Source organism: Fructobacillus sp. ESL1117, assembly GCF_058508565.1.
In genome coordinates this window covers 1,245,001-1,300,206 of record NZ_CP196385.1, presented here as the reverse complement: position 1 = coordinate 1,300,206, position 55,206 = coordinate 1,245,001, and the positions used below count along the sequence as shown (strand labels likewise).

Below are 55,206 nucleotides of genomic sequence, written 5' to 3'. Positions count from 1 at the left end.
TCGTTACCGTCGGGAAACGATTGGCTACATTTACCAGTCTTATAACCTGGTTTCACACCTATCCGTCTTAGACAACGTCTTAGTTTCATTAGACATGACGACGTTAAACAAGAAGGAACGCGAAAGCCGAGCCAAGGAACTTTTGCAAAAGGTTGGTTTGGAAAAACAAATCAAAAAGTATCCAAACCAGCTATCTGGTGGCCAAAAGCAACGTGTCGCCATCGCCCGTGCATTAGCTTCCGACCCTAAGGTCATTATTGCCGATGAACCGACCGGAGCCTTGGATGCCGAAAACACAACCGAAGTACTGGAATTGTTAAACGACATCGCCAAAGAAGGTCGTTTGGTCATTACCGTTACCCACTCGCAGGCAGTTGCCGATGCCGGAACACGAATTGTGCGTTTGGCCGATGGTCAAATCGAATCCGACGAGCGTCTCAAGCCTGCCTTTGCAACAACCGATAAAGAAATGCTTGGTTCCCGTCCATTACCTTTGATGGCCAGCATCCGAACTGCTGCTAAACATTTTAAATACAACATCAAGCATAATTCATTAATTATCTTGGGAACAGCGATCGGCTTGTTTGCCGTAGTCCTATTCTCAGGTCTTGGAAATGGAATTTCCGGCTATATTGGTGATCAAATTGCCAAGGTAGCCAACCCACAGTCGGTAACCGTCTCCCGCTATAGCAAGGAGACCGATGGTGAATCAAATGCTGCCGTCCTACTTGGCGGTGGTAGCAAGCAAGCCTTTACCGCCGACCAAATTAAGCAAATCAAAGACACTTCACATGTGTCAAAGGTTGAAAACTCTTATAGCGCTACCAACGTCAATACAACTTATAACGGTAAATCAGCAACGGTTACTTCATTGACCAACTGGACTTCAGAAGATACGACCGACTCAATCAAAGCCGGTAATGCACCGAAGGAAAATGAAGTGCTCTTAGACGAAACAACCGTGACAAAGCGCCTTGGTTTCAGTAACTATAAGGATGCTATCGGTAAGGAAGTCACGATGACTTACCAAGTCCAAAACGGACAGTCGGCTACTCCAGTGACATTCACTGCTAAAATTGCCGGTGTGACAAAGGCTAACAGCCAAGGTATCGCACAAGGATTAACCAGCACACAAACCATACAAGCTGCAATGGAAAAGTCTGGCCTATCAACTGCCCCAACGTCATTGAACTTGAAGGTTGATAATATGGACAACGTTAAGGCAACTACGAAGAAGATTGATCAAATCAAGGACAGCTCTTCTAACCGTCTTTACAAAACTTCTTCCGTTATGAGTATCATTGATCAAGCTCAGACTTACGTTAACTTAGCAACCAACGTTTTGGCCACTATCGCTGGTATCTCATTGATTGTTTCAGCATTGATGATTATTGTCACGATGTACATGTCGGTTTCAGCTCGAACTAAGGAAATCGGTATTCTACGTGCCATTGGTGAATCAAAGGGTGACATCCAATGGTTGTTCATTACTGAATCATTAATCACTGGCCTGATTTCAGCAATCTTTGCCACTGGTTTGGCCTTCTTGGCCGAAGCCGGTATCAACGCTGCCTTGAAGGGGACTGCAGATTACGCCTTCGTTCAGATTACTGCCGGTAATGTCACAACAGCCTTCGTCTTAGCAATCTTGATTTCATTGTTGGCTGCTATGCTACCAGCCCGTCGAGCTTCGAAGTTGAACCCAATCGATGCCTTATCAGCTGACTAAGCTTTCCTCATGGAATGAATTAATAAAAAATAATGAACCTCAGAATTGCAGCACAGTTCTGGGGTTTTTATGATGGCAAATGCAGGAATGGAGGGTCTCGGCTATTGCCGGAACGGCCCTAATGTTATTAGTAGACTCGCTTCCAGTTCTCAAAAACCATCAATTGTTGCAGAGAATTATTAATACGTCTACAGACCAAGTTTATCAAGCGAAGTAATCCTAAAGAATCCTTTCAATATCAAAAAACACAATATAACAGCGAAAAGAGTCGATGGCATTGAACCCTAAATTTGGTTAGCAACGTGTTTATAATAAAACTTAAAAATTACTTTTTGTTGGACGCTAGGATCGCAAGATACTCCTCAAATCCCATCATTTTTAGCTTGAGTATTTCAAGCTCGTTGGTTTTAAAATCAATTTCCCTTATCTTTTTATTATAATTAAATGATAAAATAATAGAAAGATTTTAATCAAGGGGAGAAGCTAGAATGAAAAATAGGTTTTGGATTTTCAAATGGAAAAAGTACAACAAAAAACTAACTCGTAATAACTCGGACACTCACACTTATTCTCGCTCAAGACATGGTTTATTCAAATCCACACTGCACCAAACATTATCAATCAAAGTGAGGTATCAATCATGATTAATTTATTACGCAATCAAGCATTTCGAGGATTAAGTCTAAGTACATTTTTCCAAGTTATTGGCATTAGCTTCTTTAATATTGTTCTGCTACTAATGGCCAAAAATACCAAAATGCCATCTTTTTGGGTTTCAGTAGTATCAATCGCAACAGTCCTACCTGGAATTACTTCTATTTTTCTTGGCAAAATTTCAAGCAGTATCAAAAATAAGACCAAGTGGGTTATCCTTCTGACCCTAACTCAAAGTCTATTTTTCGGAATACTAGCTGTTCTATTTTTTACGACGGACCAATATATTGCCTCCGCCATCATCGTTAATCTATTGTCGGATATTATTGGAGTCGTCATTAGCTTGATGAAAATGCCAATTATTCAAAATAAGGTTGCTGGAGAAAATCAGCAACAGGCGCTAGGCTTGTACCAGAGTATTTCCTTAATCATGGAGCCAGTTGGTCAAGGAATTGGCGTTAGTTATATGATGGCGACCCATAACTACGTGGTAGGGAGTATCATTAATGCCGTCACTTTACTGATTTCTGCCTGTATTTTATTTATCCATCGTCATGATCTAACATATGAAGAAAAAAATGTAGCAGATGGTAATGATCACAAAATTAAAATTCGGACGGTACTTCATTTATTTTCCGATATAACCGCAGTTCCAATTTTTAACATTTTATTATCGATTATTTTAGTTAATGCCTTAGGCACTAGTATTGATGGTATTTTAAACTTATATATCTTAGACAATCCTACGGTTTCTCCATTTCATTTTGGTACAACTATTTTACTAATCAACATCACCTTTGTTTTAGGTAGTATTTTAGGGTCAATTACCGTTAACGACATCCTCAAAAAGGCCAGCATTAAAACGTTAATTACCCTGGCTTCAAGCATCATCTTCTTGCTCTACGTTGTCCTATTATTAAATCTCAATATCATACTAATCTTAATAGTAGCTTTTTCTATTACGTATATCACGGGAAAGGTGAATCCTAAATTATATGCACTGTTAATGAAAAATAGTGATTCTAAGTCCCTCAGTATCATATTAGGCGTATTAAATAGTGTGTTAACGGTTGCAGCCCCCATCGGAAGTATTATTTTAGTTGGCGGTTACCCCATTTTTGGAAAATTACCAATCCTTTTATTATCAATGGTTGTCTCAATAAGCGTTATTATTTTGATTCAGAAAAGAACCGGTCCCCGGCTGCAAAAATAACAGAAACTATCACCGGTAATTGCTTTCGTTTCAAAGAAACCAACTGTCACATGTAGGGCACAAAAAAAGCACCAACCACAATCGGTTGGTGCTTTTCCATTTTTCTCGTAAAACGATAATATCAAGATTAACGCTTTGAGAATTCAGCTGTGCCTTTGAAAGCATGTCAAAAGGCTTAACATTAGTTTTTTTACTCACTGACGTTCATAGAAAACCATTCAAAAATTATAGTATTACTACCGCAACTACAACTACTAAACAGTACATATTCTAAGAAGCCAATCGCTTACCTAGATAATTCTTGAATTTTTCAGACATAAAGTTAGCTGGTATCTGTTTGCTAGTGATACTTGATGCCACAAATTCTTCAGAAGTTTTTTCCAATGATAACGGCGTTCGTGCAACTCTTCCATTATCATCCAGAGAAAGAATTCCTGAGTCCAACATTTTATGATGATTATTACACAACCAAAGTCCATTATCCCCGTCTGTCGCCATTGCTATTTTTTCTTCTAGGCTAATTTCAAGCTTTTTAATGTCAGCAACTGGGAAAATATGAGCTCCTTGAATAAGCTGAGGAATGTCACAGTCACAAAAAGCACAATGCTTAGGTCCCATTTTTTCAAGTAAATTAGCGATGTATGCCGGAGATCTCAAACTATCGTTCTTTTCAAATTCTTGCTTCTCGAGTTCCTGATCTTTCCTTACTACTTTAATTCCACTTTTCTTTAATAATTTAAGATCTGGTTTCGGAAGTTGCTTCAAGTTTTTCTCAATAAACTCATATAGTATAGTTGCCTTATTGTTTAGCTTCGACATGGCTAAAGCAATCAGAGTAACTTCTTTTTTACTTGCTCCATATACCTTTCCATATATGATGGTATTTCCATCATTATCGATGGTGGCATATGAAGAGTTATTTTGTTTCTTTTTTAACACCTTAGAACGATAATTAACAAAATCGTCAACTGTAGAAAAAGCAACGATATCTTTAGATAGGGCTTCATCCGCATTCAAGAAATGAGTTCCACTAGTCAACATGAGTCGATACATCATCATATGATAAGAAGTCTCAATGCTACTCTTAGAAACCTGTGGTAAAAAGTAAAAACATAGACGTTTGTTCATAGCTTTTTCTTCGGAAAAGAGAACCAAAGCTGTAGTAAAACTCTGAAAAAAAGAATTTCGTCCCTCAGACGCATTATCAGACAACGAAATATAGTTAGTCATTCCATCATATTTAATAACTACCAATCGGCCTTTATTATATGTTGAAACTTCTTTTCCTTTAGCGTTTTTTTCAGTTTCAATAAAATTAATATCGTAATCTTTTTGACCCGTTACTTTAAATACCAAATCTTCTAAAATATCATCCGTCAAAATATCTTGATAAGTTTCATCTCTTTTTTGAAATTGATTTTTAACTTCAATATGTGCACATTCAGTTTTCATAATTCATCACCAAAATCTCTTCTCTTTTACTTCCTCGCCAACCACTATTACCTTCAATATCGACAACATGGAAATCCGGATTTTCGTCAATCCAGTTTTGTAATTCATCATTGAATTCATCACGGTGCTTTAACACATACGAAAATAGAATCTTATTACCAGACTGATGTCTCTCCTCAATGAAACGGAACAGATTTTGTTCTAATTCACCATTCCACCCTTTGAAACCACGTTTACCGTCATTATACGAACCAGTCGTCAAACGATAAGGCGGATCTAAATAAATTAAAGTTTCTGGTCCGGACGGTATTACCATTTCATCAAACGATTCCGAATAAAAGGAAACATTCGATTCCTTGATTTTACGTGAAAAACTAATTAGCTTTTCATAGATTCGTTCATTAAACCATCTCATTCCAACTGGATTATTGAACCCCAATTTAGTATTGAACCGGATTTGTTGTTGGAAGCCATACAGGATGATTGTATATAGCATTTCCGGCTTTTGTTTCTCATCCGGTAGAGAGTTATAGAAATCACGAGCAGCCTTATATGCATCGCTATCAGCTGCTTTTAAATCGAATTTTTTAATATAGCGTTGGATGCTCTGAATCAATTTATACGTATCCATTTCAGAAAACATTTGAATGATCTCTTTAACTTTAAAGTTAATATCATTATAAATTAATTCTTCGCCCCTAAAATTAATTCCCACATTGAAGCCACCACCAAAAACATCGTAAATATTTTTTGATTGTTTAGAAAAGTAAGGAGCAATCTTACTGATTATTCTTGCCTTGCTTCCAATGTAGTTTAAAGGTGATTCATAAACAACATCGCATTTGTCTTTCAACTCAATATAGAAAAGATATTCAAAATGTTCGTTGTTCTTTTTGGTTTTAAAATTCCTATATTTTTTATACGGGATTTTTTTAAAGTCAAAAGTACCTGTTTTACCATAACGTTTCATGCTTGCTTCAATGAAGTCTTTAGACATTAAGCCATCATTGTTATAACTCAATAGTACATATTTCGCTTTGGTTGTTGCCAGCACCTGATCAAATAAAATTTCAGCTTTATTTTTCTTTGACCAATCCGAACGCATTGGTCCCGTTGGTCTTGAGCCTGTTACCTTACTGATATCAGGATTATCATTTTTTATTAACGTTTCAAAAATATGATATTGGGTTCCGTATTGATTTTGCGTATAAGGTGGATCTAAATACAATATATCTGCATCAACTTGTGACACAACATCTTCGATTTTTCCATTTATCGTTGTAACATCGCAAACTGGCTTTTCGTCGTGAGGAACAGGGAAAAACTCCATCTTTTTTAACGCTCGGCTATCCCAATGCTTTAAAAAGGCTCCATACACCCCTGCCGTATTTGCTACTTTCGACATAGATTCAATGAGTGAAGCCAATAAATAATCATATTCATCTCGACTCAAAAAATCGTTATCATACCATTCTTGTATTTGGTTACGAATATAATCAATTCTTCCAGCATTGAATTCCGAAAAGTACATTCTAGCTGTTTCAGCTGGGGAATAGTTTTTGTAAAAGAACCCATGTAGAATTTCATCATTCTTATTAATAAATTCAAAAGGATTAAAACCTAATTTTTTAAATTGGGTTTTGGAGCCCACTATTCTTCCCCTGGTGTAGACAACACTCCACTCGAGCAGATCGTTTATCACTAAATTACAATCACTCTTCAAAGAATCTGCGACAGCACCAGTTCCTGCAAAGGCATCGAAAAAAGTATATTTACTTTTTAATAAACCTTTTTTATTCAAAAAAGATTTAATATCCTCTGTAATTGTATCCTTATTTCCTAGGTATCGCACAATGACAACTCCAATTTGTTTAGTTTTGTATCTTAGCTAGTTGTGTTAGTCGTTTATTAACAATGGGTGAAAGATAATTCTCGTTACTATTATCTTGTTTAATATCTGCTACGTCATTCAAAGCTTCTTGATAAATAGAACTTTTTTCTGCATCAGTTAAGGTGATTAGTTCTTCAAACTCCTTAATAGCATTAGTTGAAATTATTTTTGAATAATATGTTTTCCATGTTCGTGAAGCATCGATATATTCATTTTCACCATTTTCTTTAAGAAAATTCATTTTATTATCATAGCGTGCAATAGTGTTGATCCAACTATCAGTCTCGATAATCAATTTATTGAATGCCATGTTTTTCAACCTGAAATAGTTTGCAGTCTTTTCATTTTCATCCAAATAAAAATCATTAATTCTATCAATTAAATACGTAAGATGTTCAAAAATAATACCTTCACTTTTCAGCCTACCGTAAATTTTATGTTCATAAAATGCAGGAATAGCATATGCACTTTCAAGACTTCTTTTGAAACCGTCCTCTGTATGGGGAAATTTAGTTAAGTTATACCCACAAAGCAAACGTAAAAACAAAATTTTTCCGTCAGTCTTATCTGCATATTCTTTTAATTTCGAATAATCAATACCTGCAATTAAACGTAGATAATCTCCGAACTTTTTGGCACCATCCAGAAGATTCCTTAAACATTCTTGAGTATATAAATTGTATCCCTTTGAAGTATTTAACGAAATTTGTGACTGCTTAACAATACCCGATTGAATATAAAAATGAAGGTTAACAGACAAGTTATGGTTATTAATCAGTTTAATGAAGGATAAAATCAGATTGGAATTAGCCTTTGTTGCGGAGCTCTTGAATTCTTCAACAAAATCTTCAATCGATATCGTTGCCACTCCGATAGTTCGCATATGATACTTTGCAATGAAATTTTGAATAACAGCCTCTATTGCATCACCTTCGGCCATTAATTGTTGACGAAAGTCAGAGAAATAGGTCCGCTCAAAAATGGCGTCAACAACTTCCTGTTTTTTCTCATCGTCATATTCATAGCGATGAAGCTTCCCCTTGTTTATGGTCGTACTTGGAAAGCTTTGCCCATTCACATATTCAGAAATTGTCTTATCTGGCAGCTCATTTTCACTATCTGATTTAGACTGAATTCCCATATCTGAAAGTATGCGACTTATCTCTGCTAGAGAAAAAGAGTTTTTTGCTTCTTTCAAAATTGAGTGAAAATTCAAAGTGTCTTCTTTAAGAAAAATAAGTCCCATTTTCCACCCCAAAACTAACTAAATATTCTCTCTTATTTTATCATTAAATAGCCTTACGTCAGCATTTCAAAATTACCTTTTCCAATTTATTCCGTTTTGTGAATACTTTATTTGTTCAAAACAATAAGATTAAACATGTTGAAGGCCTTCAACAAAAACAACAACGATAACAATAAAGAAAAAAGAGGTAAATTATGTCTTTTACGATAAACAATTTTAATTCAGGGTACAGTCAAGAAAATTACTTGAACTCTCCTTTAAGCAAACAAAATCCAATCTTACTTATTGGTAGAGGACTTAACAAAGTCCCTAAATTTGACGAGAACAGAAGACCTATTCCAAATACCGTAGATAAGACTCAAATTGAAGTTTATTATCCTGGTTTTGGAACTATGAATATTAAATTCTCACCGGATTTCACTCTGCCGAAAATTGCTGATCTAACTGAGATTGAACTACTAGAAGCTCAAGCTTTCATAAACGTGAAAGGAAGAATTTACGTAAAAGCAGAGGGGGTGAAGGCTGTTGGAAAATAAAGACTTAGTTCGATACTTAGAGGAAGTTTTAAATCAATCCCTTTCTACTGAAGAAAGTTCGATAAAGCAATCTTTCAAACTCATTATCGATTCACAAGGGATAGAGTTTCAACCCCGGCTACCAAATTCTTTGGTTATGGATTCAAATCTCTATTACAGGCTTTTCGATATTATGTTTTTTGCCCTGTATCCGAAATTCACTTTGATAAAACCAACAAGTATTTTATTCAAGATGAATAATGGGCCGATTGAAACAGCCAGATCCTTTTACTTCCCATACAAAATTGGTACATCAAAGCGTTTAATCGGCACTATTGACGAGTTATTAACTCATCAAAAGCCAAATCGAATCTCCCTAATGGATGGAATTGACTACGATTTCAATAAAGGTGTTCATGTTGTAATTACAGGTGCCACAGGGTCCGGGAAAACTCAGAGTTTACGCTATTTTTTAGAAATTAGTCACCGGCTCGGCCAGGTCGTGCTCATCGATCCAAAGAAAAGTGATGGTGCAAGATGGGCAAAACAGCATGAGGATATTTCTCTAGTTGTTCCAGAAAAAGGCGATCGTCCTGAAGACTTCCTGCCACGTGTAAACGAAACTTTATCGGATGCACTTGCCCTCATCAATGCTCGTCAAGATTCTCTGTATTGGGAAACCGATCAGATTTCTGCAAACTACCAAAACCTTGGGTATAAGCCAATTTTTCTCTGTATAGATGAGGTTGCAAGCCTATGTGTTGGGCTTAAGAAGTCACTACTTAATGATTTTCACTCATTACTTCTGCAAATAAGCTTGCTAGGGCGTGAAGCTGGAGTCTTTCTAATCTTATCTCTTCAGGAGGCTCGTCACGATCTGTTACCTGTTGCCGTTCGTTCACAAATGGGCGTTCGTATACTACTTGGTCGTATTGACAAGAATTCTGCTCAGTATCTCTTCCCCGAGATGCTGTCGAGTGATTTCTCACTGCCATCAGGTGGAAAAGGGAGCGGTATTATTTCAATCAACGATGGCGAACATATAGGAATTGAACCAATTTCTATGCCAACTATCTTAGGAGATTAACGATGACTGCACAAAATATCATTAATGTTTCTTTCTTTTTGTCCCTGATTGTAGCAGGCTTCCTGTTTGTATTTTATTGGATTATTAGTTTCCACAAGGGGTCTTCCACGAAATCAATTAGGCTTAGAAAGGCACTTTTAAGAGCCACAAATGGAAACAATCATCTTCTTGTTAACGTTGATTACACCTACAGAACCATTGTCGCTAAAAGTTGGGTGAAGCGTGAGGATAAAAGCATCACGCTCCACATTCCGATTAGAAATTTTTGGCAACAGGTAGATGATCGAACATACAACAATATCTTAACCGCTGTTAAATCAATACCATTCCAAAATTTTTTGCACGATGCCTTTCCTGAGTACAGTTTCTCAGCACCACAGCACACTGCAAAGTTCATCTATATTTCCGGTTCAAAAAATTGAGTCTGACCTGCTTGTCGTAGACAAGGACAGAGTCAGACTCAAAAATGTGCCAAACACATACTAAACTGCTCCCCTTACCCGCTGGGGCTTGTTATAGCGGGATAAACCTGTGCCGAAACCTCCAAAAAGGTTATCGGGCAGGGTACATAGAAAAAACACTGTGTCAGGAGGAATTCATATGCCTAAAAGAAGTAGAACCTTTATGTATACTCAGCAAATTCAGCATCTTCCCTTTTCGACGATAGAAGCATTTCAAGCACGACTTGAAAACATTGGTGTGATGGAATTTGCTTTTATCGTGCATGATCAAGATATGAATGATGGAAAACCTGTTGCTCCACATATTCATGCTGTTTTACGCTATCAAAATGCTCGAACCGTGGAAAGTGTGTCAAAACAAATTTCAGATAAGTCCCAATACATCGAAGTGTGGAATGGAAATTATTTCAACGCATTCTCGTACTTGGTCCATAAAACTGACGGTGCCTCTTCAAAATTTCAATATCCTGTTGATGCCGTTGTTTCAAATTTTGATTTCAAATCAAAAATCGAAACGTATAGAAGTAGTAAGCAAAATACTAATCAGCAAAGCACCAACCATATTCTAGATGATATCGTCACTGGAAAAATACGTTCAAAAGAGGAAGCATATCAGTTATTGCCTGGTAGTTTGTTATCTAAATCAGTTAACAACATCAATTCAGCTTTTCAAGCACGCCAAGTTCTCGAAGCGGAACGATGGAGAAAGGATAAAAAAGCATCTGGCGAACGTATTCATGTTATTTGGATTTTCGGTGTTGCTGGGACTGGTAAGACCCGGTTTGCTATTGATTTCTTCAAAAAGCTCAACATGAAATATTTCAAATCAGGTTCGAGCAAAGACCCCTTTCAGGGCTATAGCGGTCAACACGGAATCATCTTAGATGACTTGCGTCCAAATGAAGGTCTATCATATGCTGATTTACTTCGCTTCCTTGATCCATGGAACTTGGAAGCAATGGCAGCAAGTCGTTATTTTGATAAGGGATTGCAGGCTGATTATGTGATTATAACCAGTCCCCTCGGTCCTGTTGAATTTTACGACTCACTTTTTACGGACGAAATGGATGCTTTCGACCAGCTAACGCGAAGATTGGAGACTGTTCTGTATTTTGACCGTCAATCAATTATGGAATGCGAATTGATGAGTTTAAACTACAAATTGCAATACCGAGCTTCCACTTCAATTAAGGTGGAAAACCGTTGGTATGTTCCAGAAGAGGAACAATCAGAGGGCCGTTTTAATTTAAGCGAAATTCAAAATCTGTTCGAAGACGAAGAGAAAATTAATACTGATGAATAAACAAAAAAACATGATTGTACAGGTCGAGCCCTTAGCTGTTAGAAGAGAGGTATTAATCGAACTACTCCAGGTCTCTCCTGGGACTTTTGATCGTTACATACGCTCCGAGCCCGACTTTCCAAGAATACAAGTTGGTTCTACTGAACGATATCCAATTGATGAAGTTAAAAAATGGTTATCAAAACACTCAAACAATTAACCGTGATGATATACTTACAATGTTTAGTAGTTGTCAGATGCGGTCTTAAAAGAAAGGATTGCATATGGCAAAAATAAAAAAAATTGGTAATTACACTTATCGGAAAGGAAGGCCTCATCCCTGGACTGTTCAAATCAGTTTGGGAAATCAACGAATTGCTAAGTCATTCACGAATAAACAGGATGCAGAAAAGTGGGCATATACGCAGCACATGAAGCACCTAAAGTCCTTTGACTTTCAACAGTCTTTAACTACATTTCCAGAGTTCTTCTCATACTTCATGAAAGAAGAAAAATCTGGATATGTAAGTCATGCAACTTTTAGGAATTACGTTCAAACCCAAAAAGTTATCACAACACTATACAGGGGCCTACGGCTCCGGGACTGTACGACTGCTACCATGCAGCCTCCTTTAGACGAATACTCAGTAACTCATAGCGCAAAAACGGTTACTGAACATTTAAAGCGAATTCGCGCTGCACTTCGATATGCTCTAGAGATAAATGCTATTGATGTGAACTGCGGCCCTCGTTTGAAACAAACCGGTTATGAATTGGATTCTAAACGAAACCAGTCACTTTCGATGGAGAACTTTAAAAAGTTACGTAAACAGTTACTCGTTAACCACGATACAAAATTTAAGGTGCTAACTCTTTTAGCAACTGAAACAGGGGCTAGACGAGGTGAACTATTAGCTTTAACAAAAAAAGACCTACTTTCACATTCACATAGCATTTCGATAACAAAATCAAAATCTCCAACTGATGATAGCTTAAAATTGAAAACGCGCGGATCTAAACGAATAATCGATATTTCTGAAAGGGTCTTCGACATAGTTTCAAATCTTGAGGTAGAGTCGGATGGATATATATTCCCGACTAATTCATTCAAGCAATCATCGATGCTGAAAGATTTACTTCAACAATTAAAAATCCCGAACACCACTTTTCATGGTCTTCGAGATTCTCATGCATCTTTTTTATTTGCATCGTTCAACGATGATGTCGAAAATGCGATGCTGTATGTTAGTAAACGTTTAGGCCACGCTGACTTGCTAACCACACAAAGGTATTATGTGGAATTAATGCCAGAAAAAAAGCTCGTGCAAAATGCACAAGCTTTAGATTTCCTCTCAGAGGCGTTATAAAAAGATTTTTTTAGGTATTATTCCTACCAAGCTCCTACCAAGTAAGAGAAAAACCTTGATACAACAGGATTTGAAGCCAATTTGTATTAACGCTTTGAGAATTGTGAAGCCTTACGGGCCTTCTTCAAACCTGGCTTCTTACGTTCCTTCATACGAGCATCACGGGTCAAAAGACCAGCTTGCTTCAATGCAGGACGGAAGTCTGGGTCAACAACGAGTAATGCACGGGCGATACCGTGACGAGTGGCTCCGGCTTGACCAGAGAAACCACCACCATTAACGTTAACCAAAACGTCATAGTTACCCAATGTATCTGTAGCGTTGAATGGTTGCAAAACAACTTCACGCAAGTTAGGGAAAGGAATGTAGTCTTCGATTGACTTGCCATTCATAGTGATGGCACCGTTACCAGGAACCAAACGGACCCGAGCAACTGAGTTCTTACGACGACCAGTTCCGGCATATTGTACTGCTGCAGTCATATTATCGGCACTCCTTTCTTAGACCAACTTGTTGATGTCAAGTACTTCAGGCTTCTGAGCAGCATGGTTGTGATCTGCTCCAGCGTATACGTGCAGGTTCAAACCTTGCTTACGTCCCAAAGATGTCTTAGGCAACATACCCTTGATTGACAATTCCAACAACTTTTCTGGATCATATTGACGGTAGTTACCGGCAGTACGTTCCTTCAATCCACCTGGGTGGTTTGAGTGATGGTAGTAAATCTTGTCAGTTGCCTTCTTACCAGTCAACTTTACTTCACCAGCATTGATGATGATGACATTGTCACCCATATCAACGTTAGGTGTGAAAGTTGGCTTGTTCTTACCACGCAAAATAGAAGCAACTACTGTTGACAAACGTCCCAAAACGACGTCCTTGGCATCAATGATGTACCACTTCTTTTCGATTTCGCTAGGCTTTGCTAAAAATGTTGTACGCATGGCGCGCTCCTTTGATTAGTTGTTTACATGCTAGGTCGTTCCTTACCTAACTTTTACAATAAGTTTCCGGGGCTTATCGTGAGGTAAACAATACCAATAACCATTATAGCGACTAGGGCTTGTACTGTCAATTATTTTCCCGAATTTCTTACTGATTTTCCATCAATAAAATCAGTTCTATTCAAACTCATTTTCTTCAGAAAAGGATCACAAAAATTCTAATGTTCCCTTTTATGTTACAAAATATTTAATTTAATGTGACAAATGAGTCATTGTCGTGTTATAGTACCTTTATAGGAGGAATCCGTATGCTACATCTTAGAGATATATGGAAAACAAAGCCCTTCTGGATTTTTATCGCTTTAATGAGCTTAATCGTCCTTGGTGGTAACACTGCCATTGCTTCAGCTGGGCCAAACACCCTGCAACAGCAGCAACAAGCCCCCACCAAGTTCGCTCAACCAAGCACACCAATTACAAATATCAGTACTAAATACATCCTGATGAGGCAGGTAGATATCGCAAGCAAACATGCTGAGTAAGACGAGTGCCATTGGTTTGCTTTTACGACTGACAAAATCCAGATTCAATCATCGAAAGTGCTGGCTACCCGAATGCTGCCCGGTTTGCTGATAAAGACAAATTGGAGATTGATACTCTTCTCCCCGTCATTTCCATTAGTAAACCGTCGGACTAGCCACGACCCTCTACTTCTCCTCATTAAACTTTTCAGTTGACTGGCAGCACTGATAAAAAGGAGCCCCAACCATGAATAATGGTTGGGGCTTTTTGCTGTTGCCATTAAAATTTTTTACGATTACTCACCTGGGCTTCTCTACTGAGACCACTACACGACTTAATGAATAACTATAAGCCGCTCAAATTAGGCAAAAGTCACCACTTTAGTACCAGCATAGGCGGCTAAGCGAGCAGACTTAAAGGTTAATTCCAGCAACACCTCTTCTTCAGGGTGTGGGTGGTTCTTTGCGAAGACAGGGTTGGTGAAGTAAGATTGCACATCCTGCCAAGTTTTCTTGGAACGCACCATAGTTACTTGGTTGGATTCGATTCTAGCCCCGTTTTCATTTAAAGGCGTCATGATGGCAACTTTTGCGTTCTGGTCCAAATCAACAATCTTTGCCGTATCTGGCTGTGAAACCAGGTACCAGACGTTAGGGCGTTCTGGATCAGCCGCAAAGCCCATAATCCGCAAGCTTGGTTGATCATCTTTGGCCGTTGCCACAAAAATCAAACCCCGAGCTGCCTGAATATATTCCTCAAATAATGTCATGTTAACCTCCGTGTGTCGACTACCAGCACTTAATCAGCTAATAAAAAGTGTAAGCTGATTTTTAAAGTGAAAAAATTATCCGAACTCACAAACTATTATACGCTACTTCATCCAAATATAAACCGGCCGCTGGCGCCGTGTAACGTGCCTGTTCCCGGTCTTTGGCAGCAATCAACGCTGGAATAGCATCAACAGGCCGGCGGCCAGTGCCGATTTCCAGCAAAACACCAACCATAATGCGAATCTGGTTATACAAGAAGGCGTTGCCCTCAAAGACAAAAACAAGTTCATGCTCATCTTCTTTGACCTCAATTTCCGCTCTAGTGATGGTTCGAACGGTTGTGGTCGTTTGATTTCCAGAAGCAGCAAAGGTGGCAAAGTCATGTTCGCCGATTAAATCAGGCAGAGCCTGCTCAATTCGTTTGGGGTCCAAATGCCAGTGAAAGTGGCCAGTATAACGCCGCTTAAAAGGATCGACATAGTCCTGAGTCGAAACCCGATAATAGTAGCGCTTCTGATGGGAGGCAAAGCGGGCGTGAAAGTCATCTGAAACCTGGTCCACCTGCTTGATTAAAATATCTCTAGGTAAGATGGTATTCAAGCCCTTGCGGACGCCCGCTCCCGGGATATTAAAAGGCAGATCGAAGTGAACGACCTGACCATTGGCGTGAACGCCGGTATCGGTTCGTGAGGCCCCGACAACCTTAATCCGTTCAACGGGGTTCTTGCCCATCTGATTAACGGCCTTGATTAATTCTCCCTGAACAGTACGGTGGCGTTCCACCCCATTTTTACTTTGTACTTGAAAGCCTAAAAAATCAGACCCGTCGTAAGCGACAATCGCACGATAACGCGGCATCGGCGGCTCCCTTCTTGCTAGTTTTATTTAATTGATCCATAGTAATCCGATAAAAAGAAGGACAAACAGTCCGGTCGCCAAAACAGCCAATAAATCCTGCTTACTAAAGGATAAGACCCGATAACGGGTCCGATTATCCGCAGATTCAAAACCACGAACTTCCATGGCGTTGGCTAAGTCCAGTGCCCGCTGTAAGGCTCCGATAAAGAGTGGAATCAACAGGGGCAAAACGGCCTTTGACCGCTTGATCAGTGACCCAGTGGACAGTGACATCCCCCGCGACTTTTGTGCCTTCATCACCTTATCCGTTTCCAGCATCAGCAATGGCACAAAGCGTAAGGCGATTGAAAGCATCAAGGCCAGTTCAGCAACTGGTACCTTAATCACTTTTAAGGGCTTTAAGAGCGACTCGATGGCACTGGCAATGGCCGTTGGCGGTGTCGTCAGCGTTAGGGCTGTTGACATCAGAACAATCAACACAAAGCGCAAAACCACATAAAGGGCATTAACCAAGCCCGGCAGCGTAATTTTCAAAAACTGCCACTGGAACAAAACTGGTGTTCCTCCGGTAAAGAAAAGCTGGAGGCAGACGGTAAAGATGATTAACCATATCACAGGCTTAATTCCCCGCCAGTAAAGTCCAAGACTTTGACCCGTTAAAACCAGTGTTAAGGCCAAAAACAAAGTGGCAAGGGCATAGGCCGGCCAGGTATTAGCAAAAATTAAGAGAAAGACATACACCACCGTTACCAAAATTTTGGTTCTGGGGTCGACCCGGTAAAGCCAAGCTGTGCCGGGAATAAATTGACCAATCACAAGGTTATTCATCTCGGTCACCTCCAGTCAAAGAATTTGGCACAGTGACCTGATCCCAATCAACTTGTTCCTTGATTTGTTCAGCCAATTCGGCCACTGATTTTGGCAAATAATCAAAATGATAACCGCGGTCTTCCAGGTACTTTGCAAACGCCACTGGCTCTGGCAAATCCAAAGCATGATCCAAGAACCACTGCCGGTCACGCAAAAAAAGCTGGTCGGGCGCTTCAATGGCTGCCACACGACCGGCCTGCATCACGACTACTTGGTCTGCAAGCGCTAGCACCTGGTCCATCTGGTGAGAAATCAAAACAACTGTCTTCTGGGCGGCCTTCAGATCCCGTAGCAAGTTCAAAAGTTCCTCTTGCCCCTTGGGATCAAGGCCAGCCGCTGGCTCATCAAAAACCATAGCTTGTGGATCCATTGCTAAGACGCCCGCCAACGCCACTCGACGCATTTGTCCACCTGAAAGATCAAAGGGCGAGTGTTGCCAAAATTCTTCCTTCAAGCCAACCTGAACCAAAGCTTTTTTTGCGAGAATTTCCGCCTCTTCAGCATTCTTGCCAAAATTCTTAGGGCCATACATGACATCTTCTAAGACCGTGCTAGCGAAAAGCTGATTTTCCGGAAATTGGAAAACCATTCCCACCTGGGCCCGAACTGGACCCAATGCCTTTTCCTTGGTTTTACTGGTGACAACTTGGTCACCAACGACAACTTGTCCACCGCTTGGCAGCAAGAGTGCATTCAAATGCTGAACTAAAGTCGACTTGCCTGAACCAGTTTGACCAACAATGGCGGTAATCTGACCGGGTTCAACCGTTAAATTAATATCGTTTAGAATCTGCTCCGAATTTTTTCCGGCGCCATAGTGAAAACTTAATCCTTCAATGTTGATAGCCATGCTGCCAACTCCTGCTTCGTTAAATACTGGTTGGGTGCCTTTGGCAGGGCCTGAGCCAGTTGAGACTCAAACGGCTGGTCTAAGCCAAGTTCTTTGAGTGCCTGTCCCTGGACAAAGAGGTCCTGGGGTCGGTCGTCCAAGGCTAACTGACCGTCATTGATGACGACCACGCGATCCGCCAAGGCGGCCTCCGCCATGTCATGAGTGATAACAATGAGCGTCAGTTGGTCCTGGTGCTGGTGTTTCAGATCCTTTAAAGTCTGCAAAACAGCACTCTTGCCAGCTGGATCGAGCATAGCCGTTGCCTCATCTAAGATAATCACCTTTGGTTTAAGGGCCAGGACGGATGCCAGAGCGACTCGTTGCTTTTGTCCACCCGAGAGCGTGTGTGGTTCTCGGTCAGCAAAATCAGCCATCCCCACCTGTTTCAGGGCTGCTTCGATCATTGCTGGCATCTCTTCAGATGGTACCTGACGGTTTTCCAAACCAAAAGCAACATCGTCGGCAACAGTAGCACCGACAAACTGGTTATCCGGGTTTTGGAAAACCATTCCCACCTGTTCACGGACTTCCGCCAGTGTTGCAACTGTCAGTTCCTGGTCAAAGACTCTAATTATACCACTGTTGGCTTCTAATAGGCCCAGGATGAGCTTGGCAAGCGTTGATTTTCCTGATCCATTATGGCCGACAATCGACAGCCACTGCCCCTCTTGCACTGCAAGGTCAAAGCCATGAAAGAGTGGGTCCTGGTCTGGGTACCCATAAGTCAAATTGTTAATTGTTATTGCATTTTTCATTATCAACATTTTACCATATTTGCAGGCTGAGGGCCGGTCGCGGTAGTTTGGTCGGTGACGAGTTGAGAACCACTGCTTTAGTTAGTAAATGCGGCTTAATTTTTTCTAACTGATGCACTGAGCAACACCACAAAAAAAGCCGACCCACATGGTCGACTTATTATTCAATCCTCAAGGCTCAATCTGAAAAGTTCTCTGCCAGTCTTTGTATGGTTCTGATTTCATTTTGTCTGGACCTTTTTCAAGGCGGCGTTGATCCGATCAACCTGAGTTTGCTGATCAACTTTGATAATCAACCAAATCACCAGGTAGGCGGTCACAAAAATCAACCAAAAATTCCAATTTAAGATGCCATGAAAGCCACCCGTTAATTGATCAGTGAGAACGACTAAAGCGAAGGTACCTAAGAGGTGGATGACAATGGCCATCAAATAAGACAAGCGCTCAATCGTAAAAATCAAAGTTAACAGGCCAATCGCAGCACTCATCAAGAGGACGCCAACGATATCCTTTGTTGTGACTTTGATTGTTTGAGCAGACAGCAGCAGGGCTAGTAAATAGGTTAATGAGCCGTATTCCATACCACGGATCATCTTTAAGAACAATTTCTTCATTTTCTCTCCTTATAAGCCTAAGTGACCCATCAGGGTCTTAACATAACGCCGGCTGACTAAGGCTTGGTTGCCACCGGCCAATTCGGCCGTCATATTCCCAGAGAAGCTGTTTGATAACGATTGCAAGTGATCGAGGTTGATAACGGCGTGCTTAGAAATTTGAACAAAGTTTGCCTGACCGAGTCGATCGACAAAATGACCTAACCGCTCTTTAACTAAAATTTGCTGGCGAGTAGTCGTGATGACGAGCTGACCAGCTTCTACATCAATCAAAATCAGATCAGCCACCCTCAACAAAATAATTTCATCGGCTGTTTTGACCGAGAGAATGCCGAATTTTGTGGTAGTAGCCTGCGTGGTAGAAGGCGCCGAGTGGCGGACGCTCTCATCAAAGTTTAAATTTGCTGGCTGGACTGTGGACGCTTGTGCATCTTTCGAGAGCGATTGGTCAGCCATTCCTATAGATGATTTTAGTGGTACAGCTGGATTGGACGGTTTAACCGATTGGTAGCGACGCAAATAAGCCAACAAGTCTGTCACCGCTTGATTAGCTGCTGAGGCTTCAACCGTGACCTCCACCTGATCACCTTTCATTTGATGATTTTTTCGAAAATAAACTTCCACTAAGATACCCCAACAAATTTTATTTGGTCCTTGGCCGATTGCGACCATCGTGTAGAACCTGTACTAGCAATAATAGGCAACCACTTCCTATTAATCCTAACACAACCAAGTTGCTTTCCATCCCCGTCAACAAGTGTCCCCATTGGGCCCGAATGCCCATTTCTTGATTAAAGCTCTCGATGGCCCTACTCTGACCGGCAAAAGATGACGAAATTGTCTCATTCATCAGCACCTGACGGAAGAGCGTTGCCACATAAAAACTGGGTGTCACTTTCATCAATGTTTGAGCAAAATCAGGTAGGGAACCGATTGGGATATAACCACCGACCAAAAAGCCACTGGCGGTTCCAACAATCGTTGCCATCTTTGACAAATTGTCGACCGTTTCAATCCGATTCAAAATCAAGGCGTTTAGAAGCGTCGATAGCACAGCACTTAAGAGCATGACCCAGACGAGGCCAACTAAGCTTTCAGCCGTCAGGCTCAAGCCATCAACCATCACAAAGTATGTCGCCATCACAACAAAAACAACTACCTGCATCAAGAATCCCACAACCGCAGCACTCAAAAGATAGGCTGCACGGCGGGTGATTGGCTTGGTGTCTGTCAAGAAGAGGTCCGCACTGACGTGCGTCTCCTTGTCCTTCACTAGCTGTGAAAGAGCCGTCAGCGTCGTGGTAACCCCAGTAATCGCCAAAGTTCCACCAATCAGCCAGGTATCAAGGAGTTGATTTTTATGGGGAACACCGGACCAATCAGAACTGATACCCTTCTTCAAAAAGACAATGTAAAGAATAAAGGAAATTAGCGCGCCCATTAAGGACATCACTACCCCACTGCGGTTGCGAAAATATAATAATTGGTTTCGTTTCATTAGGGCAAACATTAGCGCACCTCCTGCCCAGTTAAGGCGATAAAGGCATCGTCCATTGTGCCCTGTAAGTACTCAAAATCAGTCACAGCGTCTTTATTTTGGCTCAGCAAGGCGATTGTTTCACTGGCAGTTAGCCCCTTAATCAGTAGCTGCTCTGCACCCTCGTGGCTCTTGCTTTCAAAGTCATAGCCCTGGCTAAGCAACCGTTCTGCCCCGTCTGCCTGGACTTCCAAACGCAACTGACTCGGTGCATATTGATGTTTAATTGCCTTTGCGGAGCCACTAGCAATCACCTGGCCATGATCGATGATCGCAACTTGATCAGCTTGGTCCGTTTCATCCAAGTAATGTGTCGTCAAAACAATCGTTAGTTGGTCTTTTCGCTGTAGGTCTTCTAGCAAGTGCCAAATTGCCCGCCTAGTCTGAATATCCAAACCGGTCGTCGGTTCATCTAAGAAAAGAATATCCGGCTTGTTCAACAATGCTCTGGCAATATCAACTCGTCGTTTTTGCCCACCTGACAATGTGCCATAACGTTGCTCAGCAAAGGTCATTAGTCCTAAGTCTTTAACTAAGGTGCCCACTCTATCTACGGGAATACCTTTGTACTGAGCAGCCCGAATTGCCAAATTTTCATGAACAGTTAATTCCCCGTCTAAGACGCTATTCTGAAAGACAACGCCAATTTTGGTTTTTTCTGCGTAAACGACTTCCCCACTGGCTGCTTGATCCAATCCCGTCAGCATCCGCATTGTTGTCGATTTACCCGCTCCGTTTGGCCCAAGCAAGGCTGTTAAGGACCCCTTTGCTATGGATAAGTTAATTCGCTTGACTGCTTCAAAGTTGCCATAGCGTTGACTCAAGTTAATTGCTTTTAAAATCATTTATCTCTCCTCCAACGTTTTTATTCTAACTATCTTCTGCTTTTATGTCTCAGATTCTTCGCCAAGCGGTTCCGTTTTGGCCCCAAGCGGTTAAAAAATCAGTCATATTAAGTATTTTCCAGTTGATTTTTCCATAATGTTCGAATGAATTCTAATATATATCAGCACAGCCCACATTACCTGCATTTTTGTAAACAACCGGTGTATAATAGATTGAAATTGAGGAAAAAAGGGATTCATGAATGTCCAAACAAACCATTGCAATCGTCGGAGCAGGATTATCTGGCGTTTACATTACTAAGCGGTTAGCCCGCAAAATTCGCAGAACTGATCATCAGATTCTGCTTTTTAATGATGGTAGCGAAGCGATGACCTTACAAAATGTTTTACCACAGATTGCTGTTAACACCGTTCCCGTTGAGGGCGCACGTTATGATCTCTTCCAACTTTTAAAAAATGACGAAAACGTCACCTTTATCAACCAACGAGTTGATGACATCAACTTTAACGATCACTTATTGATGACCAAGAAAAACGATTACCACTATGACTACCTAATTTTAACAACCGGTAGTATTGGTTCTGCCTTTGGTATTCCAGGTGTTGTCGAGCATGCCACATTATTTAACTCATTTAATGGCGCATTGGCTGTTCAAGCTGATTTAGAAGAATTCTTGGAACAGCAAAAAACAAATCCTGAACATAGCTTAAATATTACGGTTGTTGGTGGTGGGCCGAGTGGGGTCGAACTAATGGCCGAGCTAGCAAACTTTAAAAACCATCACAAAATTGACCCAGAACGAATTAGACTAACCTTGATTAATGCTAGCCAAGTTCTCTTACCAGCCTTAACGGAACCCGAATTAAGTCAAAAGGCAAAAGATTTTTTAACGAAACGGGGAGTTGAAGTCTTCAATAATACGCGTGTGCTTGGGATGACCAAGGACCGACTGACACTATTGGATGGCCGGCAACTATTCACCGACAAGGTCTATTGGGCCACCGGTCTACAAGTTGAACCCTTTTCCAATCGTTGGGGGATTGCCATTAACGACCATGGGCAATTAACCGTCGATAAGCACTTCCGGGTCTTGACCGATGAAGGCGCGCCATTATCAAACGTTTTTGCAGCTGGAAACATTGCTGCCTTTACACAAAACAATCAAGAAGGGCTACCCCAATTGGCGCTAGCTGCCGAATACGCTGGTAATATTATTATCAACAGACTGATTTACCAATTAGGATTAGCCAAGGACCATGGCAAGAGTGCCAAGGAACAAAAAAATCCTGGCTATTTTGTTTCCCTTGGCAAGAACTATGGTCTCACAAATGCCTATGGCCGCAATGGTTCTGCAGGACTGGTTGCACGTTGGGGAAAACATGCCATTAACCTATCATTTTTCGCTGGAATTGGCTCTGCTTACGGCTTCTTCCGTTACTTCCGCTATGGTCGTCCAAAGCGATAATCAACTAAATCGCCAACAAAAAAGCTCGAAACCAATTAAGGTTTCGAGCTTTTTGTTTATCAAGCAATTAGTCAACTAACTCCAAGATAACCATTTGTGCAGCATCGCCACGACGTTGCACAGTCTTTAAGATGCGAGTGTAACCACCATTACGTTCTGCAAAACGTGGTGACACTTCTTCAAACAACTTTTGCAAAGCAGTTTGTACGCGAATGTTATCGCCATCTTCCTTGACATCAGCAACTTCGTTACGCACGAACTTAGCGGCCTTACGACGGGCTGCCAAATCAGCGTGCTTTCCAAGCGTGATCATCTTGTCAGCTGTCTTGCGAACTTCCTTGGCGCGGGCTTCAGTAGTTTGAATCCGACCATTGATCAACAAGTCAGTCGTCAAGTCACGCAACATTGCCTTACGTTGTGATGAAGTACGGCCTAGCTTACGGTATGACATCGGTTAATCCTCCTTTTTCTAAACTTTTGATGAATATTAATCTTCTTGATGGAAGCCTAAGCCCATTTCGGTCAACTTTTCTTGAATTTCGTCTAATGACTTACGTCCTAAGTTACGGACCTTCATCATGTCGGCTTCTGAGCGATCAGTCAACTCTTCAATCGTGTTGATTCCTGCTCGCTTCAAGCAGTTGTATGAACGAACGGACAAGTCCAAATCTTCGATTGGAGCGGCATCAGCTGCAGTACTTGTAGCCTTTTCCGTTTCAACCATGACTTTAGTCTCTTGGGCAACAGGGGAAATATCCGTGAACAAGTTCAAGTGTTCTGTTAGAATCTTTGAACCAAGACTCAAAGCATCGCTTGGCTTGATTGAACCATTAGTCCAAACTTCCATGGTCAGCTTATCGTAATCGTCGCGAGAACCAACACGTTTGTTTTCAACGTGGTAATTAACTCGTTCGATTGGTGTGTAAATCGAATCAACCGTTAAAACACCGATTGGCATTTCATCACGTAATTGCTTGTTTTCTTCAGCTGAAGAATAACCCCGACCCTTTACAGCCGTAACCGTCATGTGTAATGACTTTCCAGCTGCCAAAGTTGCAATATGCAAATCTGGGTTCAAGACTTCAATGTCAGCTGATCCTGTCAAATCAGCTGCAGTAACGTCCTTTGGTCCTTGAACATCAATTTCCAAAGCGTGCTCTTCAGCTGAGTCCGTAGCGAAAACAACTTTTTTCAAGTTCAAAATCAACTGGGTCACGTCTTCTACAACACCATCAACGGTTGAGAATTCGTGGACCACACCGTCAATTTGGACTGTGTTGACCGCTACGCCAGGAAGCGATGATAGCAAGACACGACGAAGGGAGTTGCCCAAAGTCGTCCCATAGCCACGCTCCAGAGGTTCCACGATAAACTTACCGTAGTTGGCATCCTCTTCGATGTTATGAATATCTGGCTTTTCAAATTCAATCATCTGTTAACTCTAACCCCCTCTTTCAAAGCAAGCGCAATGAAATTAATTAAACACGACGACGCTTTGGTGGGCGTGATCCGTTATGGGGAACTGGGGTAACATCCTTGATTGACGTTACTTCAAGACCAGCTGCGGCCAATGCACGAATTGCTGATTCACGACCGGAACCAGGGCCCTTAACCGTAACAGCAACAGTGCGCATGTTAACTTCCAATGCGGACTTAGCAGCTGCTTCCGCTGCTTGTTGAGCAGCGAATGGTGTTGACTTACGTGATCCCTTAAATCCAAGGGCACCAGCTGATGACCAGGCAACAGCGTTACCTTGGGCATCGGTAATCATGACGATAGTGTTATTGAAAGTTGCGTGGATATGTGCCACACCAGATTCAATGTTCTTTTTCACACGACGCTTGCGTGTAGTACGAACTGCCATAATTTTTGCCTCCTTTTCAAATTCTTTATAATTTCTCGGGTTAGTGATGACTAACCAACATTACACAACTATGGTTGTGATAATCATTTCTCACAAAAGTGAGGCTCTTTTAGAAAAGGACAGCAGTCTTGCGACAATATGCCGTTTTCTTATTAAAGAGATTGGTAAAAAGGTTTTTACTTCTTCTTACCAGCAATTGCCGTAGCTGGGCCTTTGCGAGTACGGGCGTTGTTCTTCGTGTGTTGTCCACGAACGGGCAATCCCTTACGGTGACGAATACCACGGTATGAGGCGATTTCTTGCAATCCCTTGATATCAAGCGATACCTTACGACGCAAGTCACCTTCCAACTGCAAGTTCAAAGCAGCGATAGCTTCACGAATTTGATCTTCTTGATCAACCGTCAAGTCGCGCACTCGAACGTCTTCAGAAACCTTAGCCGTAGCCAAGATCTTTTGGGCAGTTGTATTACCGATTCCGTAGATGTATGTTAAACCAATGACAATTCGCTTGTCACGTGGCAAATCGATACCTTCAATACGAGCCATAACAATTTACCTCCTTTTAATATTTTGAAAGAACTTCTAAGTTCATTTTCAAGCGTTTTTTATCTTTGTAAGTAAAAATTACTTACCTGCGCGTTGCTTGTGCTTAGGGTTAGCTGGGCAAATAATCATTGTCCGGCCGTTACGCTTAATCACACGGCAAGATTCGCACATTTTTTTAACTGATGGACGCACCTTCATAATCTATTCCTCCTATTCGGTTAACTGATTATCGACCGTTTCACTAATTTTTAGCGGAAACGGTAAGTAATACGACCCTTTGTCAAGTCGTATGGTGACATTTCAACCGTGACACGGTCACCTGGCAAGATCCGAATATAATTCTTACGAATCTTCCCGGAAACGTGTGCTAAAATGACCGCACCATTTTCAAGTTCGACTTGAAACATTGCATTTGGCATCGTTTCTTTAACTTTGCCCTCAATTTCAATGACATCGTTGGCCACGCAGATTACCTCCTATGTAACCATCATTCAACATAATCGATAAGGCGGTCAACCTTATTGATTATACCAGGATTTCCCTGAATTATCAAGAAAAGCCTTTTAGTCCAAGGCATTCAAGACCGATTTTACATCAGAGTAAATTCGGTCTAATTCACCATTACCATCGATGGTGTGCAAAACACCATGATTTTCATAGTAATCAACCAAAGGCAAGTTGGCCTTCTTGTTGACTTCCAAACGGTGCGCGATAACATCCTTTGTGTCATCCGCCCGTCCCCGGTTCATTAACCGGTCAACCAAAACTTGGTCAGGAACTTCAAAATACAAGGTAGCCGAAACCTTGCTGTTCTTTTCGGCTAAGAATTGGTCCAAGAACTTTGCCTGTTCTTCATTACGTGGGTAGCCGTCCAGCATAAAGCCGTTTTCAACTACGTCAGGTTGCGATAGTCGATCAGCGACCATCGCATTCGTAATTTCATCAGGAACTAAGTTACCAGCATCCATGAAGGCTTTTGCTTTTTGTCCAAGCTCAGTTTCTTCTTTCATGTTGGCCCGGAAGATATCGCCAGTACTAATGTGAACCATTGGATAATCAGCAATAATCTTCTCAGCTTGGGTTCCCTTACCTGCACCAGGTAGACCCAATAAAATTAGGTTTTTCGTCATGATTGAACTCCTTTTAAACCAGCTTAACGGATGAAGCCTAGGTAGTTCTTCTTTTGCAAGAGACCATCGATTTGACGAATCAAATCAAGGGTAACCCCGATGGCAATCAGCAAAGAAGTTCCACCCAAACCAATCTTTTCATTAAGTCCCCATACATCAGATGCAATCAATGGTACCAAGGCGACAAAGCCAAGATACAAAGCCCCAACAAACGACAAGCGTAAGAGCAGCTTTGTGACAAACTTTTGCGTTTCGACACCAGGACGAACATCAACAATGTAAGCCCCCTGCTTTTGCAAGTTTTCAGCCAACTTTTCAGGATTGACCTGGACAAAAGCGTAGAAGTAAGTAAAGAGAATAATCAGAACAGTGTAAAAAATTGCTCCAGTTGTTGTTTGCATGGAGAAAATCTGCTGTAGGACTTTAAACCAGCCAACGTTACTATACTTACTCTGGAAGGCGAAGAGGATTGTCTGTGGTGTTGAAATCAATGACGAAGCAAAGATCACAGGAATCACCCCAGAAACATTTAACTTCAAAGGTAGGTAAGCTTCAGCCCCGTAGGAAGAAGCTGACCGTGTATATTGGATTTGCAAACGGCGACTTGCTTCATAAAACCAGGTCGTAATTCCGACAACCAAAATAATTGCCGTCAGTAAAACCGCCATGAAAATCCAGCCGGTAACCTTGTCGCTCCCACTAACTTGCAGAACATTTTCCTTGAAAATTTCCCACAAACCAGAAGGCATTTGAGAAATAATTCCAGAAAAGATAATCATAGAAACACCGTTTCCAAGACCCTTTTCGGTAATCATTTCTCCCAACCACATGGCAAAGAAAGTTCCAATGGTCATGACCGACCCAATCAGCAGGAAGGAGGTCACGTTATTGGTCTGCTTCACCAAACCATAGGCGGCTAAGGAGTTGAATCCAGCGGTAATTCCCACTGATTGCAAAAAGGCAAAGATAATGGTCAAGTACCGAGTAGCTTGATTCAGCTTCCGGCGACCAACTTCGCCTTGTTTACTCCATTCAACAAAACGTGGCACGATATCTAACTGCAGCAACTGCACAACAATTTGCGCAGTAACATAAGGCGAGACCCCCATCGCAAAAAGCGAGAAGTTCAGTAAGCCTCCACCCGAAAAAATATTTAAAATATTCAGCAAGCCTGAACCAGAAACTGAATTCAAGGCAGCAGGATTAACACCTGGAACAGTGATGTGAGTCCCAATGCGGTAAACAAAGAGAATCAAAATCGTCCAAAGCATTTTCTTACGAATATCTTTTTGTCGGATTGCATTAAATAGCGTGCGCCACATTTTAGATCACCTCGGTTGTACCACCAGCTTGTTCGATGGCCTTAACTGCAGCAGCAGAGAACTTGTGGGCCTTAATCGTCAACTTCTTTTCCAATTGACCATTACCCAAGACCTTGATTCCGTCTTTTTGGTTCTTTACTACACCGTTTTCAATCAACAAAGCAGGTGTTACTTCGGTGCCGTTATCGAAGTTGTTCAACTTGTCCAAGTTAACAACTGCGAATTCCTTGCGTGAGATATTTGTAAATCCACGCTTTGGAATACGGCGGTACAAAGGCATTTGTCCACCTTCGAACCCAAGACGTGTCTTACCACGGGCCTTTTGTCCCTTTTGGCCTCGACCAGCAGTCTTACCGTTTCCAGATGAAGTACCACGACCAACACGGTTACGTGTCTGGCGTGAACCCAAAGCAGGTTGCAATTCGTTCAAATTCATCGTTTGGTCCCTCCTTTTTCTAAATTTTTTTTATTTTACTTCTTCAACAGCAACCAAGTGAGCAATATGGAAAATTGCGCCACGAGTAGCTGCGTTATCAGGCTTCACCACTGAGCTTGACACACGGTTAAGTCCAAGTGACTTAACAATGGCACGTTGCTTAGGCAAGCGATGAGCCGCACTCTTAATCAAAGTGATTTTCAAATCAGCCATGTTATCGCTCCTTATTCAGCCAAGTGTTCCAATGAAACACCACGTAACTTTGCCACTTGTTCAGCATCCTTTAAGCTGTTCAATGCATCAAAAGTTGCACGAACAACGTTGACAGGAGTTGATGAACCCAATGACTTAGCAGTCACATCGTTGATACCAGCCAATTCCATTACGGAACGAGTAGCACCACCGGCGGCAACCCCAGCACCTTCCTTAGCAGGCTTAACCAGGATCTTACCACCAGCCCATTCACCAAGAACTTCGTGAGGAATAGTAGTACCAACTGTTGGTACAGTGATCAAGTTACGCTTTGCGTCTTCAACGGCCTTACGGATAGCTTCTGGCACTTCTTGTGCCTTACCAGTTCCAAAACCAACATGACCCTGCTTGTCACCAACGACAACCAAAGCACCGAAGCGCAAACGACGTCCACCCTTAACAACCTTGGTAACACGGTTAATTGCAACAACGTTTTCTTCTAATTCGCCTAATTCCTTAGGGTTTACGAATTCAACCATTTGTATTATTCCTCCTTTCCTTAGAACTTCAAGCCGTTTTCACGAGCAGCATCGGCCAAAGCCTTCACACGTCCGTGATAAACATAACCACCGCGATCGAAGACAACTTCTTCGATGTTAGCAGCCTTAGCATTCTTAGCGATCATCTCGCCAACTTTAACGGCTTGTTCAACCTTTGTACCGGTAACATCGGCACTTTGTGATGAGGCACTTGCTAGCGTTACACCCGCTACGTCATCAATTAATTGAGCGTAGATGTTGACATTAGAACGGAAAACGTTCAAACGTGGGCGAGCAGCAGTACCAGAGATCTTGCCGCGGACACGCTTGTGGCGTTGTACGCGAAGCTTATTCTTATCTGGTTTCGTAATCATAGCTGTGCTTTCCTTTTCTTTAAGTGGTTAAACCACTTTCAAATAATCTTTGTTTATTAAATGTAAAACGGGTTAAGAAGCGAAAAGCTTACTTACCAGTCTTACCTTCCTTACGACGGACAACTTCGCCTTCGTAACGAATTCCCTTACCCTTATATGGTTCTGGTGGGCGAATTGCGCGAATTTCCGCAGCAAAATCACCAACTGCTTGCTTTGAGATTCCAGAAATCTTGATAGTCAAGGCATCAGGAACTTCAACAGTCAAACCGTCGCGGTCTTCAAAGTCAACAGGGTGTGAATACCCAACTGACAGAGTCAACTTTGAACCAGACTTTGCGGCACGGTAACCAACACCGACCATCTTCAAAGTCTTTGAGAAGCCGTTAGTAACGCCTTCAACCATGTTTGAGAAGTTTGCAGTAGTCGTACCGTGCAATGCACGGTGCTTCTTATCTTCAGCTGCACGAGTAAATGATACTTCAGTACCATCCATGTGCATCGTGATTTCAGGGTTGATTGTGTAGTTCAATTCACCCTTAGGTCCCTTAACAGTCACAAATTGACCATCTTGCCTAACTTCAACGCCAGCAGGGATCGTAACGATTTTGTTTCCAATACGGCTCATGGTAAGTCTCCTTTCTTAGATATATTACCAAACGTAAGCCAGCACTTCGCCACCGACTTGCTTAGCACGTGCTACCTTATCAGTTACAACACCATTTGATGTTGAAACGATGGCAATACCAAGACCATTCAAGACCTTTGGCATTTCTTCGGCCTTGGCGTACTTACGCAAACCAGGCTTTGAAACACGCTTAATACCAGTGATGACACGCTCTTGATCTTCTCCGTACTTCAAAAATACGCGGATAACACCTTGCTTGTTGTCTTCCAAGTATTCTACATCACGGATGAAACCTTCTTGCTTCAAGATCTCGGCAATGCTCTTCTTCATTTTTGATGCTGGAATTTCAACGGAAGCGTGACGCGCCATGTTGGCGTTACGGATTCGAGTCAAAAAATCAGCGATTGGATCAGTCATAGACATCTATCGATATCCTCCTTTTATATTTTGAACGTCATCAAGAATTTGACACGCTCTTAAGTGCTTTAGACACTTGTCGCAAACACTTAAAAACGCGCCACCCAAATGAGTGACCGCATTTTTAAATTACTTACTTGGCAAAAGGCATGCCCAAGCCAGAAAGCAATTCGAAACCTTCTTCGTCGTTTGCAGCAGTCGTTACAATAACGATGTCCAAACCACGAACACGGTTAACCTTGTCAAAGTCGATTTCAGGGAAAATCAACTGTTCACGGATTCCCAAAGTGTAGTTTCCACGACCATCAAAGGCCTTAGAAGAAACACCGTGGAAGTCACGAACTCGAGGCAAAGAGATGTTAATCAACTTGTCCAAGAATTCAAACATACGTTCTCCACGCAAAGTAACCTTTGTACCGATAGCCATTCCTTCACGAAGACGGAATCCGGCGATTGACTTCTTTGCACGAGTGATAACTGGTTGTTGTCCAGCAATCAACTTCAATTCTTCAACCGCTTCATCGAGGTTCTTTGAGTTTGAAACCGCATCACCAACACCCATGTTTAAAACGATCTTTTCGATCTTTGGGGCTTGCATTGGTGAAGTAAAGTTAAACTTCTTGATCAAAGCAGGTTGAACTTCATTAACATATTTTACTTTTAATTCATTTGCCATGATAATGATTTCTACCTTTCAAAATAGATTATAGCTTGTTTTAGCCTAGCACATTGCCAGACTTCTTAGCAAAACGTACTTTCTTGCCATCTTCAAACTTAAAGCCAACCTTGGTTGGTTCGTTAGTTGATGGGTCAATCAATTGTACGTTTGATGCGTGGATAGGTGCTTCGATATCGATAACACCACCCTGTGGGTATTCGTTAGAAGGCTTTTGATGCTTCTTAACGAGGTTTACGCCTTCGACAACGACACGGTTCTTGGCAGCAACAGTCTTAGTGATTGTTCCTTCCTTACCCTTATCCTTACCAGCGATGACGCGAACCTTATCACCTGTTTTTACAAACATGATTGGCTCCTCCTAGTAGTATTAAAGCACTTCTGGTGCCAATGAAACGATTCGCGTAAAGTTGTTGTCACGCAATTCACGTGCGACAGGGCCAAAAATACGCGTTCCAACTGGTGACTTGTCATCCTTAACGATAACAGCAGCGTTTTCATCGAAGTTGATGTATGAACCATCAGTCCGACGCACGTCAGATACAGTTCGTACGATGACAGCCTTAACGACGTCACCCTTCTTAACGTTACCACCAGGGATAGCTTGCTTGACAGTAGCAACAATCATGTCACCAATACCAGCAACCTTACGGCCAGAACCACCGAGCACTTTAATCGTCAAGATTTCACGTGCGCCAGAGTTATCAGCCACTTTCAAACGACTCTCTTGTTGAATCATGGTTCATCCTCCTTGTTAGCAATAGTTTACGACGATTGGATTAAAGTCCGATTAGAGGATAACTGCCTCTTCAACAACCTTTACCAAACGGAAGTGCTTCGTTGCAGACAAAGGACGAGTTTCCATGATTTCAACAATATCGTTCATCTTAGCGATGTTCTTTTCATCATGGGCCTTGAACTTCTTAGTATAGCGAACTCGCTTACCATAAACCGGGTGGTTGATATAAGTATCAACAGCAACAGTGATCGTCTTGTCCATCTTGTCAGATACGACACGACCGCGGTAAGTCTTACGAGCGTTACGTTCTTCACTCATTTTTCAGCTTCTTCCTTTCGTCTTATTTGTTGGCTTGTGCCAATTGTTGTGCACGAATGACAGTCTTCACACGTGCAATGTCCTTACGAACTTTTGAAATACGGGCCGTGTTTTCTAATTGACCAGTAGCCAATTGAAAACGAAGGTTGAACAATTCTTCCTTGAATTCGGCTTCGCGCTTTTGCAAATCCGCAAGTGACAAAGCTTTTAATTCATTTGCTTTCGTCATTATTCAGCCTCCCGAGCAATAATCTTTGTACGTACAGGCAACTTGTGTTGTGCAAGACGCAATGCTTCTAAGGCAACAGGCTTAGCCACGCCACCAACTTCAAACATTACCTTACCACGCTTAACTGGGGCAACCCATCCTTCGGGAGCACCCTTACCGTTACCCATTCGAACACCAACACCCTTAGATGTATATGACTTGTGAGGGAAGATCTTAATCCAAACCTTACCACCACGCTTCATATAACGGGTCATTGCAATACGGGCAGCTTCGATTTGACGGTTGGTAATCCAGCTTGAAGTCGTTGCTTGCAAGCCATAATCACCAAAAGCCACCGTCTTTCCACCTTTAGCTTCGCCACGCATGTGACCACGGTGTACACGACGGAATTTAACACGCTTTGGTACTAACATGTCTGCTTCCCTCCTTACTTGTTCTTCTTCTTTGGCAACACATCACCACGGTAGATCCAAGTCTTGATACCCAAGTTTCCGTAAGCAGTAGCTGCTTCGTCCCATGAATAGTCAATGTCTGCACGAAGTGTGTGGAGTGGAACAGTTCCTTCAGTATACTGCTCGATACGTGACATATCTGCCCCGTTCAAACGACCCGAAACAACAATCTTAATTCCCTTAGCGCCGGCACGACGGGCACGTTGGATAGCACCACGCATTGCACGACGGAAAGCGATACGACGTTCCAAATCACCTGCAACTTGCAAGCCCACCAAGTGAGCTGACAAATCAGGCTTCTTAATTTCAACGATATTGATGAAGACACGCTTGTGGCGTCCACGTTCGTCAACATTCGTTAACTTAGCTAATTGAGTCCGCAACTTTTCAACTTCGGAACCACCCTTACCAATAACCATTCCTGGCTTGGCAGTGTGCAAAGTCAAATCGATACGTGACTTAGTTGAGCGTTCGATTTCTACGCGATCAACTGAAGCGTCCGTCAAGTTCTCTTCGATGTACTTACGAATACGCAAGTCTTCAAGAAGTTGGTTAGAAAAGTCTGCCTTATCAGCAAACCACTTCGCATCCCAGTCACGGATGACACCGACACGGAAGCCAGTTGGGTTAATCTTTTGACCCATTACTTTTCCTCCTTCTCAGCAACCACAATCGTAATGTGGCTTGTGCGCTTGTTAATTGCAGAAGCAGAACCCTTGGCACGAGGACGGAAACGCTTAAGCGTTGGTCCTTCGTTGGCAAATGCTTCCTTAACGATCAAATCTTCACGGTCAAGTGAAAAGTTGTTTTCAGCGTTAGCAACTGCTGAGTTCAAAACCTTATAAATATCTTCAGTAGAAGTATTAGGCAGGAACTTCAAAATTGCGAATGCTTCGTTGACATTCTTCCGACGAATCGTGTCAAGAACTAAGCGCGCCTTACGAGGGGCAACGCGAACGATCTTGGCGGTCGCCCGAGCTGATGTTACTTGTTCAGCCATTTTTCATTTCCTCCTTACTTAGTCTTCTTATCGTCGTTCTTGTGACCCTTGAACGTACGCGTTGGCACAAATTCACCTAACTTGTGACCAACCATGTCGTCTTGGACATAAACTGGAACGTGCTTGCGGCCATCATAGACTGCAATTGTAAATCCGATAAAACTTGGGAAAATTGTTGAGCGACGTGACCATGTCTTGATCACTGACTTCTTTTCTTGGTCCGCTTGGGCCTCAATCTTCTTAAGCAAGTGTGGGTCCGCAAATGGTCCCTTTTTTAAACTACGAGCCATTAGTTATCTCCTTCCCTTACTTACTCTTCCGACCGCGAACGATGAACTTGGTTGAGTTCTTCTTCTTATCGCGAGTCTTCTTACCAGCAGTCTTCTTACCCCATGGAGAAAGTGGACTTGGACGACCAACAGGGGCCTTTCCTTCACCACCACCGTGTGGGTGATCGTTAGGGTTCATTACAGAACCACGAACGTGAGGACGCTTTCCACGCCAACGGTTACGTCCGGCCTTACCCCAGTTGATCAATGAATGTTCTGAGTTACCAACTTCACCAATAGTGGCGCGGTTAGTGCTCAAAACCAAACGTACTTCACCTGAAGTCAAACGAACGATAGTGTACTTACCATCACGTCCCAAAATTTGAGCAGAAGCTCCAGCGGAACGTGCCAATTGACCACCCTTACCGTTCTTCAATTCGATGTTGTGAATCAAAGTACCTTCAGGAATAGCACTCAATGGCAAGGCATTACCGACCTTAATGTCGGCATCAGAACCAGATTGAACCTTATCGCCAACCTTAAGTCCCTTAGGCGCCAAGATGTAGGCCTTGATACCGTCTTCATAAACGAGCAAGGCGATGTTAGCCGTACGGTTTGGATCGTATTCGATTGCCTTAACCGTTGCGAACTTGTCGTCCTTGGTACGCTTAAAGTCAATAATACGGTAGGCTTGCTTGTGTCCACCAGCCTTGTGGCGAACTGTCATGCGACCTTGTGCGTTACGCGCACCGGTCTTTGACTTCTTTGCCAACAAACTCTTTTCGGGCGTTGACTTCGTGATTTCTGCAAAATCAGAAGTCGTCATGTTACGACGTCCGTTAGAGGTTGGCTTGTATTTCTTGATAGCCAATGTCTTATCCTCCTATTAAAAATTAACCTTCGTTAAAGATTTGAATATCTTTTGAGTCAGCCTTCAAAGTAACGATAGCCTTCTTCATCTTACGAGTGAATCCAACATAACGTCCTTGACGCTTCTTCTTACCGCGAACATTTGCGGTATTCAAACGTGCAACTTGTACATCGAAGATTTCTTCGATAGCACGCTTGATTTCTGGCTTAGTGGCCCGAACATCAACTTCAAATACATAACGCTTCATTTCTGTTTGCGCCATTGAAGCTTCGGTAATGATTGGGCGGCGGATAATATCGCGTGCATCCATTAGGCGAGACCTCCTTGGATTTCTTCGATCGCTGCTTGAACAACCACCAGCTTATCAGCGTTAACAACGTCCAAGACGTTGATACCGTTTGTTGTCATCACTTGAACGTTTGCCAAGTTACGAGCTGACAACAAAGCATTTTGGTTACCTTCATCAACGATTACCAAGGCCTTTGAATCAACAGCCAAGTTTGTCAAAACTTCTTTGAAGTTCTTTGTCTTAGCTTCATCAAATGCCAAAGCATCAACTACGACCAACTTGTTGTCAGCCAACTTTTGTGACAAAGCTGACTTCAAGGCTAATTGATAAGCCTTCTTGTTGATCCGGTAAGAGTAAGAACGTGGGGTTGGGCCGAATACGATTCCACCACCACGCCATTGTGGCGCGCGGATAGAACCTTGACGGGCACGACCAGTTCCCTTTTGCTTCCATGGCTTACGTCCACCACCAGAAACAGCGGAACGGTTCTTAACCGCATGCGTTCCCTGACGCATTGATGCGCGTTGCATCAAAACTGCATCAGTAATCACAGCATTGTTTGGTTCAACGGCGAAAACTGCTTCGTTTAAGTCCAAGTCAGCAGCCTTTGAACCATCTTGCTTTAATACAGCAACTTTTGTCATGATTGATTGTTCTCCTTTCTATAAAGTATTAAGCTTCTTCAGCCTGAGCTTCAGCAGCTGGCTTTGCGCCGGCCATCTTCACTTCAGGGTGCTTAGCATTTGTCTTAACAGTTGACTTGATTGTCAAAAGTGACTTGTTTGCTCCAGGGACGTTTCCCTTCAACAACAACAAGTTGTTTTCAACATCAACGTGAACAATCGCAATATTTTGCATTGTCCGCTTTTGGTTACCCATACGACCAGGCAAGAGCTTACCCTTAAATACCCGGTTGATGATAGCACCCATTGAACCTGGGCGACGGTGGTAACGAGAACCGTGACTCATAGGACCACGTGATTGACCCAAGCGCTTAATAGCACCTTGGAAACCATGTCCCTTAGTAATACCGGTAACATCAACATATTCACCGGCTTGGAAAGTGTCAACAGCAATTGCATCCCCAACGCTGTATTCGCCTTCCGCATCACGGACTTCACGAATGTAGCGCTTAGGGGCTGTGTTGGCTTTTGCAACGTGGCCTTGTTCAGGTTTGTTTGACAAAATCTCGCGCTTGTCTTGGTAACCCAACTGCAAAGCATTGTATCCATCAGTTGCTTGCGTCTTAACTTGCAAAACAACGTTTGGAGTAGCTTCAACAGCAGTCACGGCGATCAATTCACCAGATTCAGTAAAAACCTGAGTCATACCGACTTTACGGCCTAAGATACCTTTAGTCATGACTAATCTCCTTCATTTCATCGCTAAACTATTTTATCTAGCGGGGTGGTACTTTAAATTAGAGCTTGATTTCAATTGCAACACCAGCTGGCAATTCAAGCTTACGCAATGCGTCGACTGTCTTGTCAGTTGGGTTCACAATGTCGACCAAACGCTTGTGAGTTCGCATTTCGAACTGTTCACGAGCATCCTTGTACTTGTGGGGTGAACTAAGCACCGTGTACAATGTCCGTTCAGTAGGCAAAGGAATCGGACCGGCGATTTCTGCGCCAGTACGCTTTGCTGTTTCAACAATCTTGTCTGCTGATTGGTCCAAGATACGGTGTTCGTATGCCTTCAAGCGGATACGGATCTTCTTTTGTGCCATTTTCGTGCCTCCTCGTTGATTTTGTAAATCAGCTAACTCCGATCAAAAACCGACAACACCATTTGCGGTGTTTTGCGCGCCCTTGGCAACGCGGCCGCGCGTGTCGCAACCTTAATCATCATCGCTAAACGTTGATACACCAGTCTTTTTGAGGGGTTTGCATCGGCAACCCCAAAAGGCGTACTTGAATATAATAACAGAAAAACCCTTGACTAGCAAGGGTTTCTACGGATTTATTTTATTTTTTAGCAATTTTCTTTCGTTTAGAATCGATAATATTTTTTATCGTAATCACTGCTTTTAAGAAAAATTATTTATTTGAAAACTCTTACGGGTTTTACCTATCAAAAAATCAATGAGATCTTCATTTTATGACGATCGTGAAATCTTGAATTCTAGGAAAGCGTCATTATAGCGTTGCGTCCACTCTTGATTAAAAGTTTGATAAACCTGCAGTCGGTCCAGTGTCGCAGCGGATGGATAAAAGGCTGGATCGGACTTCTCCTCAGCTGGCAACAGCTCATAGGCCCCCTTGTTTGCCGTTGCATAACCAACGTATTCGGCATTTTGTTTAGCATTTTCAGGTTTATTTAAGAAGTTAATCAATGCGTAGGCCGCATCCTGATGCTTGGCATTCTTTGGAATCACCAAGTTATCAAACCACTCGTTGGAACCATCTTTCGGTACCAAATAAGCTAAGTCCGAGTTTTGTGACATTGCCTGCGCCGCTTCCCCAGAGTATGTTACCCCGATACTAGCTTCTCCCTGAGCCATATAAATCTTGAGCTCATCGGCCACAATGGCTTTGACATTTGGCATCAGAGTATCTAACTTTCCCTTTGCCGCTGCCAAATCAGCAATATTTTGATCATTAACAGACTTGCCTTGTGAAATCAGGGTCATCCCCAAAATATCACGGGCTGAATCGACCAACATAATTTGTTTCTTGAATTGTGGTGACCACAGTTTCGACCAGGTATCAATCTGATCAGCACTCACCTTTTTCTTATTATAGAGAATACCCAACGTCCCCCAGAAATATGGAACGGAGTATTTGTTGTGTGGATCAAAGGTCTGATTTAAAAACCGGGAATCAATATTGCTCATGCCGGTAATCTTGGACTTGTCCAATGGGGCTAATAAGCCTTCTTGGGCCATCTTATCCACCATGTAATCGGATGGAACCGTTAAATCATAATTGGTCCCCCCCTGCTTTATCTTGGTGTACATGGCCTCATTCGAGTCAAATGTCTGATAGTTCACCTTATAACCAGTCTCTTTGGTAAACTTTATCAGTAAATCAGGATCGATATAATCACCCCAATTATAGAAGTTTAAGACTTTTTCGCCACTGACCTCATCCTTACGACTATTATCAAAAACCGCCTTTCCGGCTACCAGGCCAACAACAACCAGTAAAATGGCTAAAATACTTAAAAAAACTTTTTTCATTTAACCTTCTCCCTTAGTTCCGGACTCTTTTGGCGCTGATTTAGATTTAACCGGTTAATAAAGTAGTAGGCCACAGCAATAGCCAAAGAAAAGAGAAAAATCAGAGCCGATAAAGCATTAATCTCTAATGAAACCCCCTGACGAGCTCGCGAATAAATTTCGACAGCTAACGTCGAAAAACCGTTTCCAGTGACAAAAAAAGTCACGGCAAAGTCATCCAATGAATAGGTCAAGGCCATGAAAAAGCCCGCCACAATGCCCGGCGTAATCGCTGGAATGGTGACCTGCCCCAAGACCTGAGTTGGGCGAGCCCCTAAGTCCTGAGCGGCCAAAACCAAATCCGGGTTCATCTCCTGCAATCGAGGCAAGACCATCAAAACCACAATTGGAATAGAGAAAGCAACATGGGCCAGCAAAACAGTGGCAAAGCCCAGTGAGAACTTCAAGGTCGTAAAGAGAATTAAGAATGCTGCCCCAATGATGACATCGGGCGAAACCAATAAGACATTATTCAGGGAAAGTAGAGTGCCTTTAACCGTTCGCCGGTGCACACGAAAGATGGCTAGTGCACCCAAGGTCCCAATAATGGTTGCTAATAAAGCGGACAGCAAGGCAACAATTCCAGTTTCAAAAACAATATCGATTAAACGGGTGTCCTGCCACAGTTCGCCATAATGCTTAAAGGAAAAACCAGCAAAGCCCTGCATTGTTGTTCCCGCATTAAAAGAATAGAAGACGAGGTACAAAATTGGCAAGTAAAGAATCAAAAACATCACGATCAAATATGGGGTTCTGATTTTTTTCATGACCGACCTCCCTTCTGCTTATCCTGTGTCAAGAGCATCGTAATCACCATCGCAACAATTAAGATTACTCCAATTGTCGATCCAAAAGCCCAGTTTTGAGTCACTAAGAAATGCTCTTCGATTGCTGTACCTAAAGTAATCACCCGATTACCACCAATCAGACGGGTAATCATAAAGAGTGACAAACTGGGGATAAAGACCGCTTGAATACCGGCTTTTACCCCAGGCATTGATAGAGGCCAGATGACTTTTTTTAAAGTTTGCCAGGAACTCGCTCCAAGGTCACGACTAGCAGCCGCCAACAATGGGTCGATATCACTTAAAACATTAAAAATCGGCAAAATCATAAAGGGGAGCTCAACATAGGCCGCCACTAAAAGAAAGGACCAGTCAGTAAAAAGTAACTGTATGGGGTGAAAGCCAACCGCTGTCAAAGTTGAGTTGACTAGCCCACCTTGCCCTAATAAACCAATAAAGGCATAAGTTTTCAACAACAAGTTAATCCAAGTTGGCAAAATGACGAGCAACAACCAAAACTGCTTATTTTTCAGGGTTGTCAAAAAATAGGCGGTTGGATAAGCAAAAACCAGTGTTATGACAGTAATTAAAAAGGCGTACCAAATTGAATTAAAGGTCATGGCCAAATAGGAACCTGAGGTAAAAAAAGCCTGATAATTTGCCAGCGTGAAATGGTGGTTTTGATCCTGCAACGACTCAAAGAGGAGCAAAAAAAGCGGTAACACTACAAAGCCGACGAGCCACAGACCATAAATTCCAAGATAAGCAGAGGTAAAACCCCGCTTTTGTTTTTTAAAAGACAGTGCCATTAGCCTTGTCCTCCCGATTGTGACTGACCATCCTGAGCAGCTTGCAAAGCCTCTTCGGCCTCTTCTTCACCGTAGGATTCCAGCCGGGCATCAAAGGCAGCTTCACTTTCGTTATAGCGCATAATGTGAATATCTTCAGGGTCAAAAGTAAGGCCAACCCGAGCACCAACGGTAGCCGGATTGGTCGCCTGAACCTGCCAGGTATTCATATCATCATCAACGGCCGTAATTTCGTAATAGTCCCCACGGAAAAGTTGGTCTTGAATAGTCACAACTAATTTACCGTTGGCCGGGTCAGTCAAATCCAAATCCTCCGGACGCAAAACGACTTCGACCCGCTCGTTTGGCCGCATACCGGCATCAACGTTTTCAAAATCTTTACCGACAAAATGAACTAGGTAATCACGTTTCATAATGCCAGGAACAATATTGGTTTCCCCAATAAAATCAGCAACAAAGTGATTAATTGGTTCATCGTAAATATCTTCTGGCGTCCCATTTTGTTGGATTAAACCATCATGCATGACAAAAATCCAATCGGACATTGCCAGGGCTTCTTCCTGGTCGTGCGTCACAAAAACAAAGGTAATCCCCAGGCGCTTTTGGATATTACGCAATTCCTGCTGTAATTCCTTACGCAGCTTATAATCCAAGGCGGACAAGGGTTCATCCAAGAGGAGCACTTCAGGGTCGTTGGCCAAAGCACGAGCGATTGCGACACGCTGCTGTTGACCACCTGAAAGTTCACTGATTTCCCGGCGCTCAAAACTTGATAGCTTAACCAAACCAAGCATTTCCCGGACCTTATCTTGAATGTCCTTTTCGGCCATCTTCTTTAAACGCGGACCGAAGGCCACATTATCAAAGACATTCATATTTGGAAAAAGGGAATAATTCTGAAAGACCGTGTTCACCCGTCTTCTTTCAGCCGGTACATCATTGATGACCTGTCCCTCAAAAAAAATTTTGCCCGCATCGGCTTGTAACTGACCAGAAATCAGTTTCAGAATCGTCGATTTTCCAGAGCCAGATGGGCCCAATAGTGTATAAAACTTCCCTGATTCTAAGACCAAGTCAATTTCCTTTAATACTGCCGTATCACCAAAAGATAAGGCGACTTTGGCAAACTCAAGAATCGGCATCTTTTCAACCATGTTACTTCTCCAATCATCATTGCCACCATCTTACAACAAATGAGACAACAGACCAAACTTTAAAATTTTATCAAAAACAAAAAACCAGGTTGCTAAGCAACCTGGTTTTCAGACAATGAGTGAAAGAAACAATTAAGCTTCCTTACCTTGTGCTTTGATAATTTCTTCTTGAACGTTCTTAGGAACGGCTTGATAGTGGTCAAAGACCATCTGGAAAGTACCACGTCCTTGCGTTGCTGAACGCAAAGTCGTTGCATAACCAAACATTTCTGACAAAGGCACTTGGGCCTTAACAGCCAAAACAGGTCCACGGTTTTCTTGTCCTTCAATCAAACCACGACGTGCAGAAACGTGTCCCATCACATCACCAAGGTTTTCTTCAGGAACAACGACATCAACAGCCATGATTGGTTCCAAAATAACGGCACCGGCAGTCTTTGAAGCTTCCTTCAAAGCCAATGAAGCGGCAATCTTAAAGGCAGCTTCAGAAGAATCGACATCGTGGTAAGAACCATCGTACAACTTGGCCTTCAAATCAACCAATGGGAAGCCAGCCAAAGGACCAGCGTTCAAGGCATCCTTCAAACCTGCTTCAACAGAAGGAATGTATTCACGAGGAACAACACCACCGACGATGGCATCTTCGAATTCGAAGCCAGCACCCTCTTCGTTTGGTGAGAATTCAATCCAAACATCACCATATTGTCCCTTACCACCAGACTGACGCTTGAAGAATCCACGCGCCTTAACATCCTTGGTGAAGGCTTCACGGTAAGCAACTTGTGGAGCACCAACAGTGGCTTCAACGTTGAATTCACGCTTCATACGGTCAACCATGATATCCAACTGCAATTCACCCATTCCGGCGATCAAAGTATCACCAGTTTCCTGGTTAGTAGTTGCACGGAATGAAGGGTCTTCTTCAGCCAACTTCTGCAAAGCAGTCGCCAACTTGTCTTGATCGGCCTTTGTCTTTGGTTCGATGGCCAATTCAATAACTGGTTCTGGGAATTCCATTGATTCAAGAATCAATGGGTGATCAACAGCAGTCAAAGAGTCACCAGTAGTCGTGTTCTTCAAACCGATCGCAGCAGCGATATCACCTGAGAAGACTTCTTCGATTTCAGTACGTGAAGTAGCGTGCATTTGTAGCAAACGACCAACACGTTCACGGGTATCTGAAGAAGTGTTTTGTACGTATGAACCAGATTGCAAAGTACCAGTATAAACACGCATAAATGTCAAACGACCAACGAATGGATCCGTCATGATCTTGAAGGCCAAGGCAGCAAATGGCTTTGAGTCATCGGCAACCAAGTCAACTTCTTCATCAGTCTTAGGGTCAGTTGCGACATAAGGACGAACTTCTAGAGGACCCGGCAAGTAATCAACAACGGCATCCAACATCATTTGAACACCCTTATCCTTGTAGGCTGAACCAGCCAAAACAGGATAGAATTCCAAATTCAATGTGGCGCGACGGATAGCGGCCTTCAATTCAGCGATAGAAATTTCTTCACCTTCAAGGTACTTTTCCATCAATTCTTCATCAACATCAGCAACGGCTTCAACCAAAGTTTCGCGCTTTGCTGTAACGATGTCTTGGTAGTCTGCTGGGATTTCACGTGGTTCCCAATTTGAACCCAAGTCATCAGTAGGCCAGTAAGCCTTTTCTTCGATCAAGTCAATAACACCTTCGAAGTCATCTTCGGCACCAATTGGCCATTGAATCGCTTCGGCATTAACTTGCAAACGTTCGTGAATTGAGTTAACTGACATTTCAAAATCAGCACCCAACTTGTCCATCTTGTTAACGAAAACAATTCGGGGAACGTTATAAGTCGTTGCTTGGTGCCAAACAGTTTCAGTCTGTGGTTCAACACCAGCAGCACCATCCAACACGGCTACGGCACCATCCAAGACACGCAAGGCACGTTCAACTTCGATTGTAAAGTCCACGTGACCTGGGGTATCGATGATGTTAACACGGAATGGGTTCTTTTCGTATTGGTCGAAGAATCCACGCCAAACCGCAGTAGTAGCGGCTGATTGGATCGTGATTCCACGTTCCTTTTCCTGTTCCATGAAGTCCATTTGTGAAGCACCATCGTGTGTTTCACCAATTTTGTGAATCTTACCTGTATAGTACAAGATTCGTTCTGTCGTCGTCGTCTTACCGGCATCGATGTGGGCCATGATACCGATATTACGAGTGTGATCAAGCGGGTATTCACGCTTTGCCATGATGATCTCCTAATTTTTTATCCTAGTTGCAACAAAAAGCGAGCAATATTTGTTCGCTTTTTTAAAAATTATGAGCCTATTAGCAGGCCCGTAAAAGCGAAACAAAATCCACTTTTACGAAAATCCTACCAACGGTAGTGTGCGAAGGCACGGTTGGCTTCAGCCATCTTATGTGTGTCTTCACGCTTCTTAACAGAAGCACCGTTTTCGTTGGCTGCGTCAATAATTTCCTTAGCCAAACGTTCTTCCATTGTGTGTTCGTTACGCAAACGAGCGTAATTTACCAACCAACGCAAGCCCAAAGTAGTCCGACGGTCTGGACGAACTTCGATTGGCACCTGGTAGTTAGATCCACCAACACGGCGGGCCTTAACTTCCAAAACTGGCATGATGTTTTCCATTGCTTGTTCAAAAACTTCCAATGGTTCGTTACCAGTAGTTTCCTTGATACGGTCAAAAGCTGCATACAAGATAGTTGAAGCAGTTCCGCGCTTTCCATCAACCATCAACTTGTTGATCAAACGGGAAACTAACTTTGAATTGTAAATTGGGTCAGGCAAAACTTCCTGACGCTTCGTATAACCTTTACGTGGCATGAGTTGTCCTTTCCTTACTTCTTAGGAGCTTTCGTTCCATACTTTGAACGTGAAGTCATACGGCCGTCAACTCCGGCAGTATCCAAGGCTCCACGAATAACGTGATAACGCACACCAGGCAAATCCTTAACACGACCACCACGGATCAAAACAACCGAGTGTTCTTGCAAGTTGTGACCAATACCTGGGATGTAAGCAGTTACTTCGTACAAGTTTGACAAACGTACACGAGCGTACTTACGCAAAGCTGAGTTAGGCTTCTTTGGTGTCAAAGTTCCGACACGAGTCGCAACTCCACGCTTTTGTGGGGCAACATTGTTTGTTGCCTTCTTCTTCATTGAGTTGTAGCCGAAGTTCAAGGCTGGTGACTTTGACTTAGTCGCTTGAGACTTACGTGACTTACGAACCAATTGGTTAATTGTAGGCATCCTACTATACTCCTTCATTCTTGTTTTTTCACAGTTCCAGGCGTATCGCTTTTGTCCATAAACAAAAGTGCTCCCGGAAGTCCTGCTTCGACTTGCCTTTACACAGGCCTTTTGTCGGTTTTACCCGTGCAAAAGGACTAATGACTTAAAAGCACGTTGAATATAATAGCAGGTTTAGAGCTAAAGTCAAGGGCTTTTACCCATTTTTTAAAGGTTAGTTGCACTTTTTTGGGGCCGACTTTCGTCTAACTCCCCATGACTAACATTCTACTATATTTAACCAACTTAATCATCGTCTCGCTGATTTTTTGCCTGGCCGACCGCACCAGCCAAAATCATTCCTTGTGGACAAAGCGTTCATACTGTTTCCATTGTCACCATGCTCTTTTTTGGTATGACCTCATGCCCGTTTTTTCAGGTTGGCTTTTAAAAGGGCGCTGTCGATACTGCCAGCGCCACTTTGCCAACTGGCGATCACTAGTTTTCCTGGAAGGCACTCTTCCCCTTCTTCTCACGGCGCTCTTTCACCATCATGACCTATGGATTCTTTGTTCTGCTTACGTTGTCCTTTACTTGGCCAAAGAAGATTGGGCCACAATGACCTGCTCCGCATGGTTAGCTTGGTTGTGGGTCGCTCTCTTAATCTCGTTTGTTCACCATCCCTATCACGGTTGGATTCTCACTATCTTAATTATTTTAGTCCTATGGCTGACATACCGTGGTTTTCTTGGTTCGGGCGACATACCAGTTTTAGCAATTGGCTTCTTTTCTCTAACTGAGCAGGTCCTGCCCCTTTTCTTACTCTGCTCCAGTACTAGCGCCCTAATTTATTTAGCATGCCACAAAAAAAATCAGCAAAGACGCCTCCCCTTCATCCCCTTCTTGTTTGTCGGTTTTGTTTTTGCAGTACTGCTTAGTCCTTTTCTGGTATAGGTTTTTATGATAAAAATAATCGCTCACACAAAAAGAGGTCAAACCCCTGGGGGCTTCACCTCTGTTAGCAAAAGCTCGATTTACCTAGTCTTTTGAATACCGGCCAGCAAATTTTTTACCATTCTGGTCGCCATTTGTTGCCCTACTCTTGAACGAGTTCGTCCTTTTTTTCGGGCATTTCATATTTCTTAATCTTCAACTTAATCTGACCATGCTGCGCACCGATTGTGACAATATCTTCCGTGGTAATCTCACCGTCTAAAAGCGCCTCTGAAAGCTTATCTTCAACCTCGGTCTGAATCACCCGTCGAACTGGGCGGGCACCGTATTCGCGGTCATAACCCGCATCAGCGATGGCATCAATCGCAGCCATTGTCATCTTAACCTTAATACCTTGTTCAGCTACTCGACGAAGCAAAGACTTGGTCATCAGGCGCACAATCTGTCGAACCTCATCCTTGGTCAAGGCATCAAAGACCAAGACTTCATCAATTCGATTGATAAATTCTGGACGGAAAGTTTCCTTGACCGTTTCGCGAATTTTGCCTGCGACGGCTTGGTCATCATTTTTCAAATCAGTTGAACCAAAGCCAAGCATCTTCTCGTCCCGCAACCGAGTTGCGCCCAAGTTCGAAGTCATGATAATCACGGTATTACGGAAGTTGACCTTACGCCCCTTCGCATCCGTCAAAAAGCCATCATCAAAGACCTGCAACATTAAATTAAAGATGTCTGGGTGGGCCTTTTCCACCTCATCCAAAAGAACAATGGAATAAGGATGGTTGCGCACCTGTTCCGTCAATTGACCACCTTGGTCATAGCCAACATAGCCTGGGGCTGAACCAATCAGTCGTGAAGCGGAGTACTGTTCCTGATATTCGGACATATCAACCCGAATCATGTTGTCCTCTGAACCAAACATGATCTCGGATAGGGCCTTGGCTAACTCGGTTTTACCAACACCAGTTGGGCCCAAAAATAGGAAAGTGCCAATTGGCCGGTTCGGATCAGACAAGCCTGAACGTGACCGGCGAATGGCACGGGCAACGGCTGAAACGGCCTTTTTCTGGCCAATGACCCGCTTGCCCAATTCCTTTTCCAGGTTCACTAAATGGTCGGATTCTGCTTTTTCAACCTGAGTCAATGGTACCCCGGTTTGCTGAGAAATCACCTGAGCAATGTTGGCCGGCGTCACCTTCAAACCAAAGCTTTGGTCCTTTTCTTGCTTCTTTTCCTTGCGAAGCAATGCCCGGTCAATTTTCTTGCGCAAGCTCATTTCTTTCAAGCGCAAATCAGCGGCCTTTTCAAAGTCCATTGCCGCAATCGCCTCATCCTTGGCCTGTTGAACCTTGACTAGTTCAACCCGGTCCTTGTGGAGTGGCGTGGCCCGATCAACGTCGTCAATTCGCACTTTCGCTGCCGCTTCATCCATCAAATCAATGGCCTTATCAGGTAAGAACCGACCAGTAATATACCGTGATGATAGATTAACGGCTGCCTCAACAGCTGCTGGTTCAATATCCACCTGATGAAAGTTCTCAAACTTCTTTTTAATGCCGTTCAAGATGGTGATTGCTTCGGCCGTTGACGGCTCATTAATTGTTACCTGAGCAAACCGGCGTTCCAAAGCAGCATCAGACTCAATGTACTGCTGATATTCATCAAAGGTAGTCGCACCCAACATTTGCAAATCGCCACGGGCAAGGGCAGGTTTGAGGATGTTGGCTGCATCAATGGCTCCCTCGGCGCCACCAGCACCAACAAGAGTATGCAGTTCATCAACAAAAAGAATTACATTCCCATCCGCTTCAATTTCTTCGATGACCTGCTTAAGGCGGCTTTCAAATTCCCCACGATACTTAGTACCCGCGACCAATGATCCCATATCTAAGGCCATTAAGCGCTTTTTCTTCAAAGAATCCGGTACCAAACCGGCCACAATTCGCTGCGCCAAGCCTTCAGCAATGGCGGTCTTTCCAACACCTGGCTCACCAACTAAAACGGGGTTGTTCTTCGTCCGCCGTGACAAAATTTGGACGACACGTCGAACTTCAGTATCACGACCAATGACGGGGTCTAGGTTTCCTGCCTTAGCAACTTCCGTCATATCTCGAGCTAATTTATCCAAGGTGGGCGTGCCCAGTTCCTTGGTTTTCTGCTGCTTTGCTCGTTTACGTAAATCAGTCACGCCCAGGCGCCGCAAGATTGCCTTGTTCATGTCTTTCAAGTTGACGTCTAAACCAATCAAAATCCGTGATGACAGGATACTTGCATCCTGGAGCAGTGATAAGAGCAAGTGCTCCGTTCCCACTTCAGCCTGGCCCATCAAGTCGGCTTGATCGGCTGCCCACTTCAAAATCGAAGCCGCCTTGGGTGAATATGGTAAGTAGGATTGCTGGTTAACATCCTGGTCCATTCCGTAGCCCGTAAACCGTTCGATTTCCTCTTTGATTTTGTCACTATTGATGTTAAATTCAGCCAAAACTTTAGCCGCCACGCCCGCTTGTTCCAAAGACAAGGCTAGGAGTAGATGTTCAGTTCCAACAGCACGGTGTTGAAAATACTTTGCTTGGTCTTGTGCCAACGACAAGACATTTTCTGCAGAGCTAGTATACTTGTTTTCCATTTTCCCTCCTTATATCATAACGGGGAATGTCAAATCCGATATTGGTACATATTATAACGCAAGTTCTTTTTTTCGGAAATAATTCTGAAATAAGAAAAAGAAAACCAAGGGCATTCCTGGTTTTCTTTTCTATGTTTTAATCTGGGTTCTTAAGACTTAGTTGCCACTGAAGATAAGCATTAATCAATGGGTCTAAACCGCCATCCAAAACTTCTTGTGGCTGGTTACTTTCATAATTGGTCCGGTGGTCTTTAACCATCTGATAAGGGTGCATGACGTAAGAACGAATCTGAGATCCCCAGCCGTTTTCCATCTTTTCCCCTGACAAAGCTGCCCGTTCAGCTTCCTGCTTCTCCAACTCTAACTGGTAGAGTTTTCCCTTCAAGAGACGCATAGCATAATCACGGTTGCCATATTGTGTTCGTTCAACGGTCGAGGAAACCACGATTCCTGTTGGTTCGTGGGTCAAACGAACCCCCGTTGAAACCTTATTGACGTTTTGTCCTCCCGCGCCACCGGAGCGGAAGACATCCATCTTAATGTCATCATCGCGAACTTCGACCTCAATACTGTCGTCCAATTCTGGCATCACATCAACAGAAACGAAAGATGTGTGGCGGCGGCCAGCGGAATCAAAGGGTGAAATTCGAACAAAGCGATGAACGCCCTTTTCAGATCGTAAAAAGCCGTAAGCATTGTGACCAGTAATCTTCAAGGTTGCTGAATCAATCCCAGCTTCATCACCGGCATGATAATCCAAAACATCAACCTTAAAGTCATGTGCTGAAGCCCAACGGGTATACATCCGATACAAGTTTGCACCCCAATCAGTTGACTCGGTTCCGCCAGAACCAGGATGAATTTCCAAAATAGCATTGTTGGCATCGTATTCGCCTGTCAACAATTGTTCAAGGTTATAGGCCTCAACATCTTTTTGTGTCTTTTCAACCAAGTTCGTTAATTCCTCTTGGCTGTCTTCATCCTCGGGGTCTTCTTCCACCATCTCGATTAAGACTTCGATTTCATCCGCCTGTTCGGATAGGTTCAAGAAAGAATCACGCCGATTCTTCAAGACATTGCTTTGCTCAATGATTTTTTGAGCCTTTTCTTGGTCATCCCAAAAACCTGGTTCTGTCATTTGGTATTCAAAATCAGCAATCTCTTCTGTTAGCGCATCCAAGTCTAGCGTTTTGGCAAAACGTTCGATATCCTCTTGGATCGCTGTTAGCGCCTGTTTGGCTGCCACTTTCTCCATGGCGGGTCCTCCCACATAAGAAAAGCGAACTGAGCGTTCGCTTTTTGTTTATGCTGTTAAGTTCGTACGAATCTCAGCCTTCATAAAGGTCCGAGTAGCATCGTATTCGATATCAGCAATCATTCGATTAAAGTTTGCAAAGGCTTCGTTTTGGTACTCCACCAATGGATTTAACTGGCCATAACCACGTAATCCGACACCTTGGCGCAAACGATCCAAGGCATCAATGTGATCCGTCCAGTGTTGGTCAACTGTCCGCAAGATAACGATACGTTCAAAAGCCAACAATTGCTCTTCGTCCGGTAAGTCTTGCTTCTTTTCAGCCAGGTTATCAAGGGCCAAGCGGTACAAGCGGTCCTTGATTTCTTGACGGTTCAAGTTTTGCAAACGAACAGCACCAAGGTTCTTAGATGTTAATGACGTTTTCACAAAGGCGGAAAGGGCATCCAAATCCCATTCCTTTTGATCCTTACCCGGTGTTTGGGCATCGACAACACGGTCGATCGTTCGCTTAACCATCGGCAACAAAACGTCATCCAATTTCTTCTTTTCATCCAAAACTTGGTCACGCTCACGATAAATCAGCTCACGTTGCTCTCGAACCACATCATCATACTGTAAGACATTCTTACGAGTATCATAGTTGTTTCCTTCAACTCGCTTTTGAGCTGATTCGACCGAACGAGTAATCCAGCGATGGGTAATCACCGTGTCTTCGTCATCCATGTTCATTCTTTGCAACATTGCCCGCACTCGTTCTGCACCAAAACGAATCATCAAGTCATCTTGCAATGACAAGAAGAATTGTGAAGATCCATGGTCTCCCTGACGACCAGCACGACCACGCAACTGGTTATCAATTCGACGTGATTCGTGCCGTTCTGTGGCAATCACAGCCAAACCACCCAAGTCGTCGATTCCAGGGCCTAATTTAATATCAGTTCCACGACCGGCCATATTCGTTGCCACCGTAACAGCACCACGTTGGCCAGCATTAGCGATAATTTCAGCTTCCTTCTCGTTGTTCTTGGCATTCAAGACATTATGTGGAATCTTATGAGCAGTCAGCAACTTCGCCACTAATTCAGAAGATTCAACTGAGCCGGTTCCCAACAAGACGGGCTGACCCTTCTTGTGCAGTTCCGCTACCTTATTGATAACCGCGTTAAACTTAGTCTTCAATGACGGGTAAAGCAAATCAGGCAAGTCCTGACGTTGGATTGGCCGGTTCGTTGGAATTTCGACGACCTCCATGTTATAGATTTCGCGTAATTCTTCTTCTTCAGTCTTGGCCGTTCCAGTCATACCAGACAACTTCTTGTACATTCGGAAGAGGTTCTGGTAGGTAATTTGGGCCATCGACTTATTCTCTTCACGAACCTCAACGCCTTCCTTGGCCTCGATGGCTTGGTGCAAACCATCTGACAGACGGGTCCCTTCTGAAATACGGCCAGTTGATTGATCAATTAGCTTCACTTCACCGCCTTGAACAACATAATCCTTGTCGTTCAAGTAGTTAAAATTGGCGCGCAGAGCTTGGTCAACATGGTGGGTCAAAGCCGTGTTTTGCGCATCGTACAAGTTATCCAGGTTAAAGAAGACTTCAGCATTTTTAATTCCTTCACTCGTTAATGAAGTATTCTTGCTTTCTTCATCGACCTTATAGTCTTCGTCACGAGTTAAGGTCTTAACAAAGCGGTCAACCTGTTGATACAAAGGTGAGACCCCTGAACCGGGACCAGAAATGATCAATGGTGTTCGTGCCGTATCAATCAAAATTGAATCCGCTTCATCAATCAAAGCGTAGTTCAAACCACGTTGCATCACCCGGTCTTCTGCCCGAGTCACCATGTTGTCACGTAGGTAGTCAAAACCAATATTGAAGTTTGTTGAATACGTGATATCAGCGTCGTAAGCAGCTCGTTTTTCATCAGGAGCAGCATCGCCAACGTTAACACCAACAGTCAGACCTAACCAGTTATAAAGTTGCCCCATTTGTTCAGCATCACGCTTTGAAAGATAATCGTTAACCGTGACAACATGCACACCCTGACCGGCCAGTGCGTTCAAATAGACCGCCATTGTGGCCGTCAACGTCTTTCCTTCACCGGTCTTCATTTCAGCTAAGTTTCCACCATGCAAAACGATGGCACCCATGATTTGCACTCGGTATGGATAAAGACCCAAAACACGTTTAGCAGCTTCTCTTGCCACCGCGAAGGCTTCTGGCAAAAGCGCATCCAGCTCTTTAGCCGTTGCTTTTTGTTTTTCAGCTGCAGTTGTCTTCCCAGCTAAAGCTGTTTGAATTTGAATTTGAAAATCTTGCGTCTTCTTTTGCAAGGCTTCATCAGACAGGGCAGCAACAGTGTCTGCGTATGACTCTACCTGGTCAGCAACCTTTTCAATCTTTTTTAATTGACGCTTCGAATTGTCGTAAAGTTTACGGACTGGATTAACCATGCTTGTATCGGTGACCGTTAAAAAAACGGACACACTCCCTTCATCACAAAATGTTCATTAAAATTTAAGAATACTACAGTTTAGTATAGCAAAAAAGCCGTGGGAATAACAGACTTGGCAGTCTGAAATCAACCAACAGCTTGGTTTTTTCTTAATGATGTGGCGTTGCCTGCAATGTTTTTTGGCCACCCAAATATGGACGCAAAACTGCTGGAACCGTCACTGTTCCATTTTCATTTTGGTAGTTTTCCAAAATGGCGGCCACTGTTCGACCAACGGCCAAACCGGAACCATTCAAGGTGTGAACCAATTCCAACTTACCGTCTTCATTCCGGTAAGTAATGTGCATCCGGCGTGCCTGGAAATCACGAGTATTTGATACAGAAGAAATTTCACGGTACATGCCTTGAGCTGGCAACCAAACTTCTAAGTCATGGGTCTTAGCAGCTGAGAAGCCCATGTCTCCTGTTGACAGCGTAATCACATGATATGGCAAACCTAATTTTTGTAAAATACTTTCAGCATTATTCGTCATCTTTTCCAGTTCCTGATCAGATTGATCAGGTTTAGCAAACTTAACCATTTCAACCTTATTAAACTGGTGCAAACGAATTAGCCCACGCGTATCACGACCCGCAGCACCAGCTTCCTTTCGGAAAGATGGTGACAAAGCAGTGATCGAAATTGGCAAATCTTCTGTAGGAATCGTTTCACCTGCATAGTAATTTGTCAAAGATACTTCAGCCGTTGGAATATAAGTTTGATTCAGACCCTCCACTCGGTAAGCGTCATCTTGGAACTTAGGATACTGACCGGTTCCAAACATTGCCGAATCGTTAACCACGATGGGCGTAATCATTTCAGTATAACCCTCTTCACGGTGTTGATCCAACATGAAGTTATACAAAGCCCGTTCCAAACGCGCACCATCACCAACATAGTACAAGAACCGCGCCCCAGAAACCTTGGCACCACGTTCAAAGTCTAAGATACCTAAATCTTCACCAATTTCGTAATGCGGCTTCAACCATGCTGGTGCTTCTGTCTTGACCAGTGGACGACCTTGGTAATCCGCTGGTTCCCAGGTTCTGATTTCAACATTGGCTTCTTCATCAGGACCAACTGGGACATCATCTTCGGCAATATTTGGCAAGTGTGCCGCCTGATCCTTAACCGCTTGGTCTAAGCCCTCTAACTCTTGGTCGAGATTTTTGATTTCCTTTGCGACGGCCTGCATTTCCTGAATAGCGGCCGATGCATCCTCTTTTTGGCGCTTAGCAAAAGCAATCTTGTCAGATGCTTCATTACGCTTAGCCTTGAGTTCTTCAACCTTGGCAATCACATCGCGCCGCTTTTGATCTGCGGCTAACAAATCAGCTAAGACACCTTCTTGCACACCACGATCAGTCAACTTTTGTGTTGCAACTTCTTGATTCTTTCGTAGGTATTTCAAATCTAACACGTTTGTTCTCCTCTTTGGATAATAAAAAGCGCCTTTTCATCCAACTATTCCTAGTCAAGGGACGAAAAAAGCGCAATCCGTGGTACCACCCTAGTTCTGCAAAACATGCAGCACTCAATTAAAGCCTGATAACGGTGGTAAACCGAGCGACATTACTCGCTAACGTAAATCTGTCGGAGTTTCGATATGACTCTTTTCACCATCCAGAGCCTCTCTATGTTGATCTACTTATAACAGAAATTTTCTTAGGTTTAGTATAGCGATTTTCATCCAAAAAGGCAAGACAGGGCGACGAACAATCACTAAAAAACACAAAAATAGCTGGACATGAATTAACTAACCGCTCAAATGTTTAAAGTATTCGTCATTTGGCAAACAAAACAAATAGTTAAAGAAACGAACTGCCAACAGAGCATCAGGAATCACATTGTACAAAAAAAGAAGACCAAAGTCTTCTTTGTCATGGGCCATCCAGGACTCGAACCTGGGACCTCTGCGTTATCAACACAGCGCTCTAACCAACTGAGCTAATGGCCCATCGTTTCGGCTCTTTGCCTAAGCGAATGACGGGAATCGAACCCGCATAGCCAGCTTGGAAGGCTGGAATTCTACCATTGAACTACATTCGCATCTTTTCTGGGTTCCCCCAATGGCGCTGGACGGAATCGAACCGCCGACACATGCAGCTTCAATGCATTGCTCTACCAACTGAGCTACAGAGCCAACTTTTCTTTTTCAGAAAACGGTCACAACGGGATTCGAACCCGTGATCTCCTGCGTGACAGGCAGGCGTCCTAACCAACTAGACCATGCGACCAATTGCGGGAGTAGGATTTGAACCTACGACCTTCGGGTTATGGGCCCGACGAGCTACCGAACTGCTCCATCCCGCGATAATATTATTTTTGGGGCTCAACCCGTAAGGAGAATGGGGGATTCGAACCCCCGCGCCGGTTTCCCGACCTGACGGTTTTCAAGACCGTTCCCTTCAGCCAGACTTGGGTAATTCTCCATGTTCTTTCAATCCACTTCCATGGACCATGTTGGACTCGAACCAACGACCGGACGGTTATGAGCCGTCTGCTCTAACCAGCTGAGCTAATGGTCCCAGCTCGAGTCATCGCGGCAGGGGGAATCGAACCCTCGACCTCTCGGGTATGAACCGAACGCTCTAGCCAGCTGAGCTACACCGCGATACTTTGCTGTAGTACTCACAGCGATCGGGACGACAGGATTCGAACCTGCGACCCCCTGGTCCCAAACCAGGTGCTCTACCAAGCTGAGCTACGTCCCGCTTTCTTTTTGGACTTTTCGCCCTAGACCTTTTGGGGGCCTTATGCACCTAGCAGGAGTCGAACCTGCAACCTTCTGATTCGTAGTCAGACACTCTATCCAATTGCGCTATAGGTGCATTATGCCGGCGACCGGGATCGAACCGGTACGATGTTTCCATCGCAGGATTTTAAGTCCTGTGCGTCTGCCTATTCCGCCACGCCGGCATCCAAGCGAACGACGGGATTCGAACCCGCGACCCCCACCATGGCAAGGTGATGTTCTACCTCTGAACTACGTTCGCATAATCATGCCGACTAAAGGATTCGAACCTTCGACCCCCGCTTTACAAGAGCGGTGCTCTACCAGCTGAGCTAAGTCGGCTGGATTGCCCGACGCGGCGTGCATATCTTGGCCTTCGCCAATGGACGATACAGGGATCGAACCTGTGACCCCCTGCTTGTAAGGCAGGTGCTCTCCCAGCTGAGCTAATCGTCCAAAATAAAAAAAGAAGTTCCCTTCTTTTTTATATGTATCGGCATCGCGTCGTCCTATCCTCGCAGCCAGCGTTCCGGCAACTACTTTCGGCGCTATAGAGCTTAACTTCTGTGTTCGAGATGGGTACAGGTGGTTCCTCTATGCCATCAACACGACACCTTTGAGCTTTTACACTCAAAACTAAATAATCCTTACTCTTCTTT

Annotated in this window: 63 protein-coding genes, 14 tRNA genes and 1 rRNA gene (1 of these 78 only partly in view); 10 read left to right on the top strand and 68 right to left on the bottom strand. The window is 43.2% G+C overall.

The features are described from left to right. Together ACSYSH_RS06145 and ACSYSH_RS06140 are read left to right on the top strand one after the other, a co-directional pair. On the top strand, positions 1 to 1,729 hold the 3' portion of the coding sequence (locus ACSYSH_RS06145; protein ID WP_489816245.1) for an ABC transporter ATP-binding protein/permease. The gene continues 239 nt to the left of window position 1, outside the view; the window shows 1,729 of its 1,968 coding nt (coding positions 240-1,968); the start codon falls outside the window, past its left edge; its stop codon occupies positions 1,727 to 1,729. 640 nt (positions 1,730 to 2,369) lie between these two features. After that, entirely contained in the window at positions 2,370 to 3,596 is a 1,227-nt protein-coding gene (locus ACSYSH_RS06140; protein WP_489816244.1) for an MFS transporter, read from the top strand. Positions 3,597 to 3,866: 270 nt separating this feature from the next. On the opposite strand, the gene ACSYSH_RS06135 is transcribed toward ACSYSH_RS06140, so the two are convergent. From ACSYSH_RS06135 to ACSYSH_RS06125, 3 genes are read right to left on the bottom strand one after another with little or no spacing between them, the layout of a single operon-like run. Further along, on the bottom strand, positions 3,867 to 5,048 hold the full coding sequence (locus ACSYSH_RS06135; protein WP_248657275.1) for an HNH endonuclease signature motif containing protein: 1,182 nt from the start codon (positions 5,046 to 5,048) through the stop codon (positions 3,867 to 3,869). Further along, positions 5,038 to 6,900, bottom strand: a complete 1,863-nt coding sequence (locus ACSYSH_RS06130) for a DNA adenine methylase (RefSeq protein ID WP_491702185.1) — start codon at positions 6,898 to 6,900, stop codon at positions 5,038 to 5,040. The genes ACSYSH_RS06135 and ACSYSH_RS06130 overlap by 11 nt, the downstream gene beginning before the upstream one ends. Positions 6,901 to 6,919: 19 nt before the next feature. Further along, positions 6,920 to 8,185 (bottom strand): hypothetical protein, encoded by a 1,266-nt coding sequence (locus ACSYSH_RS06125; protein ID WP_248657277.1) that lies wholly within the window; start codon positions 8,183 to 8,185, stop codon positions 6,920 to 6,922. A gap of 194 nt (positions 8,186 to 8,379) precedes the next feature. Here ACSYSH_RS06125 and ACSYSH_RS06120 point away from each other — a divergent pair, with 194 nt between their 5' ends. From ACSYSH_RS06120 to ACSYSH_RS06100, 5 genes are all read left to right on the top strand, one after another. Next, positions 8,380 to 8,721: a hypothetical protein gene (locus ACSYSH_RS06120; protein WP_248657278.1), complete on the top strand. Its 342-nt coding sequence runs from the start codon at positions 8,380 to 8,382 to the stop codon at positions 8,719 to 8,721. After that, positions 8,711 to 9,787, top strand: a complete 1,077-nt coding sequence (locus ACSYSH_RS06115; protein WP_491702186.1) for an AAA family ATPase — start codon at positions 8,711 to 8,713, stop codon at positions 9,785 to 9,787. Before ACSYSH_RS06120 ends, ACSYSH_RS06115 begins: the two co-directional genes overlap by 11 nt. 2 nt (positions 9,788 to 9,789) lie before the next feature. Then, positions 9,790 to 10,209: a hypothetical protein gene (locus tag ACSYSH_RS06110; RefSeq protein ID WP_248657280.1), complete on the top strand. Its 420-nt coding sequence runs from the start codon at positions 9,790 to 9,792 to the stop codon at positions 10,207 to 10,209. Between the two features lie 178 nt (positions 10,210 to 10,387). After that, on the top strand, positions 10,388 to 11,551 hold the full coding sequence (locus ACSYSH_RS06105) for a Rep family protein (RefSeq protein ID WP_491702187.1): 1,164 nt from the start codon (positions 10,388 to 10,390) through the stop codon (positions 11,549 to 11,551). 263 nt (positions 11,552 to 11,814) lie between these two features. Beyond that, complete coding sequence (locus tag ACSYSH_RS06100; protein WP_248657282.1) at positions 11,815 to 12,897, top strand: tyrosine-type recombinase/integrase; 1,083 nt, start codon at positions 11,815 to 11,817, stop codon at positions 12,895 to 12,897. An 86-nt stretch (positions 12,898 to 12,983) separates the two neighbouring features. Here ACSYSH_RS06100 and rpsI read toward each other — a convergent pair whose 3' ends face one another. Beyond that, the gene (gene rpsI / locus ACSYSH_RS06095) at positions 12,984 to 13,379 is read right to left on the bottom strand and encodes a 30S ribosomal protein S9 (RefSeq protein WP_059393905.1); all 396 of its coding nucleotides are present in this window, start codon (positions 13,377 to 13,379) and stop codon (positions 12,984 to 12,986) included. 18 nt (positions 13,380 to 13,397) lie between these two features. After that, positions 13,398 to 13,841 (bottom strand): 50S ribosomal protein L13, encoded by a 444-nt coding sequence (gene rplM / locus ACSYSH_RS06090; protein WP_059393906.1) that lies wholly within the window; start codon positions 13,839 to 13,841, stop codon positions 13,398 to 13,400. 308 nt (positions 13,842 to 14,149) lie between these two features. Here rplM and ACSYSH_RS06085 point away from each other — a divergent pair, with 308 nt between their 5' ends. After that, positions 14,150 to 14,383, top strand: coding sequence for a hypothetical protein (locus ACSYSH_RS06085; RefSeq protein WP_252774348.1), 234 nt, complete (start codon positions 14,150 to 14,152; stop codon positions 14,381 to 14,383). A 341-nt stretch (positions 14,384 to 14,724) separates the two neighbouring features. Here ACSYSH_RS06085 and ACSYSH_RS06080 read toward each other — a convergent pair whose 3' ends face one another. The 9 genes from ACSYSH_RS06080 to ACSYSH_RS06040 form a co-directional block, all read right to left on the bottom strand. Continuing rightward, positions 14,725 to 15,132 carry a pyridoxamine 5'-phosphate oxidase family protein gene (locus ACSYSH_RS06080; RefSeq protein ID WP_491702188.1) on the bottom strand — a complete coding sequence of 136 codons (408 nt, stop codon included), beginning with the start codon at positions 15,130 to 15,132 and terminating at the stop codon, positions 14,725 to 14,727. An 85-nt stretch (positions 15,133 to 15,217) separates the two neighbouring features. Continuing rightward, on the bottom strand, positions 15,218 to 15,991 hold the full coding sequence (gene truA / locus ACSYSH_RS06075; RefSeq protein WP_252774350.1) for a tRNA pseudouridine(38-40) synthase TruA: 774 nt from the start codon (positions 15,989 to 15,991) through the stop codon (positions 15,218 to 15,220). Between the two features lie 27 nt (positions 15,992 to 16,018). After that, complete coding sequence (locus tag ACSYSH_RS06070; RefSeq protein ID WP_252774351.1) at positions 16,019 to 16,819, bottom strand: energy-coupling factor transporter transmembrane component T family protein; 801 nt, start codon at positions 16,817 to 16,819, stop codon at positions 16,019 to 16,021. Continuing rightward, positions 16,812 to 17,711: an energy-coupling factor transporter ATPase gene (locus ACSYSH_RS06065; RefSeq protein ID WP_491702189.1), complete on the bottom strand. Its 900-nt coding sequence runs from the start codon at positions 17,709 to 17,711 to the stop codon at positions 16,812 to 16,814. The genes ACSYSH_RS06070 and ACSYSH_RS06065 overlap by 8 nt, the downstream gene beginning before the upstream one ends. Next, entirely contained in the window at positions 17,687 to 18,508 is an 822-nt protein-coding gene (locus ACSYSH_RS06060; RefSeq protein ID WP_491702190.1) for an energy-coupling factor transporter ATPase, read from the bottom strand. The genes ACSYSH_RS06065 and ACSYSH_RS06060 overlap by 25 nt, the downstream gene beginning before the upstream one ends. A gap of 221 nt (positions 18,509 to 18,729) precedes the next feature. Next, the gene (locus tag ACSYSH_RS06055) at positions 18,730 to 19,122 is read right to left on the bottom strand and encodes a DUF3021 domain-containing protein (protein ID WP_252774354.1); all 393 of its coding nucleotides are present in this window, start codon (positions 19,120 to 19,122) and stop codon (positions 18,730 to 18,732) included. 9 nt (positions 19,123 to 19,131) lie between these two features. Further along, positions 19,132 to 19,746: a LytTR family DNA-binding domain-containing protein gene (locus tag ACSYSH_RS06050; RefSeq protein ID WP_491706148.1), complete on the bottom strand. Its 615-nt coding sequence runs from the start codon at positions 19,744 to 19,746 to the stop codon at positions 19,132 to 19,134. A 19-nt stretch (positions 19,747 to 19,765) separates the two neighbouring features. Further along, positions 19,766 to 20,632, bottom strand: coding sequence for an ABC transporter permease (locus ACSYSH_RS06045; protein ID WP_491702192.1), 867 nt, complete (start codon positions 20,630 to 20,632; stop codon positions 19,766 to 19,768). After that, positions 20,632 to 21,504, bottom strand: a complete 873-nt coding sequence (locus tag ACSYSH_RS06040; protein WP_491702193.1) for an ABC transporter ATP-binding protein — start codon at positions 21,502 to 21,504, stop codon at positions 20,632 to 20,634. Before ACSYSH_RS06040 ends, ACSYSH_RS06045 begins: the two co-directional genes overlap by 1 nt. Before the next feature lie 242 nt (positions 21,505 to 21,746). Between ACSYSH_RS06040 and ACSYSH_RS06035 the strand changes: the two genes are divergently transcribed. Beyond that, a complete protein-coding gene (locus ACSYSH_RS06035; protein ID WP_491702194.1) occupies positions 21,747 to 22,970 on the top strand; it encodes an NAD(P)/FAD-dependent oxidoreductase in 1,224 nt (407 codons plus the stop codon). Between the two features lie 67 nt (positions 22,971 to 23,037). Here ACSYSH_RS06035 and rplQ read toward each other — a convergent pair whose 3' ends face one another. From rplQ to rpsL, 35 genes are all read right to left on the bottom strand, one after another. Further along, on the bottom strand, positions 23,038 to 23,421 hold the full coding sequence (gene rplQ, locus ACSYSH_RS06030) for a 50S ribosomal protein L17 (protein WP_252774359.1): 384 nt from the start codon (positions 23,419 to 23,421) through the stop codon (positions 23,038 to 23,040). A gap of 36 nt (positions 23,422 to 23,457) precedes the next feature. Continuing rightward, on the bottom strand, positions 23,458 to 24,402 hold the full coding sequence (locus tag ACSYSH_RS06025) for a DNA-directed RNA polymerase subunit alpha (RefSeq protein ID WP_489816236.1): 945 nt from the start codon (positions 24,400 to 24,402) through the stop codon (positions 23,458 to 23,460). A 46-nt stretch (positions 24,403 to 24,448) separates the two neighbouring features. Continuing rightward, a complete protein-coding gene (rpsK, locus tag ACSYSH_RS06020) occupies positions 24,449 to 24,835 on the bottom strand; it encodes a 30S ribosomal protein S11 (protein ID WP_047975005.1) in 387 nt (128 codons plus the stop codon). Positions 24,836 to 25,011: 176 nt separating this feature from the next. After that, entirely contained in the window at positions 25,012 to 25,383 is a 372-nt protein-coding gene (gene rpsM, locus ACSYSH_RS06015; protein ID WP_047975006.1) for a 30S ribosomal protein S13, read from the bottom strand. 78 nt (positions 25,384 to 25,461) lie between these two features. Further along, positions 25,462 to 25,581 (bottom strand): 50S ribosomal protein L36, encoded by a 120-nt coding sequence (gene rpmJ / locus ACSYSH_RS06010; protein ID WP_074717856.1) that lies wholly within the window; start codon positions 25,579 to 25,581, stop codon positions 25,462 to 25,464. A gap of 50 nt (positions 25,582 to 25,631) precedes the next feature. Then, on the bottom strand, positions 25,632 to 25,847 hold the full coding sequence (gene infA, locus ACSYSH_RS06005) for a translation initiation factor IF-1 (protein ID WP_010691205.1): 216 nt from the start codon (positions 25,845 to 25,847) through the stop codon (positions 25,632 to 25,634). 99 nt (positions 25,848 to 25,946) lie between these two features. After that, positions 25,947 to 26,513 carry an adenylate kinase gene (locus ACSYSH_RS06000; RefSeq protein ID WP_491702195.1) on the bottom strand — a complete coding sequence of 189 codons (567 nt, stop codon included), beginning with the start codon at positions 26,511 to 26,513 and terminating at the stop codon, positions 25,947 to 25,949. A gap of 23 nt (positions 26,514 to 26,536) precedes the next feature. Beyond that, a complete protein-coding gene (gene secY, locus ACSYSH_RS05995) occupies positions 26,537 to 27,835 on the bottom strand; it encodes a preprotein translocase subunit SecY (protein ID WP_491702196.1) in 1,299 nt (432 codons plus the stop codon). Between the two features lies 1 nt (position 27,836). Beyond that, positions 27,837 to 28,271: a 50S ribosomal protein L15 gene (gene rplO, locus ACSYSH_RS05990; RefSeq protein ID WP_047975009.1), complete on the bottom strand. Its 435-nt coding sequence runs from the start codon at positions 28,269 to 28,271 to the stop codon at positions 27,837 to 27,839. Between the two features lie 30 nt (positions 28,272 to 28,301). Next, positions 28,302 to 28,484 carry a 50S ribosomal protein L30 gene (rpmD, locus tag ACSYSH_RS05985; RefSeq protein ID WP_047975010.1) on the bottom strand — a complete coding sequence of 61 codons (183 nt, stop codon included), beginning with the start codon at positions 28,482 to 28,484 and terminating at the stop codon, positions 28,302 to 28,304. Positions 28,485 to 28,495: 11 nt separating this feature from the next. Beyond that, positions 28,496 to 29,002: a 30S ribosomal protein S5 gene (gene rpsE, locus ACSYSH_RS05980; protein ID WP_252774363.1), complete on the bottom strand. Its 507-nt coding sequence runs from the start codon at positions 29,000 to 29,002 to the stop codon at positions 28,496 to 28,498. A gap of 20 nt (positions 29,003 to 29,022) precedes the next feature. Then, positions 29,023 to 29,376: a 50S ribosomal protein L18 gene (rplR, locus tag ACSYSH_RS05975; protein WP_047975012.1), complete on the bottom strand. Its 354-nt coding sequence runs from the start codon at positions 29,374 to 29,376 to the stop codon at positions 29,023 to 29,025. 88 nt (positions 29,377 to 29,464) lie between these two features. Then, the gene (gene rplF / locus ACSYSH_RS05970) at positions 29,465 to 30,001 is read right to left on the bottom strand and encodes a 50S ribosomal protein L6 (protein ID WP_491702197.1); all 537 of its coding nucleotides are present in this window, start codon (positions 29,999 to 30,001) and stop codon (positions 29,465 to 29,467) included. A gap of 24 nt (positions 30,002 to 30,025) precedes the next feature. Beyond that, positions 30,026 to 30,424, bottom strand: a complete 399-nt coding sequence (gene rpsH, locus ACSYSH_RS05965; protein ID WP_047975014.1) for a 30S ribosomal protein S8 — start codon at positions 30,422 to 30,424, stop codon at positions 30,026 to 30,028. Between the two features lie 127 nt (positions 30,425 to 30,551). Next, positions 30,552 to 31,094 (bottom strand): 50S ribosomal protein L5, encoded by a 543-nt coding sequence (rplE, locus tag ACSYSH_RS05960; protein WP_047975015.1) that lies wholly within the window; start codon positions 31,092 to 31,094, stop codon positions 30,552 to 30,554. Positions 31,095 to 31,134: 40 nt separating this feature from the next. Continuing rightward, positions 31,135 to 31,443 carry a 50S ribosomal protein L24 gene (rplX, locus tag ACSYSH_RS05955; protein WP_047975016.1) on the bottom strand — a complete coding sequence of 103 codons (309 nt, stop codon included), beginning with the start codon at positions 31,441 to 31,443 and terminating at the stop codon, positions 31,135 to 31,137. Between the two features lie 21 nt (positions 31,444 to 31,464). Next, positions 31,465 to 31,833, bottom strand: coding sequence for a 50S ribosomal protein L14 (gene rplN / locus ACSYSH_RS05950; RefSeq protein ID WP_047975017.1), 369 nt, complete (start codon positions 31,831 to 31,833; stop codon positions 31,465 to 31,467). Between the two features lie 51 nt (positions 31,834 to 31,884). Continuing rightward, positions 31,885 to 32,151: a 30S ribosomal protein S17 gene (gene rpsQ / locus ACSYSH_RS05945; protein ID WP_252774365.1), complete on the bottom strand. Its 267-nt coding sequence runs from the start codon at positions 32,149 to 32,151 to the stop codon at positions 31,885 to 31,887. Positions 32,152 to 32,173: 22 nt separating this feature from the next. Next, the gene (gene rpmC, locus ACSYSH_RS05940; protein WP_059377827.1) at positions 32,174 to 32,380 is read right to left on the bottom strand and encodes a 50S ribosomal protein L29; all 207 of its coding nucleotides are present in this window, start codon (positions 32,378 to 32,380) and stop codon (positions 32,174 to 32,176) included. After that, positions 32,380 to 32,793, bottom strand: coding sequence for a 50S ribosomal protein L16 (rplP, locus tag ACSYSH_RS05935; protein ID WP_047975020.1), 414 nt, complete (start codon positions 32,791 to 32,793; stop codon positions 32,380 to 32,382). The genes rpmC and rplP overlap by 1 nt, the downstream gene beginning before the upstream one ends. A gap of 14 nt (positions 32,794 to 32,807) precedes the next feature. Next, positions 32,808 to 33,476 carry a 30S ribosomal protein S3 gene (gene rpsC, locus ACSYSH_RS05930; RefSeq protein ID WP_047975021.1) on the bottom strand — a complete coding sequence of 223 codons (669 nt, stop codon included), beginning with the start codon at positions 33,474 to 33,476 and terminating at the stop codon, positions 32,808 to 32,810. Then, entirely contained in the window at positions 33,476 to 33,832 is a 357-nt protein-coding gene (gene rplV, locus ACSYSH_RS05925) for a 50S ribosomal protein L22 (protein WP_010691186.1), read from the bottom strand. The genes rpsC and rplV overlap by 1 nt, the downstream gene beginning before the upstream one ends. Before the next feature lie 14 nt (positions 33,833 to 33,846). Continuing rightward, positions 33,847 to 34,122: a 30S ribosomal protein S19 gene (rpsS, locus tag ACSYSH_RS05920; protein WP_047975022.1), complete on the bottom strand. Its 276-nt coding sequence runs from the start codon at positions 34,120 to 34,122 to the stop codon at positions 33,847 to 33,849. A gap of 16 nt (positions 34,123 to 34,138) precedes the next feature. Beyond that, complete coding sequence (gene rplB / locus ACSYSH_RS05915) at positions 34,139 to 34,972, bottom strand: 50S ribosomal protein L2 (protein WP_252774366.1); 834 nt, start codon at positions 34,970 to 34,972, stop codon at positions 34,139 to 34,141. 22 nt (positions 34,973 to 34,994) lie between these two features. Then, complete coding sequence (rplW, locus tag ACSYSH_RS05910; protein WP_047975024.1) at positions 34,995 to 35,282, bottom strand: 50S ribosomal protein L23; 288 nt, start codon at positions 35,280 to 35,282, stop codon at positions 34,995 to 34,997. After that, the gene (rplD, locus tag ACSYSH_RS05905; RefSeq protein WP_252774367.1) at positions 35,282 to 35,905 is read right to left on the bottom strand and encodes a 50S ribosomal protein L4; all 624 of its coding nucleotides are present in this window, start codon (positions 35,903 to 35,905) and stop codon (positions 35,282 to 35,284) included. Before rplD ends, rplW begins: the two co-directional genes overlap by 1 nt. Before the next feature lie 28 nt (positions 35,906 to 35,933). Then, on the bottom strand, positions 35,934 to 36,623 hold the full coding sequence (gene rplC, locus ACSYSH_RS05900; protein ID WP_047975026.1) for a 50S ribosomal protein L3: 690 nt from the start codon (positions 36,621 to 36,623) through the stop codon (positions 35,934 to 35,936). Between the two features lie 58 nt (positions 36,624 to 36,681). Next, positions 36,682 to 36,990 (bottom strand): 30S ribosomal protein S10, encoded by a 309-nt coding sequence (rpsJ, locus tag ACSYSH_RS05895; protein WP_047975027.1) that lies wholly within the window; start codon positions 36,988 to 36,990, stop codon positions 36,682 to 36,684. A 369-nt stretch (positions 36,991 to 37,359) separates the two neighbouring features. Then, positions 37,360 to 38,442 carry an ABC transporter substrate-binding protein gene (locus ACSYSH_RS05890; RefSeq protein WP_489816235.1) on the bottom strand — a complete coding sequence of 361 codons (1,083 nt, stop codon included), beginning with the start codon at positions 38,440 to 38,442 and terminating at the stop codon, positions 37,360 to 37,362. Next, entirely contained in the window at positions 38,439 to 39,248 is an 810-nt protein-coding gene (locus tag ACSYSH_RS05885) for an ABC transporter permease (RefSeq protein ID WP_491702198.1), read from the bottom strand. Before ACSYSH_RS05885 ends, ACSYSH_RS05890 begins: the two co-directional genes overlap by 4 nt. Further along, complete coding sequence (locus ACSYSH_RS05880) at positions 39,245 to 40,075, bottom strand: ABC transporter permease (protein WP_252774370.1); 831 nt, start codon at positions 40,073 to 40,075, stop codon at positions 39,245 to 39,247. The genes ACSYSH_RS05885 and ACSYSH_RS05880 overlap by 4 nt, the downstream gene beginning before the upstream one ends. Further along, a complete protein-coding gene (locus ACSYSH_RS05875; protein WP_491702199.1) occupies positions 40,075 to 41,229 on the bottom strand; it encodes an ABC transporter ATP-binding protein in 1,155 nt (384 codons plus the stop codon). The genes ACSYSH_RS05880 and ACSYSH_RS05875 overlap by 1 nt, the downstream gene beginning before the upstream one ends. A 132-nt stretch (positions 41,230 to 41,361) precedes the next feature. Then, positions 41,362 to 43,473: an elongation factor G gene (gene fusA / locus ACSYSH_RS05870; RefSeq protein ID WP_252774372.1), complete on the bottom strand. Its 2,112-nt coding sequence runs from the start codon at positions 43,471 to 43,473 to the stop codon at positions 41,362 to 41,364. Positions 43,474 to 43,598: 125 nt separating this feature from the next. Beyond that, positions 43,599 to 44,069 carry a 30S ribosomal protein S7 gene (rpsG, locus tag ACSYSH_RS05865; protein WP_047975033.1) on the bottom strand — a complete coding sequence of 157 codons (471 nt, stop codon included), beginning with the start codon at positions 44,067 to 44,069 and terminating at the stop codon, positions 43,599 to 43,601. 14 nt (positions 44,070 to 44,083) lie between these two features. After that, the gene (rpsL, locus tag ACSYSH_RS05860; RefSeq protein ID WP_047975034.1) at positions 44,084 to 44,497 is read right to left on the bottom strand and encodes a 30S ribosomal protein S12; all 414 of its coding nucleotides are present in this window, start codon (positions 44,495 to 44,497) and stop codon (positions 44,084 to 44,086) included. 255 nt (positions 44,498 to 44,752) lie between these two features. Here rpsL and ACSYSH_RS05855 point away from each other — a divergent pair, with 255 nt between their 5' ends. Beyond that, entirely contained in the window at positions 44,753 to 45,430 is a 678-nt protein-coding gene (locus tag ACSYSH_RS05855) for a prepilin peptidase (RefSeq protein ID WP_489816232.1), read from the top strand. Between the two features lie 142 nt (positions 45,431 to 45,572). Here ACSYSH_RS05855 and ACSYSH_RS05850 read toward each other — a convergent pair whose 3' ends face one another. The 19 genes from ACSYSH_RS05850 to rrf all read right to left on the bottom strand — a co-directional run bounded on the left by ACSYSH_RS05850 (position 45,573) and on the right by rrf (position 55,160). After that, the gene (locus ACSYSH_RS05850; RefSeq protein ID WP_491702200.1) at positions 45,573 to 48,056 is read right to left on the bottom strand and encodes an ATP-dependent Clp protease ATP-binding subunit; all 2,484 of its coding nucleotides are present in this window, start codon (positions 48,054 to 48,056) and stop codon (positions 45,573 to 45,575) included. 136 nt (positions 48,057 to 48,192) lie between these two features. After that, positions 48,193 to 49,311, bottom strand: coding sequence for a peptide chain release factor 2 (prfB, locus tag ACSYSH_RS05845; RefSeq protein WP_489816230.1), 1,119 nt, complete (start codon positions 49,309 to 49,311; stop codon positions 48,193 to 48,195). Between the two features lie 48 nt (positions 49,312 to 49,359). Beyond that, the gene (gene secA / locus ACSYSH_RS05840) at positions 49,360 to 51,771 is read right to left on the bottom strand and encodes a preprotein translocase subunit SecA (RefSeq protein WP_491702201.1); all 2,412 of its coding nucleotides are present in this window, start codon (positions 51,769 to 51,771) and stop codon (positions 49,360 to 49,362) included. 151 nt (positions 51,772 to 51,922) lie between these two features. Further along, positions 51,923 to 53,233, bottom strand: coding sequence for a serine--tRNA ligase (gene serS, locus ACSYSH_RS05835; protein ID WP_491702202.1), 1,311 nt, complete (start codon positions 53,231 to 53,233; stop codon positions 51,923 to 51,925). A gap of 463 nt (positions 53,234 to 53,696) precedes the next feature. Beyond that, positions 53,697 to 53,770 (bottom strand) — tRNA-Ile (locus ACSYSH_RS05830). A gap of 21 nt (positions 53,771 to 53,791) precedes the next feature. Further along, positions 53,792 to 53,862 (bottom strand) — tRNA-Gly (locus tag ACSYSH_RS05825). A gap of 21 nt (positions 53,863 to 53,883) precedes the next feature. Continuing rightward, positions 53,884 to 53,956 (bottom strand) — tRNA-Phe (locus ACSYSH_RS05820). Between the two features lie 20 nt (positions 53,957 to 53,976). Further along, positions 53,977 to 54,050 (bottom strand) — tRNA-Asp (locus ACSYSH_RS05815). Between the two features lie 2 nt (positions 54,051 to 54,052). Further along, a tRNA-Met gene (locus ACSYSH_RS05810) sits at positions 54,053 to 54,126 on the bottom strand. 29 nt (positions 54,127 to 54,155) lie between these two features. Beyond that, positions 54,156 to 54,245, bottom strand: a tRNA-Ser gene (locus ACSYSH_RS05805). Positions 54,246 to 54,267: 22 nt separating this feature from the next. Further along, positions 54,268 to 54,341: transfer RNA gene (locus ACSYSH_RS05800), tRNA-Ile, on the bottom strand. A gap of 12 nt (positions 54,342 to 54,353) precedes the next feature. Further along, positions 54,354 to 54,427, bottom strand: a tRNA-Met gene (locus tag ACSYSH_RS05795). Positions 54,428 to 54,453: 26 nt separating this feature from the next. Then, positions 54,454 to 54,527 (bottom strand) — tRNA-Pro (locus tag ACSYSH_RS05790). A gap of 43 nt (positions 54,528 to 54,570) precedes the next feature. Continuing rightward, positions 54,571 to 54,644 (bottom strand) — tRNA-Arg (locus ACSYSH_RS05785). 4 nt (positions 54,645 to 54,648) lie between these two features. Beyond that, positions 54,649 to 54,732 (bottom strand) — tRNA-Leu (locus ACSYSH_RS05780). Positions 54,733 to 54,737: 5 nt separating this feature from the next. After that, positions 54,738 to 54,809: transfer RNA gene (locus tag ACSYSH_RS05775), tRNA-Gly, on the bottom strand. Positions 54,810 to 54,816: 7 nt separating this feature from the next. Continuing rightward, positions 54,817 to 54,889 (bottom strand) — tRNA-Thr (locus ACSYSH_RS05770). A 41-nt stretch (positions 54,890 to 54,930) separates the two neighbouring features. Beyond that, positions 54,931 to 55,003: transfer RNA gene (locus ACSYSH_RS05765), tRNA-Val, on the bottom strand. A 40-nt stretch (positions 55,004 to 55,043) separates the two neighbouring features. Then, positions 55,044 to 55,160: ribosomal RNA gene (gene rrf / locus ACSYSH_RS05760) — 5S ribosomal RNA — on the bottom strand. Positions 55,161 to 55,206 lie beyond the last annotated feature (46 nt).

Bases quoted from the DNA above. Each gene is read 5' to 3' on its own strand.
- ACSYSH_RS06140 (WP_489816244.1), top strand. From the start codon at position 2,370: ATGATTAATTTATTACGCAATCAAGCATTTCGAGGATTAAGTCTAAGT.
- ACSYSH_RS06135 (WP_248657275.1), bottom strand. From the start codon at position 5,048: ATGAAAACTGAATGTGCACATATTGAAGTTAAAAATCAATTTCAAAAA.
- ACSYSH_RS06125 (WP_248657277.1), bottom strand. From the start codon at position 8,185: ATGGGACTTATTTTTCTTAAAGAAGACACTTTGAATTTTCACTCAATT.
- ACSYSH_RS06120 (WP_248657278.1), top strand. From the start codon at position 8,380: ATGTCTTTTACGATAAACAATTTTAATTCAGGGTACAGTCAAGAAAAT.
- ACSYSH_RS06110 (WP_248657280.1), top strand. From the start codon at position 9,790: ATGACTGCACAAAATATCATTAATGTTTCTTTCTTTTTGTCCCTGATT.
- ACSYSH_RS06105 (WP_491702187.1), top strand. From the start codon at position 10,388: ATGCCTAAAAGAAGTAGAACCTTTATGTATACTCAGCAAATTCAGCAT.
- ACSYSH_RS06100 (WP_248657282.1), top strand. From the start codon at position 11,815: ATGGCAAAAATAAAAAAAATTGGTAATTACACTTATCGGAAAGGAAGG.
- rpsI (WP_059393905.1), bottom strand. From the start codon at position 13,379: ATGACTGCAGCAGTACAATATGCCGGAACTGGTCGTCGTAAGAACTCA.
- rplM (WP_059393906.1), bottom strand. From the start codon at position 13,841: ATGCGTACAACATTTTTAGCAAAGCCTAGCGAAATCGAAAAGAAGTGG.
- ACSYSH_RS06085 (WP_252774348.1), top strand. From the start codon at position 14,150: ATGCTACATCTTAGAGATATATGGAAAACAAAGCCCTTCTGGATTTTT.
- ACSYSH_RS06080 (WP_491702188.1), bottom strand. From the start codon at position 15,132: ATGACATTATTTGAGGAATATATTCAGGCAGCTCGGGGTTTGATTTTT.
- truA (WP_252774350.1), bottom strand. From the start codon at position 15,991: ATGCCGCGTTATCGTGCGATTGTCGCTTACGACGGGTCTGATTTTTTA.
- ACSYSH_RS06070 (WP_252774351.1), bottom strand. From the start codon at position 16,819: ATGAATAACCTTGTGATTGGTCAATTTATTCCCGGCACAGCTTGGCTT.
- ACSYSH_RS06065 (WP_491702189.1), bottom strand. From the start codon at position 17,711: ATGGCTATCAACATTGAAGGATTAAGTTTTCACTATGGCGCCGGAAAA.
- ACSYSH_RS06060 (WP_491702190.1), bottom strand. From the start codon at position 18,508: ATGAAAAATGCAATAACAATTAACAATTTGACTTATGGGTACCCAGAC.
- ACSYSH_RS06055 (WP_252774354.1), bottom strand. From the start codon at position 19,122: ATGAAGAAATTGTTCTTAAAGATGATCCGTGGTATGGAATACGGCTCA.
- ACSYSH_RS06045 (WP_491702192.1), bottom strand. From the start codon at position 20,632: ATGTTTGCCCTAATGAAACGAAACCAATTATTATATTTTCGCAACCGC.
- ACSYSH_RS06040 (WP_491702193.1), bottom strand. From the start codon at position 21,504: ATGATTTTAAAAGCAATTAACTTGAGTCAACGCTATGGCAACTTTGAA.
- ACSYSH_RS06035 (WP_491702194.1), top strand. From the start codon at position 21,747: ATGTCCAAACAAACCATTGCAATCGTCGGAGCAGGATTATCTGGCGTT.
- rplQ (WP_252774359.1), bottom strand. From the start codon at position 23,421: ATGTCATACCGTAAGCTAGGCCGTACTTCATCACAACGTAAGGCAATG.
- ACSYSH_RS06025 (WP_489816236.1), bottom strand. From the start codon at position 24,402: ATGATTGAATTTGAAAAGCCAGATATTCATAACATCGAAGAGGATGCC.
- rpsK (WP_047975005.1), bottom strand. From the start codon at position 24,835: ATGGCAGTTCGTACTACACGCAAGCGTCGTGTGAAAAAGAACATTGAA.
- rpsM (WP_047975006.1), bottom strand. From the start codon at position 25,383: ATGGCTCGTATTGAAGGTATCGATTTGCCACGTGACAAGCGAATTGTC.
- rpmJ (WP_074717856.1), bottom strand. From the start codon at position 25,581: ATGAAGGTGCGTCCATCAGTTAAAAAAATGTGCGAATCTTGCCGTGTG.
- ACSYSH_RS06000 (WP_491702195.1), bottom strand. From the start codon at position 26,513: ATGACGAAAAACCTAATTTTATTGGGTCTACCTGGTGCAGGTAAGGGA.
- secY (WP_491702196.1), bottom strand. From the start codon at position 27,835: ATGTGGCGCACGCTATTTAATGCAATCCGACAAAAAGATATTCGTAAG.
- rplO (WP_047975009.1), bottom strand. From the start codon at position 28,271: ATGAATTTGAACGAATTGCAACCTGCTTTGGGTTCACGCCAGACACGT.
- rpmD (WP_047975010.1), bottom strand. From the start codon at position 28,484: ATGGCTGATTTGAAAATCACTTTGATTAAGAGTGCGGCTCATCGCTTG.
- rpsE (WP_252774363.1), bottom strand. From the start codon at position 29,002: ATGGTTGAATTCGTAAACCCTAAGGAATTAGGCGAATTAGAAGAAAAC.
- rplR (WP_047975012.1), bottom strand. From the start codon at position 29,376: ATGATTACGAAACCAGATAAGAATAAGCTTCGCGTACAACGCCACAAG.
- rplF (WP_491702197.1), bottom strand. From the start codon at position 30,001: ATGAGCCGTATTGGAAACAAAATCGTTACGATCCCTGCTGGCGTTGAA.
- rpsH (WP_047975014.1), bottom strand. From the start codon at position 30,424: ATGTCTATGACTGATCCAATCGCTGATTTTTTGACTCGAATCCGTAAC.
- rplE (WP_047975015.1), bottom strand. From the start codon at position 31,094: ATGGCAAATGAATTAAAAGTAAAATATGTTAATGAAGTTCAACCTGCT.
- rplX (WP_047975016.1), bottom strand. From the start codon at position 31,443: ATGTTTGTAAAAACAGGTGATAAGGTTCGCGTCATCGCTGGTAAGGAT.
- rplN (WP_047975017.1), bottom strand. From the start codon at position 31,833: ATGATTCAACAAGAGAGTCGTTTGAAAGTGGCTGATAACTCTGGCGCA.
- rpsQ (WP_252774365.1), bottom strand. From the start codon at position 32,151: ATGAGTGAAGAACGTAACGCTCGTAAGACTTACCGCGGTCGTGTCGTA.
- rpmC (WP_059377827.1), bottom strand. From the start codon at position 32,380: ATGACGAAAGCAAATGAATTAAAAGCTTTGTCACTTGCGGATTTGCAA.
- rplP (WP_047975020.1), bottom strand. From the start codon at position 32,793: ATGTTAGTACCAAAGCGTGTTAAATTCCGTCGTGTACACCGTGGTCAC.
- rpsC (WP_047975021.1), bottom strand. From the start codon at position 33,476: ATGGGTCAAAAGATTAACCCAACTGGCTTCCGTGTCGGTGTCATCCGT.
- rplV (WP_010691186.1), bottom strand. From the start codon at position 33,832: ATGGCTGAACAAGTAACATCAGCTCGGGCGACCGCCAAGATCGTTCGC.
- rpsS (WP_047975022.1), bottom strand. From the start codon at position 34,122: ATGGCTCGTAGTTTAAAAAAGGGACCATTTGCGGACCCACACTTGCTT.
- rplW (WP_047975024.1), bottom strand. From the start codon at position 35,282: ATGGATGCACGCGATATTATCCGCCGCCCAATCATTACCGAAGCTTCA.
- rplD (WP_252774367.1), bottom strand. From the start codon at position 35,905: ATGACAAAAGTTGCTGTATTAAAGCAAGATGGTTCAAAGGCTGCTGAC.
- rplC (WP_047975026.1), bottom strand. From the start codon at position 36,623: ATGACTAAAGGTATCTTAGGCCGTAAAGTCGGTATGACTCAGGTTTTT.
- rpsJ (WP_047975027.1), bottom strand. From the start codon at position 36,990: ATGGCACAAAAGAAGATCCGTATCCGCTTGAAGGCATACGAACACCGT.
- ACSYSH_RS05890 (WP_489816235.1), bottom strand. From the start codon at position 38,442: ATGAAAAAAGTTTTTTTAAGTATTTTAGCCATTTTACTGGTTGTTGTT.
- ACSYSH_RS05885 (WP_491702198.1), bottom strand. From the start codon at position 39,248: ATGAAAAAAATCAGAACCCCATATTTGATCGTGATGTTTTTGATTCTT.
- ACSYSH_RS05880 (WP_252774370.1), bottom strand. From the start codon at position 40,075: ATGGCACTGTCTTTTAAAAAACAAAAGCGGGGTTTTACCTCTGCTTAT.
- ACSYSH_RS05875 (WP_491702199.1), bottom strand. From the start codon at position 41,229: ATGGTTGAAAAGATGCCGATTCTTGAGTTTGCCAAAGTCGCCTTATCT.
- fusA (WP_252774372.1), bottom strand. From the start codon at position 43,473: ATGGCAAAGCGTGAATACCCGCTTGATCACACTCGTAATATCGGTATC.
- rpsG (WP_047975033.1), bottom strand. From the start codon at position 44,069: ATGCCACGTAAAGGTTATACGAAGCGTCAGGAAGTTTTGCCTGACCCA.
- rpsL (WP_047975034.1), bottom strand. From the start codon at position 44,497: ATGCCTACAATTAACCAATTGGTTCGTAAGTCACGTAAGTCTCAAGCG.
- ACSYSH_RS05855 (WP_489816232.1), top strand. From the start codon at position 44,753: ATGACTAACATTCTACTATATTTAACCAACTTAATCATCGTCTCGCTG.
- ACSYSH_RS05850 (WP_491702200.1), bottom strand. From the start codon at position 48,056: ATGGAAAACAAGTATACTAGCTCTGCAGAAAATGTCTTGTCGTTGGCA.
- prfB (WP_489816230.1), bottom strand. From the start codon at position 49,311: ATGGAGAAAGTGGCAGCCAAACAGGCGCTAACAGCGATCCAAGAGGAT.
- secA (WP_491702201.1), bottom strand. From the start codon at position 51,771: ATGGTTAATCCAGTCCGTAAACTTTACGACAATTCGAAGCGTCAATTA.